We start from the raw sequence: 55928 nt of genomic DNA, 5'->3' as shown, positions 1-55928 counted from the left end.
CCCGAAACCCTTTTCGGCGTTGAACCACTTAACGACGCCTTCAGACAACTGCTTCTCCTTCAAGGGAGCCTCGCGGAGCCGCCAGGTCGGCGACTCGCGGCTGCATGCGGGCCTCATCAGATCAAGAGAAGAAGAAGCCCGCTGTCAAGAAACTTCCCACGGGCGCTCCGAAGAGCCACGACGTTCCAGGAAACTAAGACTGCAACAAGTAACAGTAGCAACCTACAACCCGCAGGTCAAACACGCCGCACCAGGCAAACAGATCACCGGTGCGCCGCCGTACGGCGAGCCACGATACCGGTTCCGGGCACTCCTTGAGGATCAGTCTCGGCATCATCACGCCCTGGAGGCACCTGTCCCGCGATTCCCACCTTTTGAAACGCTTCGCACCAGTCCGTCCAAGTAGAGGTGTAAGGGCGAACGACGAAGGGAGCGAGGCCAGTGCGCCTCAACGAAGACCCCGTGGCCTTTGAGGCCTTCTATCGCCGCCATGTCGACGCGGTCATGCGGTTCGTCGTACGCCGGGTGAGCGATCCTCACCTGGCGGCCGACCTGACCGCCGACATCTTTCTGGCGGCCCTGGACTCGGCGCACACCTACCGCCCCGGCCGGGGCAGCGAGATCGCGTGGCTGTACGGCGTGGCGCGCAACGTCGTCGCGGCCCAGCATCGCCGTACGACTCGTGAGGCGCAGGCAGCCGGCCGCGTCGCGGGCAGGCGGCTGATGGACGATGACGATCTCGGCCGGATGGATGAGCGGATCGACGCCGAACGCCAGATGCGGCGTGCCCTGGAGGCGATGGCCGGCCTGCCCGAGGGTGAGCGGGCCGTACTGGAGCTGGTGGCGATCGATCAGCTCACCGTCACCGAGGCCGCCGCGGCGCTGGGCGTCAGGCAGGTGACCGCGCGGGTCCGGCTGCATCGGGCCAGACGTGCCCTTGAGAACGTCGTTTCGCCGCCGACCGTGTACGTGGAGGGACAGGCATGAGCAACTTCGAAGAGCGCCTTCTCAGTGCACTCAAACAAGAGATCACTACCAGGACGGCGGAGGAACACATGGTCATCACGGCACCGAATCGGCGCGGCTCGCGTCGCCGCATCATGGGGCTGGCCGCGGCGGTCACCGGCGTGGCGGCGGCCACCACGGTGGCGCTCACCCTGTACGGCGGAGCCGCCACCCCGGCCTTCGCGGTGGAGAAGAGCCCGGACGGATCGGTCGAGGTGCAGGTCAACGAGTTCCGCGACTCCGCCGGGCTGAAGGCGGAGCTTGCCAAGGCGGGGATCACGGCGGTGGTCGACTACCTGCCCAAGGACCAGACCTGCAAGTCGCCCCGGGGCGAGCACTCGGCCCCCGAGGGAAAGCTGACGATCAACGTCAGCACGAATGAGCAGGGGATCTCGTTCCGGATCGAGGAGGGGCAGATCGCGGCCGACCAGACCCTGGTCCTCGCCTTCTCCGTCGACCAGGACGCCCCCGGCGAGCCGCCCGTCGCGTCCTCGATCGAGATGGTCAAGGGACCGGTCGCCCCCTGCGAGGCCGTCCCGATGCAGCTCCCGCCGCCCGGCAAGGGCACCGAAGGCAAGGGCGGGAAGAGCAACGACAGCACCGAGGGCGGCGCGGACGAAGGACCCAGCCTCACCGAGAAGCTCGACGACTGACGCCCAGGAAGCAGCCTCATATCTGAACGGGTGGCGGCCGCCGTGGGCGTCTCGGCGCTCGCGACGGCCGGCCCCGCCAAGCACGGCAGCCGGGCGCACCGGATCCGCACCTCACTGAGGAGGCGCTGGAGTGGATCACGGTGTCCAGGACGGATCCCGGCCGATGACGCCGAGCAGGCGGTCGAACTGCGGAGCGTCGTCCGGCACCGCCACCGGCGGCCCGAAGACGCCACGCTGTCTGCCCATCTCCACCATCTGGCCGGTGAAGTCCAGCGACCGTGAGACGGCCTCGGGGTCCGGCTCGTACTCCTGACCGGTGGCCCTGGCCAGGTCCCAGCCGTGTACGACCATGTCGACGAGATACATGTGGGCCAGCGCGGTCATCGGCAGGCCCATGGCAGGGCTGGCCCCCTCCCATGCCTCCGGCCGCGACCAGGCGGCCAGCGTGCGCTCCGCCCGCTCGGGAAAGTCGCCCGCGTAAGGTCCCTGCTCGACGTTCGGCCCCTTGCGAGCCAGTGACTCGAACATCTCCGCCACCCACTCGAGGTGGTTGATCAGGCCCTGGACGTCGAACTTCGCGCATGGCGTCAAGGATCGGAGTTGTTCCTGCCGGATCGCTCGCACCAACCCCGCGGTCCGTTCGGTGGAGCGCGTCATCAGGGGCATCATGTCTTCCATGGCAGCAATCGTGCCCCGACCACCCGAAACGCGGCTTGTAAAAACACGACAGCGCGGCTGGGTCGACCCGTACGCGGGGCTCAACGCCTTCGATTACACCCGCCAGACACCATCATCCGAAATTTCGGCGTATGTGGAGCACTTCTGGGTCGTCACGTGGACCGATCTCGCCGAGCCGTACGAACAGCGCATCGTCTCCCACCCCAGCGTGAACATGACGATCACCCAGGACTTCCACCAGATCGCGGGAGTGATCAAGGGCGGGTTCTCCTACACGATGCGGGGCAGCGGCCGCGTGCTCGGCACCCGCTTCCGCCCCGGCGGCTTCCGGCCCTTCCTCGGCGGCCCGGTGTCCCAGCTGACCGATCGCTTCGTCGAGATCGGCGAGATGTACGGCACAGCGGGCGCCACCCTGGTCGAGCGAGTCCTGGCCGAGCCCGACGCCCGGGCCGCCATCGCGCTCACCGAAACGTTCCTGCTGGGTTTGGCGCCGGATCGGGATCCGCTGGCGGAAGAGGTCGCGGCGCTGGTGGCGCTGGCGGAGGGCGACGTGTCCGTGACCAGGGTCGACGAGCTGGCCGCCCGAGCGGGGCTGTCGGTGCGCTCGCTCCAGCGGCTGTTCAGGGACTATGTCGGCATCGGCCCCAAGTGGGTGATCCGCCGCTTCCGGCTGCACGAGGCCGCGGAGCGGATCCACCACGGCCTCGACCTCGCCACGCTGGCCGCCGAGCTCGGCTACACCGACCAGGCCCACCTGACCCGCGACTTCACCGCCGCGGTCGGCATGCCACCCGCGACCTACGCCCGGCTCAGAAGACCGGCCTGATCTCACAGTCCCGGTCTCGCCGGGCACCCCTCACTTGAGAATCTGCCTGGCCATGACCATGCGCTGGATCTGGTCGGTGCCCTCGTAGATCTGGGCGATCTCGGCGTCGCGCACCCGGCTGGTTCGGTTTCCCCGTGCCTGCCATGGAGCTTCATGATTGTGCATCGCTTCTGGCAAGCCTCGTCGGCATGTCCGTCCGCCGGAGGGGACCGGCGCTAAGAAAAGCAGGTGGGATCAAGCAAATCGCTTCGTTCGTGGCTGTCGGCCGATCCAGGGCGCACGCTGCTGATTCTGGTGGCCGTCTGCTACGGGATCGTCCAGTTGGTCGGGGTCACTTCCAGGATGGGGCTGGGGTGGGACGAGGTCGTCTACGTCAGCCAGGTCGATCCCCGCGGGCCCGCCACCGAGTTCATCGCGCCTCGCGCCCGGGGAATCACCCTGATCGTCGCCCCGATTGTGCTGCTCACCTCGTCGACGGACGCGCTGCGGATCTATCTGAGCCTGCTGTCGGCCGTGGCGCTGTACGCGTCGTTCGGAACCTGGCTGCGGGTGCGCCCCGGAGCGCTGGCGCCCATCGCCGCCCTGCTGTTCGCGTCCCTGTGGCTGTCGTTGTTCTACGGGAACGCGGCCATGCCGAACATGTGGGTGGCGTTCGGGGCGGTGGCCGCCGTCGGCTTCTTCCTGCGCTGCATGCGGCCGGAGAGCGGGCGGGGGCCGGTGATAGGGCTGGCGGTGAGCGTGGCCGCGGTGGCCCTGCTTCGCCCGCCGGACAGTGTCTGGCTCGTCCTCCCGCTCGCGGTGGCGCTCGCCAAGCCGGGATGGCGGCGGGCCGGAGTGGGGGGCGCCCTCGTCGTGGGCCTGGTGGCCGGTTGGGCCGACTGGATCATCGAGGCGTTCGTGCGCTTCGGCGGGCCGGCCGCTCGCTGGCGGGCCGCCGGAGCGGCGAACGAGACCGGCCTGCACGTCTCGCTCTACGAGCACGCTCGCGCGCTCAACGGGCCGTTGCTCTGCCGGCCTCCCGTGCACTGCGGCCCCGTCGAGCTGCCCTGGCTGCTTTGGTGGGGCGCGATCCCCGTCCTCGTCCTGCTCGGTCTGTACGCGGCGGGACGCCGTGAACGCCTGGCCGAGTGCGTGCTGCCGGCCGTCGCCGGCCTGTCGCTGGCCGTGCCGTACATCTTCCTGGTCGGCTACGCGGCGCCCCGGTTCCTGCTTCCCACGTACGCGCTGCTGGCGTTCCCGATCGCGCACAGCGCCCTCTGGCTGCTGGAAGGACCACGCCTGCGAGCGGCTCGCCGTGCCGGTGCCGGTCTCGTGGCCGCCGGTTTCCTCGCTCAGTTCGTCCTGCAGGGCCTGACGCTCGAGAAGCTCGTCTCGCTGCGACTGTCCACGCGGCAGGCCGACGTCGAGGCCGCCGGCGCGTTGACCGCGTTCGCCGTCCACCGGCCTTGCCTCGTGTACGGCGAGCGCGCGGTGATGATCGCTTACCGGGCGGGGTGCGAGTCGCACACCGTCTTGCACTGGCCGCAGGACAGCGAGGTGCCGGCGCCCGTGCTCGGTGCCCAGCACGCGGGAAAGCGCGTGGTCGCCGTCGACAAGGGCCGTTCGATCCCGGCACCGTTCCTCCAGACCTGGGAGCGACGGCGACTGCCAGAAGTACGGCCCGGCACGTGGTACGCGTACATTCCCCGCTGACGATCCGTCGGGGAGATCGGCGGGCGAGCGAGTCCGCCGTGCCCGGTCCCGAACGGCACAGACAGATATCCAGAATCAGCCGGTGTTCGCCCAGCCCGCAGCTACCGATCCCGGCCGGGTCTTCCTGATCGGGGACGCCGCAGGGCGCGTCGATCGGCCCCCTCTTGTAGCGGGCCTCGTCGCGGAACGAACCCCGCCCGTGATCGGATCGAGGCGGGGTTCCCTCTGGTCATGGGCTACTTGAGGATCTGCCTGGCCATGACCATGCGCTGGATCTGGTTGGTGCCCTCGTAGATCTGGGTGATCTTGGCGTCGCGCATCATGCGCTCGACGGGGTAGTCGCGGGTGTAGCCGTAGCCGCCGAGGAGCTGGACCGCGTCGGTGGTGATGTCCATGGCGGCGTCGGAGGCGGCGCACTTGGCGGCGCTGGAGAAGAAGGTGAGGTCGCGGACGGGGGTGCCGTGCATGGCCAGCTCCGACTTGGCGGCCGCGGCGTAGGTGAGCTGGCGGGCGGCTTCGAGCTTCATGGCCATGTCAGCGATCATGAACTGCAGGCCCTGGAACTCGGCGATGGCCTTGCCGAACTGCTTGCGCTCCTTGACGTAGCCGACCGCGTGGTCGAGGGCGCCCTGGGCGATGCCGAGAGCCTGGGCGGCGATGGTGATGCGGGTGTGGTCGAGGGTGGCGAGGGCGGTCTTGAAGCCGGTGCCGGGCTCGCCGATCATGCGTGACGCGGGGATGCGCACGTTGTCGAAGATGACCTGGCGGGTCGGCGACGCCTTGATGCCGAGTTTCCGCTCCTTCGCACCGAACGAGACGCCCTCGTCCGACTTCTCCACGACGAAGGCGGAGATGCCGCGCGCGCCGGCCGACGGGTCGGTGACGGCCATCGTCGTGTAGAACTCCGACACCCCCGCGTTAGTGATCCACATCTTGGTGCCGTTGAGCACGTAGTGGTCGCCGTCGAGGACGGCGCGGGTCTTCATCGCGGCCGCGTCGCTGCCGGCCTCCGGCTCCGAGAGCGCGTAGGAGAACATCGCGTCACCGCGGGCGACCGGGGCGAGATACTTCTCCTTGAGCTCCGGAGACGCGCTGAGCAGCAGCGGCACGGTGCCCAGCTTGTTGACGGCCGGGATCAGCGAGGAGGAGGCGCAGGCGCGGGCGACCTCCTCGATGACGATCACCGTGGCGAGCGCGTCCGCCCCCGCCCCGCCGTACTCCTCGGGCACGTGCACGGCGTGGAAGTCGGCCGCGACGAGGTCCTTATAGACCTCCCACGGGAACTCTCCCGTCTCGTCGGCCTCGGCCGCGCGGGGAGCGATCTTCTGGTCGGCGAGGGCCCGCACGGCCTCGCGGAGCATCTCGTGCTCTTCGGCGGGCGCATAGAGAGGGAAGCTGCTCATGCAACAGATAGTAGGACGTCCAACAATGTGTGTCCCCGCAGCCCGGGGAAAGTAGTGGGGCCGGTAACATGCCTCGGCAACCCGACCGCGATGATTGGGTAAGTGGAGAGGAGAGCGGACGTGCCATATCGCCTCACGGTTCTGGGAACCGGTTATCTCGGTGCCACACACGCGGCCAGCATGGCCGAACTGGGCTTCGAGGTCCTCGGCCTCGACATCGACGCGGCCAAGATCGAGCGATTGCGCAACGGTGAGCTTCCCATCCACGAACCCGGCCTGCAGGAGGTGCTGCGCCGCAACCTCGACTCCGGGCGGCTGCGCTTCACGACCTCCTTCGAGGAGGCGGCCGAGTTCGGCGACGTGCACTTCGTCTGCGTGGGTACACCGCAGAAGAAGGGCGAGAACGCCGCCGACGTGTCCTACCTCGACGCCGTGGTCGAGTCGCTGGCGCCGTATCTCACCCGCGAGTGCCTGGTGGTGGGCAAGTCCACCGTGCCGGTGGGCACCGCGCAGCGCCTGGCCGACAAGCTCGTACGGCTGGCGCCCGCCGGCCCGCTGGTGGAGCTGGCCTGGAATCCCGAGTTCCTGCGCGAGGGGTTCGCGGTGCACGACACCCTGCACCCCGACCGGATCGTGCTCGGCGTGACCAGCGACAAGGCCGAGAAGATCCTGCGCGACCTCTACTCACCGCTCGGCGACGTGCCGGTGATCGTCACCGACCTTCCGACGTCCGAGCTGGTCAAGAGTGCCGCCAACGCGTTCCTGGCGACCAAGATCTCGTTCATCAACGCGATGGCCGAGGTGTGCGAGTCGGCGCACGCCGACGTCCAGCAACTCTCGCTCGCGCTCTCCTACGACGAGCGGATCGGCGGCAAGTTCCTCAACCCCGGCCTCGGCTTCGGCGGGGGGTGCCTGCCCAAGGACATCAGGGCGTTCATGGCGCGGGCCGGCGAGCTGGGCGCCGACCAGGCGCTGACGTTTCTGCGCGAGGTCGACGAGATCAACATGCGACGCCGCGCCAGGATGGTCGACCTCGCCCGCGACCTCGCCGGAGGTTCCTTCCACGGGTGCACCGTCGGCGTGCTGGGCGCCGCCTTCAAGCCCAACTCCGACGACATCCGCGACTCCCCCGCCCTCGACGTGGCCGTCACGATCGGGCAGCAGGGCGGCCAGGTGACGATCTACGACCCGGTCGCCCTGGACAACGCGCGCAGGGCGCACCCGGAGCTGTCCTACGGCTCCTCGGCCATGGACGCCGCCCGTGGCGCCAACGTCGTGCTGTTGCTGACCGAGTGGCAGGAGTTCATCGACCTCGACCCGGAGGCCCTGGGCGCGGTCGTGTCCACCCGCAAGATCGTCGATGGCCGCAACGCGCTCGACGCCGAAACCTGGCGCGCCGCAGGCTGGCACTACCGCGCCCTGGGCCGCCCATAACCCCACGAACCCACCGACTCCTGGGCGACCGCCACCATCAGGCCGCACACCACCCGCCTCGGGCCGCCTCGGGCGAAGCCTTTGGGCCCCGGGTAAAGCTTCGGCCTCAGGTGGCCCTTTGGCCCCGGTAAGCCTTGGGCCACCGGGTAAGCCCCGGGCCTCGGGTGGCCCTCGGGCCTTGGCCCTTGGCCCTCGGGCCTTGGTCTTTGGGGCTCGGGCCTTGGTCCTTGGGGCTCGGGCCTCGGGCAGACCGTTCAGATCCTCGGGTGGCCCTTGGGCCCGGGTAAGCCTGGCCTCGGGTGGCCCTCGCCGGTCTTGGGCCTCGGGCCGCCCGCAGCCCCAGGCCGCTACTCCGCCCCGGGCCGCCCGTAGTCCGCCGCCTCGGCCCTGAGCTTCTCGCCCTTGGCGTGGGCCTGAGCCTTGAGGGTGTCCTGGAAGTCGAGCATCCGGGAGCGCAGGGCGGGGTCCGCGGCCGCCAGGATCCGTACGGCCAGCAGCCCCGCGTTCCTGGCGCCGCCGATGGCGACGGTGGCCACCGGGACCCCGGCGGGCATCTGCACGATCGACAGCAGCGAGTCCATCCCGTCGAGGTACTTCAGCGGGACGGGGACGCCGATCACCGGGAGCGGCGTCACCGAGGCGAGCATGCCGGGCAGGTGGGCGGCCCCGCCGGCGCCGGCGATGATCACCCGGAGCCCCCGGTCGGCGGCCTGCGTGCCGTACTCGATCATCTCGGCGGGCATCCGGTGCGCGGAGACCACGTCGGCCTCGAACGGCACGCCGAACTCCGCGAGCGCTTCGGCGGCGAGCTTCATCACCGGCCAGTCGGAGTCGCTGCCCATCACGATCCCGACCTGGGGCCCGGCCTGGGGCTCGCTCACGTGTAGATCCCTTCGGAGAGGTAGGTCGCGGCGTGCCGGGCACGGGCGCGGACGGTTTCGAGGTCGTCGCCGAGGGCGGTGACATGGCCGATCTTGCGGCCGGGGCGCACGTCCTTGCCGTAGAAGTGCACCTTGATGCCGGGGTCGTGGGCCATGACGTGCTCGTAGCGGGCGTAGACGTCGGGGTCGTCGCCACCGAGGACGTTGGCCATCACCACGACGGGAGCGGTCATGGTCGGGGCGCCGAGCGGGAGGTCCAGCACGGCGCGCAGGTGCTGCTCGAACTGTGAGGTGCGGGCGCCCTCGATGGTCCAGTGCCCGCTGTTGTGCGGGCGCATGGCCAGCTCGTTGACCAGCAGCCCGGAGGCCGTCTGGAACATCTCGACCGCGAGCAGCCCGGTCACGTCCAGCTCGTTCGCGATCGTCAGGGCGATCCGCTGGGCCACCGCCGCCTGCTCGGGGTCGAGCCCGGGGGCGGGCGCGAGCACCTCCACGCAGATCCCGTCGCGCTGGACCGTCTCCACCACCGGGTAGCTGACGCCTTGGCGGTGCGGCGAGCGCGCGACCAGCACCGCCAGCTCGCGCTCGAACGGCACGAACGCCTCGGCCATCAGCGGCACCCCGCTGCCCAGCACCTCGTCCGCCAGGGCCGGCAGCGCCTCGGCGGACGGGCAGACCCAGACGCCGCGCCCGTCGTACCCTCCGCGCACCGCCTTGAGCACCACGGGCCAGCCGTGCTCCGCGCCGAACGCCTCGATCTCGGCGGCCGACTCGACCCGCCGCCACGCCGGGCAGGGCGCGCCGATCGCGGTCAGCCGCTCACGCATGACCGCCTTGTCCTGGGCGTGCACGAGAGCGCCCGCTCCGGGGTGTACGGCGTGGCCGTCGGCGGCGAGGGCCTCGATGTGCCCGGTCGGCACGTGTTCGTGGTCGAAGGTGATCGCATCGCATCCCTTGGCCAGGTCACGAAGGTCACTGAGGTCGCGATGGTCGCCGAGTCGCACGTCGGAGATGACCCGGGCGGCGCTCTCCTCGGGCGAGGATGCGAGCAGGCGCAGCTCGATCCCGAGCGCGATGGCGGCCTGCTGGGTCATCCTGGCCAGCTGGCCGGCTCCGATGATTCCGACGACGGGCATGTTAGGGCTGCTCACGTCGCCCCAGCCTACCTGGCGGCACGGATGAGATAACCGGCCAGGACGGCCGCACCGGTGACCGCCTGCGCCACCAGGAACCCGCCGAGTGCGCCCGGCTGGAAGACGAGCGCCACCACCAGGGGCAGAGTGCCGAGGGCGGCGAGATCGACTCCGGTCAGCGCCCAGAGGGCCGGGCCGGTGGGGATCGCCCCGCCGGGTGTGTCGATGACCGGCATCGAATGGTCGATCGGCCGCCGGCGGGCCGCCCGCAGCGCCCCGGCGGCCAGGGCCGGCGCGGCGAGCGGGCCGAACAGCCACCACGGCCCGCCGGTCAGCGCGCCCGCCGCGAGCAGCCCGCCGAGCGCGAGCGTGAGCCAGCTGGCGACCAGCAGCGCGGGCAGCACCGCGCGGGCGGCGAGCGCGGCGCGCCGGTCCACGCCGAGCAGGCGGGCGAGGCTCGGGTTGTCCCCGTCGCGCCGCGCGCCCGACGCCGCCGTGGCCGCGACGGCCAGTCCGCCGGCCACCGTGACGAGAACCGTCACCGGCGGGGCGAGTCCCCCGCCCGCCTGGGCGGCCACGGCGGGCAGCACGGCGGTGGCGAGCAACGCGGCCGCTCGCCGGGGGCGCCTGGCGAGCCTGCGCCAGTCCTGCCAGGCCAGAGCGAGCGGTGCGGGCAGCGCAGGCCACGGCCGCGAGCGCAGGGCCCGGCCGCGCCAGTGGTTGTCCTCGGCGATCCAGGTGAGCGCCCCGGGATCCATGCTCACGGTCGCGGTGGCCACGTGGCCCACGCGGGTGGAGGCGGCCAGCAGGGTACGGGTGGGGATGCGGTCCAGTGACCGCCAGGCGAGCCGTACGAGGAGGGCGGCGGTCGCGGCGGCGAGGCCGGCGAGTGCGGCGCTCGCGGACGCGGGAGCGGCGGCCACGGCGGTCAGGAGCTGACGTCCCGGTCCCGCCTCGAGCAGCGCGGCCAGGGCGGCGACGGTCGCGGCGGCGGCCATGGTGAGGGTCAGCCAGGAGTCCCAGGGCTGCGACGACTGGGCGAGCACGGCCGTCGCCATGCCTCCCGCCGTCGCGGACACGCCGAGCAGAAGCGCCGCCGCCAGCCGCCAGACGACCTGGTCCCCCGCCCCGAACACGGCGAACGCCGCGAGACCGAGCACCAGCCCGGCCGTCAGGGAGACCGCCAGCAGGATGCCCGCCGACTTGCCGAGCACGCCCCGGCGCGGCAGCGGCGACAGCACCATCCAGGCGGCGTCCGCGGCCGGCAGCGCGACCGGCCCGAACATCCGGGCGAGGCCCAGGAGACAGAGGTACGCCAGGGCGAGCAGCACGATGCCCGCGCCCATCCGGGACGGGTCGGCCTGGCGCGCGGCGGCGGCGATCGCCGCCGAGACCGGCTGGGCGACCGTCGCACCCACCAGGACCAGCCCGAACAGCATGGCGTAGCGATCCGACCAGCTCGACGGTCTGCGCCGCTTCGACCGGATGAACGCCCGTACGGCCGGCACCCCGCCCACCCCGCCGGTCATGCCGCGAGCACGATCTGGCGGGCGGAGGTGTCCTCGGCCAGCAGGGGGTCGTGGGTGGCCATCACCACGGTGCCGCCCGCTTCGGCGTACTCCAGCAGGATCGTGCCGAGCCGCCGCCGGAAGTTCGCGTCGAGGCCGCGCTCGGGCTCGTCGAGCAGCAGCAACCGGCTCGGCCGCAGCAGCGCCATGGCCAGGGACAGCCGCTGGCGCTGGCCGGTGGAGAGGTTCAGCGGGGTGGCGTCGGCCCGTGCCGCGAGGTCGAACATCGCCAGCACGGCCGGCACCTCCAGCCGGGGCGAGTCGTGTACGGCGCGCATCATCTCCAGGTGCTCTCGGACAGTCAGCCCGGGATACCAGGCGGGTTCGTCGCCCACCATGGCCACGTCGCGCCAGAAGGCGGCGTCGTCGTCCGGCGGTCCGCCGAGGACGTCGAGCCGGCCCGCGTCCAGCGACTGGAGTCCGGCGATGCAGCGGAGCAGCGTCGACTTCCCGGTCCCGTTGGCACCGATCACGGCGACGATCTCACCCTTCGAGGCGGCGAGGCCGACGCCGCTGAGCACGGGATTGCCGCCCAGCGTTACCCGGACATCACTGACCATGACGATTGATTCAGGCACTGTTCGACCCTAACTGTCCCTAAACCCTGATATTTCATTTCTTAGGGTTTGAATGGGGGGAACACCGGCAACGGCGCCAACCCCCGTACGAAGGCGGCTCCTCCCCCGGTAGCCTGAACCGGAAGAGCCAGCCGCCCGTGCCTCAGATGGAGCCGTCGGCGAACCGAAAGGACCGTGCAGGAGACGTGCAGCTTCTCAGACGCGCTTACCACCGGTTCGCGGTCCTGGTGCGTGAGCTGGCCAAGTTCGGCACCATCGGGGCGATCGCCTTCGTGATCGACTTCGGGGTGTCCAACTTCGCGCGGTACGGCATAGATCTCGGCCCACTGACCTCGAAGGTCGTCGCGACCGTCATCGCCGCCACGTTCGCCTACCTGGGCAACCGGTTCTGGACCTGGCGTGACCGGGAGCAGAGCGGCCTCGCCAGGGAATACATCCTGTTCTTCGTGCTCAACGCGATCGGGCTGCTGATCTCGCTGCTGGTGCTGGGCTTCGTGACCTACACGCTCAACCTGCACGACCCGGTGAGCTACAACGTCGCCATGATCATCGGCACCGGGCTGGGCACCCTGTTCCGCTACTGGTCGTACAAGAAGTGGGTCTTCCTCGAACCCGACCTGCCCGAGCCCGAGCTCGTCACGCGGGGCCGCTGACCACGCGGTTCCGGTCGCCGTTCTCCTTGACCGGAAGCAGGAAGACGGCGAAGACCGCCGGGCGTGGCCGAAGCAGTTCCAGCCGGCCTCCGTCGGCGGCGGCGAGCGCGCGTGCCAGGGTCAGGCCCAGGCCGGTTCCGCCCCCGCCGCTCACGTTGCGCTCGAAGACCTTCGGGGCTAGGTCGTCGGGGATGCCGGGGCCCTGGTCGGCGACCTCGATGACGATCGACTTCTCGCTGCTGCTGGTGGTGACGATGACGGGCCCGCCGCCGTGCTCCAGGGAGTTCTCCAGCAACGAGGACAGCACCTGGCCCAGACCGCCCTCGGTCGCCATCGCCCGCAGATTCCGGTCGCCGTCGAGTATGAGCTTCCTGCCCGATCTGCGGAACGCGGGCTCCCACTCGGTGACCTGCTGGGCCAGGATCGGGTCGATCTCGATGGGCGCCGCCTGGGAGTGCCGCTGGCGGCGGGCCGCGGCGAGCAGTTCGTCGATCACCGCGGTGAGGCGTTCGGCCTGCACGATCGCCGCCTCGCCCTCCTCACGCACGATGCCCGGCTGGTCGGCCGCCGCGACGATCTCCTCCAGGCGCATGGTCAGCCCGGTCAGCGGGGTTCTGAGCTGGTGTGAGGCGTCCGTGGCGAACTCACGCTCGCGGCTCAGCAGATCGGAGATGCGGGTCGCGCTGCGGTCGAGCACCTCGGCGACCCGGTCGAGCTCCTGGATGCCATAGCGGTGCTTACTCGGGCGCGCGTCACCCGACCCCAGGCGTTCCGCCATCACCCCCAGGTCCTTGAGCGGAAGCGTCAGCCTGCGTGACTGCACGATCGCCAGCCCGACGGCGACCGCCAGCGCGGCGGCGGCGAGCGCGACGATGAGCAGCAGCCGGGCGCGGACGTCCCGCTCCACCTCCGCCCGGTCACGGCTGACCTGCACCCACACGCCGCTTTCCGAGTGGGCGTCCGCGGTCATCTTCTGCCCGGGAGAGGGCTCGGTGCCGACGATGGTCGCCGTTGGGGGGTTACCACCCTCGTACACCTGGATGTAGCGATCCGGATAGTTACGGGCTAGCTGCTCGGAGTTGATGGGTTCGTCCTGGATTCGGGCGTACTCCACCTCCCCCAGCAGTCGCCGGGACTCGGACTGTAACTCCTGGCCCGCCTCGTCGACGATCAGCTGGCTGACCACCACACCAAGGGGGACCCCCAGCAGCACGACCGCGATGACCGCGACGACCAGGGTGGAGAACAGCAGTCTGCGACGCATCCCCTACTCGCGCTCGAACCGGAAGCCGACCCCTCGCACCGTCGTGATGTAACGCGGCTTCGCCGCGTCGTCGCCGAGTTTGCGACGCAGCCAGGAGATGTGCATGTCGAGTGTCTTGGTCGAGCCCCACCAGTTGGTGTCCCACACCTCGCGCATGATCTGCTCGCGGGTGACCACCTTCCCGGCATCGCGGACCAGCACCCTGAGCAGGTCGAATTCCTTGGTGGTCAGATGCAGCTCCTTTTCGCCCATCCAGGCGCGCCGGGAGTCGGCGTCGATCCGCACCCCCTGCACGACGGGCGTCTCGGAGGTGCCGCGGCGCAGCAGCGCGCGGACCCTGGCGAGCAGTTCGGCCAGGCGGAACGGCTTGGTGACGTAGTCGTCGGCGCCGGCGTCGAGGCCGACGACGGTGTCCACCTCGTCGACCCGGGCGGTGAGGATCAGCACGGGTGTGCCGTGCCCCTCCGCGCGGATCCGGCGGGCGACTTCCAGGCCGTCCATCTCTGGCAGGCCAAGGTCAAGAACGATCAGATCGATTCCCCCCGACAGAGCCCTCTCCAGGGCCTGCGGGCCGTCGGGGCTCACCTCTACCTGATAGCCCTCACGGCGCAACGCGCGCGCCAGCGGCTCGGAGATCGAGGTGTCATCCTCGGCGAGAAGTACGCAGGTCATAAAGCGATCGTAGGACCTTAGGGGATCGTTTCCCGGGCACAGCGCGCGGTTTGACTTGTCATTGACCTATCCATTGACCTGGGCAAACACTGATAAATGACGGATAGTCAGCACGCAACACGTGCGCGGCCCGCACCCCGGGGGCCGGCCGCCGCATCAGAAATATCCTCCAGGAACGACAAAGCCCGCTGAACGCGAGTCCAGCAGGCGTGTCGCGGCATTCCCGGCTGAATCCGGTCAATCGGCGTCCCGTGGCCTGGCGTAGCGGGCGAGGTAGAGCTGCTCGCCCAGGCTGTCGATGAGGCCGAGCTCGGTCTCCAGGTAGTCGATGTGCTGCTCCTCGTCCTCAAGGATCTCCTCGAAGAGGCGAGCCGATGTGGCGTCGCCCTTCTCGCGCATCAGAATGATGGCGGGCTTGAGCCGCTTGACGACGCTCAGCTCGATGTCGAGATCGGCTCTGAGCTGCTCGGCGACGGTCTGCCCGATGTGCAGCGTGCCCAGCCGCTGGTAGTTGGGCAGACCTTCGAGGAAGAGAATTCGGTCGGTGAGCTTCTCGGCGTGTCGCATCTCGTCGATGGACTCTGCCCGGGTGTACTCAGCCAGCTTGGTATAGCCCCAGTTCTCCTGCATCTTGGCGTGCAGGAAGTACTGGTTGATCGCGGTCAGCTCCGCGGTGAGTTGCTCGTTCAGCAGCTCGATAATCTGCTTGTCGCCCTGCATTATCGGGCCCCTCGTGCTCTATGCGGTCGGAATCAGGTCCTCAGACCGTTTCAGCATCGCACAGATCTTCCGCACGCAAGATGCGCAGTCGCTCCCGGCGCCCGTGGTGTCGCGAACCTGCCGGGCGCTCGTGGCCCCTGCGGCGATGCAGTCATGCACCTCGTTCTCAGTCACCGCGCGACAGACACAGACGTACATGGCGGGGGAGGGCCCTCTCAAGAGTGATCGTTTATTAGGTTAGGCACACCTAAGATAACTCACGAAGCTTAGGTATGCCTATGTGAGGTCGGACACACCCTTGAGAGGACCTCGCGCGTCAGTGCCCCCTGGCCAGCCATTCGGGCAGGTCAGGAGCCTCGGCGCCGATGGTCGTCGAGTCGCCGTGCCCGGTGTGCACGACGGTCTCGGACGGCAGGGCGAGCAGCCGCCCGCGGATCGACTCGACGATCGTCTCGAACGAGGAGAAGGACCGGCCGGTGGCTCCCGGACCGCCCTTGAAGAGGGTGTCGCCGGTGAAGAGGACCCCCAGGCCGGGCGCGTACAGGCAGACGGCGCCCGGCGCGTGACCGGGCGTGTGCAGGACCTCCAGCGTGACCTCGCCCACCGTGAGCGTCTCGCCGTCCGCCAGCGGTTCGTACGGCAACGCCGTGCCGTACTCCATCTTCCACAGGACGTCGTCGGCCGGATGCAGCCGAAGCGGCGCGCCGGTGGCCTCCACCAGGGCGCCCGCCGCGTTGATGTGGTCGTTGTGCGCGTGCGTGCAGACGATCGCGCTGATCCGCCGGCCGGCCACGGCGTCGAGGATCGCCTTCGCGTCGTGCGCGGCGTCGATCACCACGACCTCGTCGCCCGAGCCGACCACCCAGACGTTGTTGTCGACTTCCCAGGTGCCGCCGTCCAGGCTGAACGTGCCCGACGTGACCACCCGCTGGACGGCGCTCACAGCACCACCACCGAGCGCAGGACCTCGCCCCGGTGCATCTTGGCGAAGGCGTTCTCGACCTGGTCCAGGGCGATCGTCTCGGAGACGAAGCCGTCGAGGTTGAGCCGGCCCTGGAGGTAGAGGTCGATGAGCATCGGGAAGTCGCGGCTGGGCAGGCAGTCGCCGTACCACGAGGACTTCAGCGAGCCGCCGCGGCCGAAGACGTCGAGCAGCGGGAGTTCGAGGGTCATCTCGGGGGTGGGGACGCCGACCAGGACCACGGTGCCGGCCAGGTCGCGGGCGTAGAACGCCTGCTTGTAGGTCTCCGGGCGGCCGACCGCCTCGACCACCACGTCGGCGCCGTGCCCGCCGGTGAGCTCGCGGATCGTCTCCACCGGGTCGCTGGTGCGCGAGTTGACCGTGTGGGTGGCGCCGAAGTCGCGGGCCCAGGCGAGCTTCCGGTCGTCCACGTCGACCGCGATGATCTTCGACGCGCCGGCCAGCGACGCCCCGAGGACCGCCGCGTTGCCCACGCCGCCGCAGCCGATCACGGCCACGCTGTCCCCCCGGCTCACGTTGCCGGTGTTCAGCGACGCGCCGAGGCCGGCCATCACCCCGCAGCCGAGCAGCCCCGCCACTGCGGGCGCGGCTGCGCGATCGACCTTGGTGCACTGCCCGGCCGCGACCAGGGTCTTGTCCGCGAACGCGCCGATGCCCAGCGCGGGGCTCAGCTCGGTGCCGTCGGCCAGCGTCATCTTCTGCTTGGCGTTGTGCGTGTTGAAGCAGTACCACGGCCGGCCGCGCAGGCAGGCCCGGCACTCACCGCAGACGGCACGCCAGTTGAGGATCACGTAGTCGCCCGGCTCGACCGAGGTCACCCCCTGCCCGACCGCCTCGACGACCCCGGCCGCCTCGTGTCCGAGCAGGAACGGGAACTCGTCGTTGATGCCGCCCTCCCGGTAGTGCAGGTCCGTGTGGCAGACCCCGCACGCCTGCACGTTCACCACCGCCTCGCCGGGACCGGGATCCGGCACCAGCACGGTCTCCACGGAAACCTGCTCACCCTTACCCCGCGCGATCACACCTCGGACTTCGTACGGCATGGCCCTACCTCCCTTTCAAACCTTCGGCGGTCATTCAACCAGCGGCCCGCCTGAGCACGTACGGCTGGACCATGCCCAGCCCGCGTGCCGGGCGCCGCCCGATGCTGTGGAGCTCGATCCCGTCGGCCCCGGCCAGCGCCTCTGCCATACCCGCGTCGACCAGGATCGCGCCCGGCCGGGCGAGCGAGGTGAGCCGGGCGGCGAGGTTGACCGTGGTGCCGAACACGTCGCCCATCATCGGCACCACGGGCCCGTAGGCGAGGCCGACGCGGATCTCGGGGCCCTCGCCGCCGTCCTTGACCGCCTCGACGAGATCGAGCGCGACCATCGCGGCGGTACGCGGGTCGGTGGCGGTGAACAGCACCTCGTCGCCGAGTGTCTTGATCATCCGGGCGCCGCCCGCGGCGACCACGTCGGAGGCGCGCGCCTCGAAGCCCTCCACGAGGTCGGCCAGCGCCCGCTCGTCCAGGTCACGCGACAGGTGGGTGAAGGACACCAGGTCGGCGAAGCCGGCGACGAGGGTCAGCCGGTTGGGCACGTTGTCGTCGGCGAGGTCCCTGACCGCGAGCAGGCGGGTGCCGGCCGCCGCGAGCTGGGCGCGCCAGACGTGCACGAGCACCCGTTCGAAGTCGGGCAGCAACCGCTCCGCCGTGGACATGATCCGCACCACGTCGGCGTCGCTCGGCGGCTCACCGGTGTCGAGCAGCGCGCCGACCATGATCTCGGCCTGCCACTGGGCGAGCCTGGCCGTGGTCTGGCCGAGCGCCCGGGTCAGCCGGATGATCGTCTTCTCGTCGAGGAGCCGTTCGTCGAGCATCCCGCGGACGCGCTTGAGCGCGGTGACGTCCGCGTCGGTGAAGGCCACCGCGTCGTCGGCGTGGGTGGCGAACCCGAGAGCCCGCCAGATGCGCTCGGCGAGGCTCTGCGACACGCCGGCCAGCGCCGCCACCTCGATGCGCGTGTAACGCGGCGAGGGGCCGACGAAGAGTTGTTCTATCGTCTCGGCGGTGGGCCGGTCCGCCGGTTCCACATCGCCCATCTGCTCCCTCCAGCCAGGAGATTACGCCACGGCGTCACAGGGTCTCACCTGCCGTCCGCCTCGCCGTCCGACGCGTCCTCGACGAGCCGGAAGAGTTGCGCCCGGACGTCCTGGAGCCGCGGGATGTCGCGCAGGGCGATCTGGCCCCGCTCACCGGCCGACTCCACCGTGAGCGTGCCGCAGCCCAGCATCCGCTCCACGAAGGTCTGGTCGGAGCTGACCGTGTTGACCTTGGTCATCGGGATCTCGTCGGTGGACTTGTTGAGCACCCCGGTGCTGATCGTGAAGCGGTGCGTGGTCAGCACGTAGGCCGTGTTCTTCCACTGCAGATAGGGCACGAAGGACCAGATGGTCAGCAGGATGACGGTGACCACGCCGATCGCGATACGGCCGTAGGCGACATATTCCCAGTCGGCCGGGAGGAAGAAGATCCCGGCCCCGGACGCGACGACGATGAGGACGAGCGCGAGGAAGGGCGCGATGAGGCGCTTCCAGTGAGGATGGAAGGAGCTGATCCGCTGCTCCCCCGCTGTCAAGTGGTGATCAGGGAGACCCATGGGGCAAATCGTGGCATGTTCTGGCGTCTCGCGTCACGGAGTATGCGGTCTGACGTGGATGACGTCTCCGGCGCTCAACGCGTGGGACCGCCCCTCGGAGGTCACCAGCAGCCGGCCCAGCTCGTCGACGCCGGTGGCGACCCCGACCAGGGCGCGTTCGCCCGGCAGCTCCACCCGCACCTCCATCCCGATCGTCGCACTGACGCCCAGGTAGGCGGCGCGCAGGCCGCAGGCGTCGGCGTCGCCGCCGGCCCGCGTCCACTCGCCGTAGTGGGTCTCGATCTCCCTCAGCACGCCCCTGATCAGCGGATCGCGGTCGAGGCAGGGGGCCTTCTCGACGGCCAGCGAGGTGGCGGTGGCGACCGGAAGCTCCGCCGCCCGCAGGGAGACGTTCAGCCCGGTGCCGATGATCACCGCCGTGTCCACCCGCTCGGCCAGCACCCCGGCCAGCTTGCGATCGCCGATCAGCAGGTCGTTGGGCCACTTGAGACGTACGTCCACCTCGGCGATCCGGCGCACCGCCGAGGCCGCGGCGAGCCCGGCGAGCAGCGGCAGCCAGCCCTGCCGGGCGACCGGCACGCTGGGACGGAGCAGCACGGAGAACATCAGCGCGGCCCGCGCGGGCGCCGACCAGCTGCGTCCGAGCCGCCCCCGGCCCGCCGACTGCCGCTCGGCGATCAGCACGGTCCCCTGCGGGGCTCCCTCGCCGGCGGCACGCGCCAGGTCGGCGTTCGTGGAACCGGTCTCCTCGACGACGCTCACCCCGGTCCACAGGCCGCCGGGGCGGACCAGGGCGCGCGAGATCGCCGCCGCGGAGAGCGGCGGCCGGTCGAGGTCGGTGTACGGCGAGTCGGGCACACTGCCATCTTGCCCCCACCAGCGAGAGAATGTCGCCATGACCAAACGCCTCGACCCGCGCAACTGGGCCGGCTGGAAGCCGTTCGGCCTCGGCGAACGCAAGCCCAACAACTATCTGGAGCTGTGGAAGGCGTTCCGGTCGGTGAAGGGCAACAGGCGTTACGCCCTGCGGATCCTCAACCAGGGCACCTGCGACGGCTGCGCGCTCGGCACCCGTGGCATGCGCGACTGGACGATGGACGAGATCCATCTGTGCAACATCCGGCTGCGCCTGCTCAAGCTGAACACCATGCCCGCCATGGACACCTCGGTCCTGACGGACGTCTCGGGGCTGGAGGGCAGGCGCAGTGCCGAGCTGCGCGACCTGGGCCGCCTGCCGTACCCCCTGCTGCGTCGCCGGGGTGAGCCGGGGTTCACGCGGGTGAGCTGGGACGACGCGCTCGATCTGGCGGCGGGGCGGGTGCGGGGGGCCAGGCTCGGCGCCTACCTGACCAGTCGCGGCATGCCGAACGAGAACTACTTCGCCGCGCAGAAGGCCGTGCGCGCGCTCGGCACGAACTCCATCGACAACGCCGCGCGCATCTGCCATTCACCTTCGACGGTGGCCCTCAAGCAGGCGATCGGCGCGGCGGCCACGACCTGCTCCTACACCGACTGGATCGGCTCGGACCTGATCGTCTTCATCGGGTCCAACCCGTCGAACAACCAGCCGGTCGCGATGAAGTACCTCTACCACGCGAAGAAGGCCGGCACCCGCGTGGCCATGGTGAACGCCTACCGAGAGCCGGGCATGGACAAGTACTGGGTGCCGTCCAACATGGAGTCGGCGGTCTTCGGAACGAAGATCACGGATCACTTCTTCGGCGTGCACATCGGGGGTGACATCGGGTTCCTCAACGGGGTGCTGAAGCACCTGGTGGAGAACGACTGGCTCGACAAGGTCTTCATCGACGAGCACACGAGGGGGTTCGAGGAGACCAGGCGGTCGGTGGCCGAGCTGTCGTGGGAGTCGCTGGAGGCGCTGTCGGGGTCCACCCGGCAGGAGATGTACGAGCTGGCCCGGCTGCTGGGGGAGGCGCGCTCCGCCGTACTGGTCTGGTCGATGGGGATCACCCAGCACGCGCACGGCGAGGACAACGTGCGGGCGATCGTGAACCTGGCGCTCGCCCGGGGGTTCGTGGGGCGCGACCACTGCGGGCTGATGCCGATCCGGGGGCACAGCGGGGTGCAGGGCGGGGCGGAGATGGGGGCGTACGCCACGGGGTTGCCGGGCGGGTTGCCGATCACACCGGAGAATGCAGCGATATTTACCGAAAAATGGGGCTTTGAGGTGCCCGACGCGCCGGGACTGACCGCGACGGACATGATCGACGCGGCCCACTCGGGCGACCTCGACGTACTGATCTCCTCAGGGGGGAACTTCCTTGAGGTGCTGCCCGATCCCGGTTACTGCCGCGAGGCGCTGTCGCGGCTCAAGCTCCGTGTGCACGTCGACATCGTGTTGTCTTCGCAGATGCTCGTGCCGGCCGACGGCGACGTGCTGCTGCTGCCCGCGCAGACCCGCTACGAGATGGCCGGCGGCGTCACCGAGACCTCCACCGAGCGGCGGATCATCTTCTCCCCCGAGGTCGAGGGCCCGCGTGTGGGCGAGGCCTGGCCCGAGTGGAAGATCTTCACCGAACTGGCCGCCCGAGCCCGTCCCGCACTCGCCGACAGGATCCGCTACACCGGCACGGCCGAGATCCGCGAGGACATCGAGCGCGCCGTCCCGTTCTACGAAGGCATCGCCGGTCTGTCCCGCTTCGGCGACAACGTGCAGTACGGCGGGCGCCACCTCTGCCCCGGCGGCCGTTTTCCCACCTCCGACGGCCACGGCCACTTCGCCCCCGTCGCACTGCCCGTGCTGGAACGATCCGACGGCTCCTTCATGGTCGCCACCCGCCGGGGCAAGCAGTTCAACAGCATGGTCCACGAACGCCGCGACGGCTTCAACGGGGCCACCCGGGAGGCCGTCCTCATCAGCCCCTACGACGCCGACCGCCTCTCCCTCCCCGACGGCGCCCTCGTCGAACTGGCCGGGGCCGCGGGGAGGGTGTTCAGGGGCCGGGTCCTGCGCGCCCCCCTGGTCCCGGGCAACCTGCAGGTCCACTGGCCGGAGGGCAACGTCCTGCTCGACCAGTCCCGGCGCTCCCCCGACGCCCGGATCCCCGACTACAACGCCTTCGTCACCATCTCCCGGGTCACCCCATGACCCCCCGCGAGGATCCGCCCCGCCGCAGGGCCGGCCCCACCACCCGGGCCCGGATCCGGGAGGTCACGAAGGGCAGAACCAGGGACAGACGCGACGATCTCGCCACCGAGGAACCACTGGAGATCAGGATCCAGGGCGGCACCGGCCCCGCCGCGCCCCGCCGTACCCTCGCGATCACCATGCGCACCCCCGGCGCCGACTTCGAGCTGGCCGCGGGCTTCCTGTACGGCGAGGGCGTCGTGGTCCCCGGCGACATCGAAGCCATCGGCTACTGCACCGACGACGACATCCCGCCCGAGGCCCGCTACAACACGGTCACCGTACGGCTCCGCCACGCCGCCCTCCCCGACCTCCCCTCCCTCGACCGACATTTCATGACATCCAGCGCTTGCGGGGTCTGCGGCACCGCCAGCATCGAGGCCCTGCACGCCCGTCCCCTCCCCATCGCCGCCCCCGCCGTCCACACCGTCTCCCCCGAGACCTTGTACGGCCTGCCCGACAGGCTGCGCGCCGCCCAGAGCGTGTTCGGCAAGACCGGCGGCCTGCACGCCGCCGGCCTGTTCACCGGCGACGGCACCCTGGTGACCACCCGCGAGGACGTCGGCCGGCACAACGCCCTCGACAAACTGATCGGCTGGGCCCTGCTGACCGGACGCCTGCCGCTGCACGACCACCTCCTGCTGGTCAGCGGCAGAACCAGCTACGAACTCGTGCAGAAGGCCCTGGTCGCCGGCATCCCGATCATCTGCTCCGTCTCCGCGCCGTCCTCCCTCGCCGTGGACCTGGCCGCCGAGTTCGGCATGACGCTGATCGGCTTCCTCCGCGACGAGCGCTTCAACGTCTACGCGGGCGCCGAGCGGGTCTCCGACGGCTGAAACCCGGCGAGCAGGTCATCGAGCCCCGCCTTGATCCGCTCGCCGGTCATCGACTGGTCGTCGTGCTGGTGGGCGAAGAGGGCTCCGGCGAGCGGCGCGAGGAGCGCGTCGGCGAGGTAGCCGGCGTCCGCGCCGGGCCGTAGCCCGGCGATCAGCATGGCCAGGTGCGACCGGTGCAGCGCGTACGCGGCCGTGGCGTATCTGGCCGAGGGCGTGCTCGTCTCGGCGATCGCCAGCAGTTCGGCCTCGCCTTCGAGCCGGTCGACGTAGGCGTGCAGAAACGCCCGGATCCGCTCGTACGGCGGAGCCCCGGGCCCCATCGGCGGCGGCCCGCTCAGGAACGCCGCCTGGAACGCCCGCTCACCGGCGTCGATCAGCGCGTAGGCGAGGGTGGCCCGGTCGGTGAACCTGCGGTAGACGGTGCCGACGCCGACCCCTGCGGCGGCGGCGACCTGGTCCATCGTCAGCGCCCGCACACCCCTGCGCGCCACCAGGGCGGCCGCGGCGTCAAGGATCTTGCGACGGTTGCGCGCGGCGTCCGCACGCTCCGACGACGGCGGCGAGACCACGGGCAGCAATGCCTCTCTGCTCACGGAGCAAGGCTATCGAAGGCCCGGGGAATACAACCGGAATGTTTTCCGGTTATGCTGGCCAGACAGCAAACGGAAAGTTCTCCGTTTGGAGCGAAGGAGGCAACACCATGGCAGCACCCGTAGAGCGGTTCACCATCAAGGACCCCACGACCTGGTGGCAGCGCGGCGAACAGGAGATCTTCCTCGGCGACGTGCTCGACCAGACGGGCGACGCGGCGATGAGCGTCGGCTTCGCGCGCTACCGCAAGGGCGAGACCAACGAATGGACCGTCTCCTATGACGAGGCGCTCATCGTGACCAAGGGCGCGTTCACCGTCCAGAGCGAGTCCGGACCGGTGTCGATCAAGGCGGGAGAGGTCATCTACCTCAGGGCCGGGGCCGACGTCGTCTACCAGGCCGACGAGGACACCGAACTGGTCTACGTCACCCATCCCCACTGGCTCGAGGCGACGACCGCCTCGCCGTACGCGGCCAAACTCGAGGAGTTCCACCCCGCGTGACCAGAAGGCAAGGAGGGACGGCCGGTGGAGGTGCGGTAGGGCCGGCGGTGCCGAGGGTGGACCCGCGCAGGTCTCAGGATGTGCCGACGTCGCGGATGGTCCCGTCGGCGATGGCCTGGAGTTTGTCCGGGTTGGCGACGTTGTAGATGGCGGCGATGCGGCCGTCAGCGGCGAAATCGAAGGTGACAGTGGCGATCACGCGGCCCAGGCCGCTGAACACCATGCCCGGACCGCCGTTGATCTCGACCAGCTCGGCGTTCATGTCAGCAGGCTCGACGCCCTGGTAAGTGACCTTGCCGATGGCGGCGAACCAGGCGGCCACCGTTTGTTCGCCCACGACCGGACGCAGGGCCTGGCGAACCTTGCCGCCGCCGTCGGTCCACAGTGTGACGTCCGGGGACAGCAGTTCCATGAGGGTGTTGATGTCACCCCCGGTCGCGGCGGCGAAGAAGCTCTCGGTGACGTCGCGCTGCCGCGACCGGTCCGCGGGGAAGCGCGGCCGCCGGGCCCGCACATGTTCGCGAGCGCGGTGCGCGGCCTGACGCACCGCGGCCTCGGAACGCTCGACCGCCTCCGCGATCTCGGCATGACTGAAGTCGAAGACCTCCTTCAGCACCAGCACCGCGCGTTCAAGCGGGCTCAAGGTTTCCAGCACCACCAGCATCGCCGTCGACACCGACTCGGCGGTCATGAAGTCGTCGGCGGTGTCGCTGGTGAGTATGGGCTCCGGAAGCCACGGCCCCACATAGGTCTCGCGCTGGTGCCGAGTGGAGCGCAGCCGTTGCAACGCCAGGTTCGACACGATCCGCGCCAGGTACGCCTTGGGATCGGCCACCTGCGAACGATCGGCGGCCGACCATTTGATCCACGCGTCCTGGACCGCGTCCTCAGCGTCGGCCACGATGCCGAGGACGCGGTAGGCCACCGCGAACAGCAGGTTGCGATGCTGGTTGAACACCTGCTGGTCGCGGTCAGGGGACGGGTGGGTCATCGCACACCCCGGACCCGGGTGAAACGGCCGCCGCGGGGCCAGAACGCGCCCGAGGCCGGCATCTTCTTCATACGGCCGTAGGTCGGCCAGGGCGAAGCGGTCACCGTCTCCTTATACCGTGCCGCCAGACGGCCGGTCAGATACACCCGTCGGGGGCTGTCGTCGGGGTGGGTGAACTGAACGACCGCATCACGCCGTCCCAGGCTCACCGGCGTGTGGTAGTAGCCGAAGCGGAACGGCTTGGGCCGCTTGCCGTTCAGCGCGCGGACGATCGACACCGCGGCATGCACACCGGTCGGCATGCCGCCCTGGCAGGTGCCGTGCATGACGCCGTAGCCCTGGTGGATCGCGGCCGCGTCGCCCACGGCGTACACATCCGGGTGTGACACCGACCGCAGCGCGGCGTCGGTGACGATGCGGCCGCGCTCGTCGACGGTCAGACCGGCTGCGGCCGCCAGCGGCGACACCCGCGTACCGCTCGTCCACAGGACGACATCGGCGGGCACGCTCTCCCCGTCCGCCAGCTCGACCGAGTCGGGCAGCACCTTCACCACCTCGATCCCGCTGCGCACCCGGACACCCAGGCGCGCGAGCGCGGCGTGCAGATACGCCTTCGGTTCGGGGCTCATGGCCGCACCGGGTTCCTGCCGGCCCAGCAGCACGACGTTGAGCTCCGGGTGCCGCTCGGCGATCTCCGCGGCCGACTCGATGCCGGTCAACCCGCTACCGCCGACCACGACCGTGCCGCGGCCGAGCCGAGCCAGCCGGTCGGCCAGCAACTCGGCGTCCTGGGCGCTGTCGAGGGTATACGCGTGGTCCTCCACGCCCGGCACCGTCGCCGTGTCGGCCACGCTGCCCAGCCCGTACACCAGCGTGTCGTAATGCAGCACCCGGTCGTCGTCGATCCGCACGATCTTCGCGTTCGTGTCCACCACCGTCACCCAGCCGCGCACGAACCGCGCACCCGTGCCCTCCAGCAAATCCGGGATGTTCATCTCGGAGACCTGCTGCCCGGTGGCCGAGAGGTGCAGCCGCAACCGCTCGGTGAACCGCTCCTGCGGATTCACCAAGGTCACCTGCACGTCCGCGCGCCGCTTGACCCGAGCCGCGAGTTGGATCGCCGCGGCCATGCCCGCGTACCCCGCCCCCAGAATCAGAACGCGGTGCGTGGCCGCCTTGCCGGCTTCGTGCTGTGTGGTCATCGTCGTGCCCCTTCTCTGCATGCTGACGACCACGAGATGCAAGCTGCCCGCCGGTCCGTGACATGAGATGGATGTGACACGCGACACAGTCGGCTTGATGGCGGTTTTGTGGGATCGAAGACCGGCGATCATCGAAGCGGCCGAGGTCGCTCAGAGCCGCCCGGCCGTGTATCAAGATCAGTTGGATCGGATCGCTGCGGAGCTCGGCGTGGTCGCGTGTAGACGTCGCACGTACGGATGTCCTGGAAGACTCGAATACCGGGATTCCCTGGCGCTCATCAAAGCCTCTGAGAAAGGACGCTGATGGCGGAGATCGTGTTCCAGCGCCTGACCGGCGAGCACGCGGCCGAGGCGGTCCTCAGCGAGGATTACGGCGACGCGTACGAGGAGATCTACGTCGAGCCGCCCTACGGCGGCGGCCCGTTGTTCGGCCGTGACCGGTTCCGGGAGCGTACTCGGGGACAGGTCGCCCGGCCGGGATTCGCATTGGTGCCGGCGGTGGACGGGCCGGCCCTCGCAGGGTTCGCCTTCGGGTTCACGATGGGCGCCGGTCGATGGTGGGGCGGCGAGGCGACCCGGCCGTCGGACGAGATCCTCAACGCGCCGAAGATCGCGGTAATCGAGCTGATCCTCCGCAAGCCGTACCGGGGGAAGGGCATCGGCAGGCGGCTGCTCCGCGAGCTTCTCGACGGTCGCGCCGAGCCGTACGCGACGCTGCTGTCCCACCCGGACGCCCCGGCACACGATCTCTACGAGAGGTGGGGCTGGCACGTGGTGGCCACCTGCCGCCCCGCGCCAGACGCAGCCGTCATGGACGTGATGGCCGTACGGCTGCCGCTCGGGTGAACACGAGGAGGCCCATGCGATGAGAGAGGGCGATCCGGGCTCGGAATTGCGCTGATATGTCGGGCTAAGCCAGGCAAGATGGCCCGTGATGAACAGTCAGCCGCGGCCCCCCTCTGACGACGCCACCGCCGCCCAGCGACGGACCATCGGTCCCTACACCCCGATCCGCCGCCTCGGCGAGGGCGGCATGGGCATCGTCTACCTCTCGCGGGACACCGCCGGACGGCAGGTCGCGCTCAAGGTGTTGCGGCCCGAGCTGGCGTCGCGCGAGGAGTTCCGGCAGCGCTTCCGCAAGGAGGCCGAAGCCGCGCGGAAGGTCGCGCGCTCCTGCACGGCGGCCGTCCTCGACGTGGGCATGGACGGAGACCAGGCGTACATCGCGACCGAATACGTCGAGGGCGCGACCCTCTCGGCCGTGGTCGAGGCCCAGGGCCCGATGGTGGGATCCAACCTCGACGCGCTGGCCGTCGGGGTGGCCACGGCGCTGTCCGCCATCCACCGGGCGGGGATCGTCCACCGCGATCTGAAGCCGTCGAACATCCTGCTCAGCCCGGTCGGGCCGCGCGTCATCGATTTCGGCATCGCCCAGCTCGCCGACACGATCGGCGGCGACATCGGCAAGGTCGTCGGCACCCCGTTGTACATGCCCCCGGAGCAGGCCAGGGGCGAACTCGTCACGGCGGCGGCCGACGTGTTCGCGTGGGGCTGCGTGGTCGCCTACGCCGCCACCGGCCGGCCGCCCTTCGGGGGTGGCGCCACTCCCGGGGTCCTCTACCGCGTCGCCAACTACGCGCCGGATCTCGACGGCCTGGCCGAGCGGCTGCGTCCGCTCGTCGAACGCGCACTCGCCAAGGACCCCGCCCGCCGCCCCAGCACCCAGCAGCTCCTCGACAGTCTGCTCGGCCAGGAGGAGGTGGCGCCCGAGACCGCGACGAGGGTGGTGAGCGAGATCTGGACCCCTCTCGACCTCGCCTCTCCGGTAGCGCCCCCCGCCCAGCGCCGGTGGCTGGTACCGGTGCTGGCCGTGGTCACCGCCCTGGCCCTCGCGGCGGCTGCCCTGTCCTTCGCACTCCGGTTGGGCACCCCCGGCGGATCGGGTCAGTCCGGGAACGATCGGCCGAGCCGAGATCTTCAGATCGACGGGATCAACCTGCACTTCGAAATCATCCAGCTGACCCGCAAGGGCCAGGGGATCACCCTGGAGTGGTCGGTCAGGAACGTCGGCAGCCAGTCCTGGAACCCGTGGACGGCGTTCGGATTGGATCTCCCGAGCAGGTTGCATTACAACACCACGGCCGGGGTGACGCTGGTGGATCCCGCGACCGGCAAGAAGTACGGGCCCATGATCGAGGGCGACACCTGCACGTGCAGCCCCACCAAAGGGGATCTCTCGCCGGGGGACACCGCTCCCTACTTCTCGGTCTTCGCCGGTGTCCCCGAAACCGTCGAACAGCTGAGCGTCCAGATCCCCAGTGCCGGGCTGTTCGCGGACGTGCCGATCTCCTAGCCCGGTGCGTCGGCCCCGCCTCCTGAGGTCGCGACGACGTCAGGAGGCGGGGCCGCTCACGTTCAGCCGGTGTTCTGCAGACCTGCGGCGACGCCGTTGACCGAGAGCAGGAGCAGGGTGGAGAGCCGTTCGCGGTCGTCGTCGCTGAGGTCCTCGCCGGAGCGGAGGGCGGAGAGGGCGCGGAGCTGGAGGTGAGAGAGCGCGTCCACGTAGGGGTCGCGGAGTTGGACGGCGCGGGAGAGCACCCGGCGTGACTCCAGCAGCCGGGAGTGGCCGGTCACCAGCAGGACCAGGCGGCGGGTCAGGTCGTACTCGGCGAGCACCTGGTCGGCGAAGTCGTCACGGCCGCCGAGCGCGAGATAGCGTTCCGCGATCGCCCGGTCGGTCTTGGCCAGCGACATCTCCGCGTTGTCGAGCAACGAGGCGAACAGCGGCCACTCGTGGTAGGCCGCCCGCAGCTCGTCCAGGCCCGCTTCGGTGGTGACCGCCTCAAGGCCGCTGCCCAGGCCGTACCAGCCGGGCAGGTTGACCCGGGTCTGCGCCCAGGCGAACACCCACGGGATGGCCCGCAGGTCGTCGAGCGAGCGCGGGGCGCCGAGGCCGCGCCGCGCGGGACGGGAGCCGAGGCGCAGCGAGCCGATCTCCTCAAGCGGGCTGACCAGCGCGAACCACTCGGGGAAGCCGGGGGCCTCGGTCAGTCCCCGGTACGCCTTCTCCGAGGCCGACGCGACCTGCTCCGCCAGGCCGCGGAACCGGTCGGCCGCCTGGGCGGTGCGCTGCTCCACCGCGTCGGTGGAGGCGAGCAGTACCGCGTTGGTGACCTGCTCCATGTGGCGGCGGGCGATCGCGGCGTGGCCGTACCGGGCGAAGATGACCTCGCCCTGCTCGGTGACCTTGAACCGGCCCGCGACCGAGCCGGGGGCCTGCGCCAGCACCGCCCGGTTGGCCGGGCCGCCGCCCCGGCCGAGCGCGCCGCCCCGGCCGTGGAACATGGTGAGCCGCACGTCGTTGTCGCGCGCCCACGCGGTGAGCTGCTCCTGCGCCTGGTAGAGCTTGAGCGTGGCCGCCGCGGGCCCGAGCTCCTTGGCCGAGTCGGAGTAGCCGAGCATGACCTCCAGCCGCCTCCCAGCCGTGGCCAGCCTGGCCTGTACGGCGGGCAGCTTCAGCATCCCCGACAGCACGGCGGGCGCGTTGGCGAGGTCTTCGCCCGACTCGAACAGCGGCACCACGTCGAGCGCCGGGGCCCGGCCGCCGAGCGCGTGCCCGGCCAGCTCGTACACGGCGGCGATGTCGTCGGACGACCGGGTGAACGAGACGACATAGCGGGAACAGGCGGTCACGCCGTACCGCTCCTGGATCCAGGCGATCACCCGGATCGTGGCCAGCACCTCCTCGGTGCGCTCCGACACCTCACCGGAGGCGATCTCGGCCAGCGCCGCGGCGTGCACCTGGGAGTGCTGGCGCACCTCCAGCTCGGCCAGGTGGAAGCCGAAGGTCTCGACCTGCCAGATCAGGTGCTGCAGCTCGCCGTACGCCTGGCGGGGGGCGCCGCCGGCGGCCAGTGACTCCTGGCACACGCGCAGGTCGCCGACGAGGTCGCCGGGCGAGAGGTAGGCGAGGTCGAGGTCGCGTCTGCGGGTCGCGGCGATCCTGGCCGCCACGAACAGCAGCCACTGCCGGTGCGGCTCCTGCGGAGAACGGGTGGCCATCTCCGAGACCAGGTCGGGCTGCGCGTCCTCGGCCTCGGCGAGCGCGGCGCGCAGGCCCGGCGACGGCGGCGTGTCGAGCGCGGAGGTGGTGAGGCTGCGGCCGATCCGGACGGTGGCGTTCTCCAGGGCGATCAGCACGTGCTCGGCCTGGATCAGGATGGCCTTCCTGGTCACCGAGGCGGTGACGTTCGGGTTGCCGTCGCGGTCGCCGCCGATCCAGCTGCCGTAGCGGATGTACGGCTTGGCCAGCGGCGGCCTGGTGCCCGTCCCCTCGCTCAGCGCGGCGTCCAGCGACCGGTAGATCAGCGGCACCACGCGGAACAGGGTCTCGTCGAAGGCGGCCATCGCGGTGCGGACCTCGTCGAGCGGGTCGAGCTTGGTGTTGCGGAGCTGGGCCGTACGCCACAGGAGGTCGATCTCCTCCAGCATGCGACGGCGGGTCTCGGCCCGCTCCTCCGCGCCGCGATCGGGCGCGTTGTACTCCGCGAGCCGGCCGCTGACCCGCTGGATGGCGGTCACCACCGCGCGGCGTCGCGCCTCCGTGGGGTGCGCGGTGAGCACCGGGCGGAGCTCGAGCCCGTCGACGAGCTCGGCGACGCGCTCGCGGCCCACCTCCTCGACGGCGCCCGCGAGCGACTCGGGCAGCGGGGCGCCGCCGGTGTCGCGCTCCCGCAGGGTCCTGATCCGGTAGTGCTCCTCGGCCAGGTTGGCCAGGTGGAAGTAGCAGGTGAAGGCGCGGGCGATCAGCACGGCGCGGTCGATGGGCCAGGCCGCGACCATCGCGGCGACCTCGTCGACGGGAAGCTGCCTGCGTCGTGCCGCGATCACCGCCTTGCGCAGGCGTTCGACATCGGCGAGCAGGTCGGGACCGCCTTGCTCGGCGATCACCTGACCCAGCAGTTCGCCCAGCAGGCGGACGTCTGCGCGGAGCTCGTCTGGCATCTCGGCGACCGCACTGTGGCGGTCGGCTGAAGCGATCGCGGCCATGTCTCGAAGAGTAGCGAGTGCCGCCGAGCGGCCGGAGACCGGTCTCACCCATTGGACTAGACCACTCAGGTGGGCTTGGAGACCGCCGCCAGCAACTCGGGGAACCGGGCGAAGCCGATGGTGCCCGCGAGCCTGCGGCCCGCCCACGCGACGGCCATGCCGTACGGCACCGCCAGGACGCTCAGCCAGGTGACGCCGAACAGCACCGGCAGGACGACCGGCAGGGAGAGCGCGCCGGTGCCGATCATCGCGCCGAAGGACCCCAGGAACGCGATGCCGCCCTGGCCGGGCGCGGCCCCGGTGAACGCGTTGAGCCGGTCGGGGGTCGTGTAGGGGAAGATCACGCTGGTCACCGCACCGATGCCGAAGGAGACGCCGAGCAGGCCCCAGGAGGTGAGCATGGCGGGGACGCTCCAGGCGAGGTCGCCGGCGAAGAGGCTGGTGACGATCGACAGCAGGGCGAGCAGCGGACCGGCGATCAGGGCGGCGGCGAGGTGGCGCCCGGCGAGGTCGGTGCGCATCGATCGTTCCGAGCCGTAGGCCACGGCGTTCATCCACAGGGAACGGCCGTCGATGCCGAACGCGTTGCCCGACTGCAGGCCGATCATCAGCGCTCCCAGGCACGCGGGACCGATCGCCAGCACCGGCCCGGACGGTCCTTCCGAGTTGCCGGCCAGGGAGAAGGCCAGCACCCCGGTCACCGCGATCGAGGCGAGCCAGCCGACCCGGCCCCTCGGGTCGCGTCTGGCGTACTTCAGCTCCTTGGTGACCACGGCGGCGAGTTGGCCGTCGGGGAGCAGGCGGCCGATCCCGCGGCCGTGCGACCGGCGCACGCTGCCGGCCTGCGTCGAGGCGTCGGCGGTGACCAGCGCCCTGCGCAGCGCGCCGATCCACAGTCGGCCGATGACGACCACCAGCACGGCGAGGAACGCCAGCTCGGCCACGCCGGTCAGGCTGCCGTCGGCCATCGCGTGCGCGGCCATGCCGGGCGGGGTCCACCGCAGCACCTCGGCGACCTGTGCCAGCAGCGCGGCGGGGTCGCCGGCCAGCCCTCTGTTGATGACGAGGTTGGGCAGCTGGGCCAGCAGCACGATGAAGATGGCCGCGACGGCGAGCAGGTCGCGGCCCCGCCTGCTGCGCAGCATGCTCGACAGGGAGGTGGTGACCAGCCGGGAGGTGACCAGGCAGAGCGCGAACTGCAGGAGCACCGCCGCCACGCCGAGCAGCACGCCGCCGAGCCCGGTGGCGAAGCCGACGATCGCGCCCGCGGTGATGATCAGGACGGCGAGCGGCCACGGGCCGGTGGCCGAGGCGGCGAACAGGCCGACCGCGAGTTGCCTGGTGCGCAGCGGGAACAGCGACAGCCTGGCGGGGTCGAGCGTGTCGTCCAGGCCGAAGGCCAGCAGCGGCACCACCGCCCAGCCCACGAAGAACACGGTGAAGGCGATGATCCCGATGTCGGCGGCGAGGTCGGCGGGCGCCAGCCGTACCAGGCTCATCGCCAGGAATCCCAGGGCCGCGACGAACACGGCGGCGATCAGGGTGAAGATGTATCCGATCTTGCGCGTCAGGTCGCCCCTGACGTTGCCCGCGATGAGTTTGAGCTTGAGCCGGACGAACAGCCGCAGCGTGTCCGCCATCCCGAGTGGGCTCACGCCTGTGTCGATCCCAGCCATGACAGTCCCTCCTCGTCTCCGCCGCCGCCACTCGCTCCGACGAGATCGAGGAACGCCTGGTTGAGGCTCCGCTCGCCGCGGACCTCGCCGATCGGGCCCTGGGCGACGATCTGGCCCCGGCTCATCACCGACACCCAGTCGCACAGCCGTTCCACCAGGTCCATGACGTGGCTGGAGAAGACGACGGTGGATCCGGAGGCGGTGTAGCGGCGCAGCACCTCCTCCAGGGTGTTGGCGCTGACCGGGTCGACGCCCTCGAACGGCTCGTCGAGGAAGAGCACGTTCGGGTTGTGCAGCAGCGCGGCGGCCAGGCCGATCTTCTTGCGCATGCCGGTGGAGTAGTCGACGACGAGCTTGTCGGCCGAGTCGAGCAGGTCCATGACCTTGAGCAACTCCTCGGCCCGCCGCTCGACCTCGGCCTTGGGGATGCCCCTGAGCTGGCCGTTGTAGGAGAGCAGTTCGCGACCGGAGAGCCGTTCGAACAGCCGGAGGCCCTCGGGGAGGACGCCGATGCGGGCCTTGACGGCGATCGGATCACGCCAGACGTTCAGCCCGTCGATCTCGGCCGAGCCGCCGTCCGGCCGGAGCAGCCCGGTGGCCATGCTGAGCGTGGTGGTCTTGCCGGCGCCGTTGGGGCCGACGAGACCCGCGAAACTGCCGCGCGGGACCACGAGGTCGACGCCGGCCACCGCCACCTGCTGACCGAAGCGCTTGAACAATCCCTGCGTGCGGACCGAATCGACCATGGCGTTCACTCTGCCAGATCCCCCGGGCCGTCGGCAGGGCCACGGCGCCCGCCCCTTCCGGCGCTCGGGTTACCCTGCTGGGATGAGCGCCCAACCGGCCCCAGACGGCATCGACGTCCACACCACCGCGGGAAAGATCGCGGACCTGGAGCGACGGGTCTACGAGGCCGCGCACGCGGGGTCGGCCCGCGCCGTGGAGAAGCAGCACGCCCGGGGGAAGATGACGGCGCGGGAGCGCCTGGAGGCGTTCCTCGACCCCGGCAGCTTCGTGGAGTTCGACGCGTTCGCCAAGCACCGGTCGACGAACTTCGGGCTCGAAGCCGAGCGGCCGTACGGCGATGGCGTGGTGACCGGGTACGGCACGGTCGACGGGCGGCCGGTGGCGGTCTTCGCGCAGGATTTCACGGTCTACGGAGGGTCGCTCGGCGAGGTCTTCGGCGAGAAGATCGTCAAGGTGATGGACCACGCGCTGAAGACGGGTTGCCCGGTGGTCGGCATCAACGACTCGGGCGGCGCGCGGATCCAGGAGGGCGTGGTCAGCCTGGGCCTGTACGCCGAGATCTTCAAGCGGAACGTGCACGCCTCCGGGGTGATCCCGCAGATCTCGCTGGTCATGGGGCCGTGCGCGGGCGGCGCGGTCTACTCGCCGGCTCTCACCGACTTCGTGCTGATGGTCGCGGAGAAGTCGCACATGTTCATCACCGGGCCCGACGTGATCAGAACCGTCACCGGTGAAGACGTGACGTTCGAGGAACTGGGCGGCGCGCACACCCACAACTCCCGGTCGGGGGTCGCCCACTACGAGGCCGCCGACGAGCGTGACTGCCTCGACTTCGCCAGGGCGCTGCTGTCCTACCTGCCCAGCAACAACCTGGATGAGCTGCCCGTCTTCGAGGCCGAGGCGGTGCTCGAGGTCACCGAGGACGACCGGGCGCTCGACACGCTGATCCCCGACTCGGCGAACCAGCCCTACGACATGCACACCGTGCTGGAGCACGTCCTCGACGAGGGCGATTTCCTGGAGATCCACCAGCATTTCGCGCCCAACATCATCGTGGGTTTCGGCCGGGTCGAAGGAAGACCCGTGGGAGTCGTGGCGAACCAGCCGATGAGCTTCGCCGGCACGCTGGACATCGACGCCTCCGAAAAAGCAGCCCGCTTTGTGCGCACTTGCGATGCCTTTAATCTCCCTGTACTGACATTTGTCGATGTCCCCGGATTCCTGCCTGGCACCGACCAGGAATGGAACGGCATCATCCGCCGCGGCGCCAAGCTCCTCTACGCCTACGCCGAGGCCACCGTGCCGCTGGTCACCGTGATCACCCGCAAGGCGTACGGCGGCGCCTACGACGTCATGGGCTCCAAGCACCTCGGCGCCGACATCAACCTGGCCTGGCCCACCGCCCAGATCGCCGTGATGGGCGCGCAGGGCGCGGTCAACATCCTCTACCGGCGCGAGCTCGCCGCCGCCGACGACCCCGACGCCGAGCGCGCCAGGCTGACCGGCGAGTACGAGGACACACTGGCGAATCCCTACCTCGCCGCCGAGCGCGGCTACGTCGACGCGGTGATCCGGCCCTCCGAAACCCGCGTCCAGATCACCAAATCCCTGCGGACACTACGCAACAAACGCCAGACGCTGCCGCCGAAGAAACACGGCAACATCCCGCTGTAGGGAGAGGACACCACTCCGATGACCACACCGGACCTGCGGATCGTCCACGGCGACGCCACACCGGAGGAGGTCGCCGCCCTCGTGCTCGCGCTCGCCGCCCGCGCGACACCCGCGAGGGCCCCGGCCTCGCGAAAGTCAGAACCCTGGCGTGATCCCGCGCATAGGATGCGAAAGCCACTGGCCCACGGGCCTGGCGCTTGGCGAAGTGGGTCTATGCCGTTTTAGACCAGTCGATCCCTCGAATGGGGTGTCAACTTCCCCAAGTGTTGGGACTATCTAGAAATGGGCGAATATAGTCAGCCGATCACCTAGTCCCGAGGCCTGGAGGACGACATGGCCACCCCGGACCTCAAGCCACATCCCGTGGCGGCCAAGTATGCCATCTTGGTGGATGTTGGTTATCTCTACGCAGCTGCCGGCGAGGTCATCCTTGGAGCCAAGGAGCGCAAGGAATACCGGGTTGCGGCCGACGAGCTGATCCAGGCGTTGCAGAAACATGCAGAGGAACGCATTTCCGGCGAACTCTTGCGGATCTATTGGTATGACGCGGCCCGAGACCGCGTCCCCACCGTTGACCAGCGGGTTATCGCACAACTCCCGTGGGTGAAGGTGCGGCTTGGCAATCTGAACGCACGTGGCCAGCAGAAAGGCGTCGACGCCCAGATCAGGAGCGACCTGGAGGCCCTGGCCAGGCACCACGCGGTCAGCGACACGATCCTGCTGGCCGGCGACGAGGACATGGTGCCCGCCGTCGAGGCGGCCCAGGCGTACGGCGTGCGGATCCATCTGTGGGGCGTCGAGCCGCCGTACGGCACCAACCAGGCCGAGCGGCTCGTCTGGGAGGCCGACACCGTCGAGGTGATCAGCGGCGAGTTCCTCCGCTCCTACTTCAGCCGCACCCCCCAGGCCGTGCCCGCCACCCCGACCGCCCCCTCCCCCGCCCAGGTCTTCGCCGGCCGTACCTCCATCGGCGCGAAGCCGCCCGTCAAGACCGGCGGCCAGGTCACCAAGCTCGGCCCGAACCGCCCGCACGTCGAGGAGGTCGGCGAGCACGTGGCGCAGAAGTGGATCCTCACCCGTGGCCGCGACAACATCCGCGACCTGCTCCCCGGACCCATCCTGCCGACCGTCATCGACACCGAGTTGCTCATCGAGGCGGAGAAGGAGCTCGGCCACTCCCTGCGCCCCTACCCCGAGGCCCGGGTGTGGCTGCGCGACGGCTTCTGGGCCCGCGTCTATCGGGAGTTCGACCTGGGAGTGGGTGTCTCCAGCAAGTGACGTCCCGGCCCGCGTGAGGTGGACCTGGCTTCCAGGACCTTCTCCGCCCACACGCGAAGTGGGCCGACCTGGACCTCCGGGAACATCCCGGCCCGCGTGAGGTGGGCCTGGCTTCCAGGACCTTCTCCGCCCGCACGCGGAGTGGGCCGACCTGGACCTCCGGGAACGTCCCGGCCCGCGTGAGGTGGGCCTGGCTTCCAGGACCTTCTCCGCCCGCACGCGGAGTGGGCCGACCTGGACCTCCGGGAACGTCCCGGCCCGCATGAGGCGGACCGGCCCGGGCTCCCGGGAACGTCTCCGACCACGCGCGGGGTAGGTCGGCCCCGGGCTTTCGAGGCCGGAACCGGTGCCTTGCCGCGAGGTCTGATTTCCGCGAGTCACCATGGCTGAAGTGCGCATAGTCTCGGCTACATGGCAACCGTGACGCGATCCACCAGCGCACCGCCGAAGACGGTGATCGGGCTCGACTTCGAGGCATGCTACCGCGCCGCCTCCGCCCGGGACGCCCGTTTCGATGGGCGGTTCTACACAGCGGTGACGACCACGCGGATCTACTGCCGTCCCATCTGTCCCGCCCGCACCCCGGCCGTGCGCAACGTGCGCTTCTACCGGCACGCCGCGATGGCGGAGGCCGCCGGGTTCCGCCCGTGCAAGCGCTGCCGCCCCGAGCTCAGCCCCGGCGACCCCGGCTGGAACGTCAGGGCCGACCTCGTCGGCCGCGCGCTGCGCCTGATCGACGAGGGCGCCGCCGACGACTTCGGCGTCGCCGGGCTGGCCGACCGCCTGCACATCACCGAGCGCCACCTGCACCGCCTGTTCGTCGCCGAACTCGGCGTCGGCCCGCTGGCGGTGGCCAGGACCAAGCGGCTCCTCCTCGCCAAACAACTGCTCACCGAGACCGCGCTGCCCATCACCGACGTGGCGTTCGCGGCCGGTTTCGGCAGCGTCCGCCAGTTCAACGCCACCATGAAGGAGACGTACGGCTTCGCCCCCAGCGAGCTCCGCGCCACCACCGGCCCGCACCCCGCGCAGACCCGGACGCGAGAGCCCCGCACTCCGCCGGATCGCGCGACGGGGGTGAACGGCTCACCGGACAGCCCGGATCGAACGGCCGGCGCACCCGACAGCTCAGGCCGAACGGCAGGCGCACCGAACAGCGCACCGAACGGTTCAGGCCGGACGGCAGGCGCATCGGACGGCTCAGGCCGGGCGGGCGGGGGAAACGCCTCACCGGGCGTCGGGCGGGCGGAACTGGGGCTGCGGCTGCACTACCGCGGGCCGTACGACGCCGGTGCCCTGCTGGCCTTCCTCGCGGAGCGGGCGATCCCGGGATTGGAGAGCGTCGAGGGATCGTCGTACAGCAGGGTCGTCCCCGGCGGGACGATCACCCTGACCCCGGCCGCCGACCACCTCAAACTCGCCGTCTCCGTCGACGACACCCGTCAGCTCGCCAGGACCGTCGCGCGCTGCCGCCGCCTCTTCGACCTGGACGCCGACCCCGAGGCCATCTCCGACCACCTCGCCAGGACCACCCTGCAGCCGCTCCTCGCCGCCCGCCCCGGCCTGCGCGTGCCGGGCGCCTGGGACGGCTTCGAACTGGCGGTCCGCACCGTGGCGGGCCGGCGGCTCGCACCGCACGCCGCCCGCGACCTGCTGGCCGGCCTGGTCGCCCGCACCGCGACCCCGTCGAACCCCGAGACCGGCCCTCCTGCCCCGCCGAACCCCGAGACCGGCCCTCCGTCCGTCGAGTCCGTCGCGTCCCCCACGTCCGTCAAGTCCGTCGAGACCGTCGAGACCGTCGAGACCGTCGAGACCGTCGAGACCACTCTGCCGGGAAGCAGGCCCGGCACGACGGGCGAGCCCGCTCTGACGCACCTGTTCCCGTCCGCCGAGCAACTGGCCGAGGTCGACCTCACCGGGCTGGGGCTGACCGCGCGGAAGATCACGACCCTCAAGGCCCTCGCCGAACGGGTGGCCGCGAGGGAGATCGACCTCGACGGCGCCCAGGACCCGGCCGAAACGGTCGCACGGCTCCTGGAGATCCCCGGAATCGACCCCTGGACCGCCGGCTACATCGCCATGCGCGCGCTGCGCGACCCCGACGCCTGGCCCGACGACGACCTCGACCTTCGCAAGGCCATGGCCTGCCTGGGCATTCCCGACGACCACATCGAGCGGTGGCGCCCCTGGCGCGCCTACGCCGCTCTGCACCTCTGGAGTTCATCATGATCGAAGCACAGGTGATCCCGACCCCGGCCGGCCCGCTGGCCCTCCTCGCCCGTGGCGGAGTGATCGTCGCGGCCGGCTTCACCGCCGACCCCACGGAGATGTTCGAACGGCTCACGCCCGCCCTCCAGGCGGAGGGCCTCACCCAGGTCGACGACCTCGGAAAGCCGGCGCAGGCCGTACGCGACTATCTCGCCGGAGACCTCGCGGCGCTCGACACGATCCCCGTCGAGCAGCCGGGCACCGACACCCGGCAGCGCCTGCACACCGCGCTGCGCGACGTCCCCGCCGGGGTGACCGTCAGCTACGCGGAGCTGGCCGAGCGCGCCGGGCTGCCGAGGACCGCCGCCAGGGCCGCCGGCTCGGCCTGCTCGCAGAACCTGATCGCCCCGTTCGTGCCCTGCCATCGGGTGCTGCCCTCGACCGGCGGGTTCGGCGGCTACTACTACGGCACGCCCGTCAAGGAATGGCTCCTCGCCCACGAATCAGGCCAGGGCCGTACGTCCTGACGCCCCGACGGAGGCCGGGCCCATACGGCCTGGCCTCGGTCCCTCCTGCCCCGACAAGCCGAAGCCGAACGATTCACCGGAACGTCCCACCCCGACCAGGCCAGACCCGAACAGTCTGGCCTGCACGTCACGAAGCACAGGTACGCTCGACCGCCCTCCACACGACCAGGCCAGACCCGAAGGGCCTGGCCACGGTCATGAGCGCTCGACCGTGCTCCACACGACGGAACCAGCCCCGAACGGTCCGGCCTGGGTCATCAGGTGCCGGAGCGCTCGACCGTGCTCTGCACCTCACCGACCGGGACGTCACGGGTGACCGTGATCTCGATCGGCTCGTATTCGGCGATCGGCACCGGGCCGGGCTCCTCCTCTTCGACCTCGACTTCCCACTGCATCGTCACGCTCAGGACGTAGACCTCGCGCGGCTGGTCGACCGAGGCCCGCTTGTAGCGCACGCCGCAGCCGAGTTGGGCGCCCTTGGTGTACTTCTGCCCGATCGTGCCGCACTCGGTCGTGACGACTTCGGCACGATCGCCCGTCGTCCCCGGTTCGATCTTCATTCCCTTGTCCGACGGCCTCGCTACGACCGTGGCACTCATCACGCCGGGCAGCGTGGCCGTGGCCCGGCGAATCGGCTCGCCGATGCCGTCGAGCGAGACGAAGGTGCCGAGGTTGACGTAGCTCTTCGCATCCGGGTTGAGCACGATCTTGGGCTCGGGCACGGTGAGCGCGGCGCGGGCGATGTCGGCGAGCTGCTGGATCGTGATGCCGGAGGGCGGGGTCTCGTTCGCCGGCACGAAGACGAACGGCTGCAACGTACCGAGGCAGGCCATGATGCCCGGCGCGTTCCGGTCGTAGGCGGGCGTCCACCACTTGCCGTCCTTGCCGACCTTGTCCTGGAACTGCTTCAGGAACTGGTTGAAGTCCTCTTTGTCCTTCGGGTCGGCGTGCAGGAAGGGCGAGAGGTCCCGCTGTTTACGCAGCATGCCCTCGGCGTCGTCCCTCGGCTCGTACCAGCAGGCTTGCTTGAGCTGGTATCCGTTGCCGCGCTTGCCGTTCACGTCGCCGCTCAGGATGATGTCCGAATCGCGCAGGGTGATGCCGGCTCTGTTGCCCTTCTGCCAGCCCTCGCCCCGTGGCGCGTCAGGGCCGGGTACCGCCACGCCCGTCATCGCGAGCGCGCCGCTGACCAGGAGGGAGAGTAAGCGTGTCATCGTTTGCATCCCTTCGCGCGTTCCTCGGGAAGTGTGGCGTACATCAGTTTTCTGATCCGCCAGGCACCGTCGTCGCCCCGGTGCAACGCGGCTGACTGCAGATAGGTCGACCTGGGCGGCCTGGTCCACGCGGGCTGGTCGGGGACCTCCTGGCCGGTGGTCGCGTCGGTCATCCGCAGGCCGGACTCGTCGACGCAGACGTCGACCTGGGCGCCGGTCCCGGTGACCGCGATGACGTCCGCGGAGTAGAGCCGGGCCGTGCCGCGCACCGAGCGCCGGTCGCGCACGAACTCCCGCGCCCATTTACGCATTTCCAACGTGTAGTCGGGCTCGACGCCCGAGAGATAACCCTCGTCGCGTCCCCGCGTCGCGACCGCCTTCCACGAGCCCACGTAGAAGTCGCGGTACGCGTCGACCATCTTGGTCTGCTCCTCGTCGAGCCCGGCCGGCCGTTCGAAGACGACCTTCATCGCGCGGCCGACGCTCAACGTCTCGTCCTTCGGGGTGGCCGGGGCCGTGATGGCGGCGGCCGGCGCCTTCGAGCCCGGGGGGCCGTCCGCGGGGACGAAGGGCCGCTCGCCGCCGGAGGCCGCGCACCCGGTGGCGAGCACGGCGGCGACCGCCAGCGCGATCAGCCCTCGCATGCCGATCACGGTAGGCCGCCCGCCTGCCCGAAGGCCACTGGTATGCCGGGATCGGCATGGCTCGGTCATGCCGACGGCACCGACTGGACACGCCATGACGGATGCAACTCGTCGATCAGGGCCTCGGTCTCCGGCGCCATTCCACCTCCATAAGGGTGCGAGGACGCGCGCCGGTGCAGGGCCTCGGCCACCGCCCGCAGCCGCGCCGGGTCACCCGTCGCATGGGTGGCTCTGAGCAGGTCGCGCCAGAGCCCTTCGTCATCGGCGGCCAACAGCAGCCCGGCCCGGGCGGCCGCCACCGCCTGGGCCGCCTCGCCGCCGGCCAGCCGTACCTCGCACAGCCGGTGGGCCGCGTCCGCGACGCCGGCGGTCACGTCGTACTCGAGGTCGTCGTCGGCCAGCCAGGAGTAGCGCCCGCGCGGGCGGTCACTCAGCAGCGGGCCGCGCACCAGGCGCAGCGCCCGCTCCAGGAGGACGGAACGCACCGCGGGATCGCCGTGCGACCGGCTGACGAGCTGGCGGAAGTAGCTCCAGTCGGTGCGGACGTCGGGACCGAGCCGCAGCCGGCCCGCCGTGTCGGCCCGCAGATGGGGACGGCCCTCGCTGTCGACGCCCAGCCAGTCGGCGACCCTGGCGATCGTCGCGTCCCGCACCGCCGACTGCACCCCGCGCGGCCACAGCACGCCGCCCAGCACGACGGGATGCACGCCGCCGGGATGCGTGGACAGGTAGACGAGCATCTCGGTGGCGAGGGCGAGCCTGCCCTCCTCCAGCGGGTTCGGGCAGGAGACCTCGATCGGGCCCAGGATCCGCACCTCGATCGCGGGCGGGCTGGTCTCCATCTCGATCGCCTGCGGCACCGGCAGCGGTTCGCCCGTCTGCTGCTCCGCCGTACGGAACAGGTCGATCAGGGCCTGGTAGTGCCTGCGCGGCAGGAGCTGCGCGGTGACCTCGAAGCCGAGCGCGTCCACCCTGCTCCGGCCGTCGTCGGTGACCTCCCACGTCCAGGTGGCGTGCGGCAGCTCGCCCGGCACGACGTAGCCGCTGGCGGTCCGCGCGCCCGAGCGGCCGAGCATCACCAGCCTGCGCGCCTCCTCGGCGGTCGGCGAGATCGTGGAGAGCAGGAAGTGCGGCGGGTGCGCCGGGTCGGCGGCCCGGCCGTTGATCCGGCCGGTCAGCACTTCGTCGCCGTGCACCTGCTCCGCCGCCCGCGCCTCCAGTTCGGGCAGCACCTCGGCGAGGCTGCCCACGGCCCGGATCCGCTCGGGGGCGATCTCCGTCAGCTCCTCCCCGAAGCCGACCAGCGTGATCCGCATCGAGTCGGACCACCGGTTCGTGGCCAGCTCGACGGCCAGCGCGGCCAGCGCCGCGGTCGTGTGCCCGCCCCTGATGTTGATCAGCCCGTGCGCCGCCTCCAGATCGACCAGCACCCGGCCCGAGGCGTCCGCGCCGAGCGAGACCAGCCCGGGGTACGGCGCGGCGGCGTCGATCACCCCTTGCTCGTCGAGCGCCCGTCCCTCGTGCGCCGCCAGCCGCCACACCCGCCCGCCGTCGTGCGCGGTCCACGGCGCGGGCGCGTCGGGCTCCGGCGGGTGGATCCACAGGTCGAGGCTCCGGGCCGACAGGTGCGCGGCGTAGACGGTCGGCGGCGTACGGCCGAGCAGCGCGAGCGCCCTGCCCAGCACCCGGAGCCCGACGTCGAGCATCCGGGTGCCCGGCGCGTCGGCGCCCAGCCGGAGCGCCACCTCCACCTTGGCGGCGTCCTCCCTCGGCCGCGCGATCCTGAACCCGAACGCCCTGCGCCACAGCTGCTCCCTGCGCCGCCTGCCCAGCACCGCCAGCAGCCCGGCCGCGGCCAGCGACATCCCGACCAGGTAGTCGCCCAGCTCCAGGCCGCTCTCCTGAGCCGCGAGGGCCTCCTGCTCCGCCCGCTGCCTGTCCTGCTCGGCCAGTTGTTCCCGCGCGGCCCGCGCGTCGCTCTCCCGCTGCTCCTCCGCGCGTCGCTCGTCGGCTCGCCGTTCCTGCTCGCGCTCCTCCGCCGCGGCCCGCGCGTCGCTCTTCCGGTCGTCGTCGGCTCCCGGCTTGACCGTCTGCGTCTTGCCGTCCAGCTCGGCGGGCGCGGCGGGGTGGCGGTCGAGGGTGGCGGGCCGGGACTGGTCGGCGGGGACGACGTGGATGTTGACCGCATCGTCGGGCATGTCCAGGACCCAGCCGGGCCGGATCAGGTCGGCCATGTGCAGCCGGGTGCCGTCGGGTTGTTCCTTGTGCTGGTTGAGCTGGTAGATCTCGGCATACCGCCGCCCCTCGCCCAGGCACTTCTCCGCGATCTCCCACAGGCTCTCGTGGTGCCGCCCGTGTGGCGGCTGCACGACGTACACCTTCTTGACCTTCTTCACCGACTCCAGCGGCGCCCGCTGGACCTCGGTCACGCCGACGCCGGCCACGGAGGTCACGGCCGGTCTCGCCGCCGGCGGACTACTGGCCTTCACGATGGGCAGGACCACCGCGGACACCGTGAACAACAGCAGGGCGGCGGTGACGAGCCTGTTGGCCAGCGCCTGGGTGCCGCCGGAGAGCGGGACCCTGGCGGGCATCCCGACCCGGCGAAGCCCGGCGTAGACCTCCACCATCACGCACAACATCAGCTGCAACCAGGCCAGCCAGACGAGCAGCACGAGAACCGCGATGATCGTCTGGGTGGTGACCCGGCTGGTGACCAGATCGAGGTCGAGAAGCTCGGCGGAGATCGGCGGCCCGGCAAGCCTGAGCAGCGCGTACGGCACGCCACCGACGAGCGCGGCCAGCAGGATCAGCGCCCCGAGGCCGGCGATCACGTCACCGAAGGTGCGCCTGGACGGGATGCGCTGGGGCTGACGTGTGGGCATTGGTCTCTCTCCTCTCTCGCGGAGTCCTCATCTGCGGCGGGTCGATCAAGGAAGTGGTCCCGCCTCCCCCGCGTCGGGCCCCGCGGTCGCCGACGCCTCCATCTCCGTTCCCTGGAACCCGAGCGCGGCCAGGAAGAACGCCTCCCAGGTCACGCTCACCGTCACGGTCACCTGGGCCTGCGCCCCGCCGACCGCGCACTCCGCCATCGCCACCTGGTCGTCGGCGTGCGCGGACACGATCTCCTCCGCCCTGCCGCACACCGCGCCCTCGTCGGCGAGCAGCCGCACCTGGCCGGTGGCACGCAGCTCCTCCTCGTCGATCGTGTCGGCCGCCGCCCTGGCTGCCTGCTCGGCCACGTCGGCGGCGCGCAGCCGGGCGTTGATCGCGGCGCCTCCGTCGACGAGCAGCCCCGCCAGCAGGAACACCACCACCGAGAAGAGCACCACGAAGATCGACATCGACCCGCGGTCACCCGGCTGACGAACCATCGAACCTCCTGAACCGCTCAAGAGGGACCACGGAGGTGCCCTTCATGGTGGTGGCCGCGCCGAACCCGAGGAACTCCAGATCCAGCTCACAGGTGACCTCGGCCTGGACGTGCCCGCGCGCGGTGGGGTCCTCGTCGGAGAACGTCGTCCAGACGGAGCCGTCCAGGCTGACCTCGGCCCCGGCGCACTGGCCTTCGAGGACGTCGGTGGCGACCTTGGTCGCGGCCTCCTCCGCGTCACCCTGGCTGCGCTGGACCGAGGCGGCCCGCGCGGCGTCCCTGGCCGCGCCGTTCACCTCGCCCTGCGCCTCCACGAACCGCCCGGCCCCGGCGAGGAACATCAGGAACAGCAGGAACACCGGGGCGAGCAGCACCGCCTCGACGGACATCGAGCCCCGATCGGAGCGCCGGCGGCCTACTCGCACGTGTCCGAACCGTCGTCGGGGCGGAAGCACTCGACGGGCCCGCCGAACCTGGAGGTGATCGTGAAGGTCAGCGCGGGCAGCAACGGGATCACCTGTACGGCCTGGCCGGTCACCTCGACTCCCCGCTGGTCGCCTTCCTCCCACGCCTGCGCGTCGGCGTCCCGCAGCAGCTCCGGCCCGATCGCGACCACGATCTCCTTCGCCCTGGTCACCGACTCGTCCTGCCAGGCCGTCGACTCGGTGCCGCTCGACCTGGCGATCCGCGCTCCCTCGCGAGCCGCCGCGTCGGCGACCTGCCGGCCGTGGAACCACAGGGCCACCTGCACGACCAGCAGGATCACCGCCAGCACCACGGGCATGATCAGGGCCAACTCGATCACGGTCGCCCCGCGGTCGCGCGCGGCGCGGCGGCGGCTCACGGCTCGGCTGGTCCGTCGCCACCGGTGCCGCCGAAGTTGCCCTGGATCTCGGTCTGCTTCTGCTCGACCATGGTCTTGATGAGGGTGGCCAGGCCGAGCGCGACCCCGGCGACGATCGCCGTGATGATCACCCACTCGACGGCCGAGGCCCCCTTGGAGGGTGCGTTGCGCGCCCGCTCGATCCGCACGCCGAGCAGGGCGACCAGGTAGACGGTCCACGGGTGGTTGAGCATCATGCCCCCAACATCTTCATCGCTGCCGGAAAACTGAGAAAGACCACGAATCCCGCGCAGAGCAGGAGTTGGGCGACGAGCATCGACTGGGAGCGCTCGCCCGCGCGCCCCTCGATCTCGGCGAGCTCGCGCCGCCGCAGCGTCGCGGCCCGCGCGGTCAGCGAGCTGCGCACCTTCGCACCGTCGTCGGCCACCAGCCCGAGCGCCGCCGACAGATCGCGCAGCTCGTCCACGTTGATCTCTTCGCCGAGCTGGCCGAGCGCCTGCCAGGGCGTGATGCCGACGATCCGGGCGTTGGACAGCGCCTCGCGGATCCTGGCCATCGGCCAGTTGGCCTCGTCGCCGCCGACCGACACCGACATCAGCAACGCCTCCGGGACGCCGCGCCCGCCGGCCAGGTTCATCGCGACCAGGTCGAGGAACGCGCCGACGACGTGCCGGAAGTCGCGCCGTTTCACCGCGGCGTCCCGGCGCGCCTGCAGGTCGGGCAGCATGAAGAAGACGGCGGACACCGCCAGGGCGGCCCACAGCGGGATCGTCAGCGAGACCCCCCACTCCATCAGGACCAGCCAGCCGACCACCAGCGGGAAGGCCAGCAGCCCGGCGACGGCGAGCAGCACCTTGGTCGCGAGGAACCCTTCGAAGGACCGGCCGAGCAGCGCCAGGTCCGCCTTGGTGGAGCGGACCTCCCAGCCACGCGCGGCGTAGAACCGCGCCAGCCGTACGCCCAGGCTCCGGCGGAAGGCGCTCACCTCCTCGTCGGGCAGCACCAGCTGCATGCGCGGCGAGTCGCCGTCCTGACCGGCCGCGTCGAGCTCGAGCAGCCGTGCCACCAGGCCGGGGCGCGCGGGGAACAGCGCGCGCATCAGGACGAACAGCCCCAGCCCCAGTACGGCTCCCGCCAGCAGGCCCTCAGTCATCGCCGCCTCCCCCTGACCCGAGCAACCGGGCCGGTTTGTCGAACCTGGCCAGCCGCCGCATCCAGGCGAATCCCGCCCCGAACAGCGCGGCGACCACCACCAGCACGGCCTGGCCGAGCGCGTTGTCGTACTCCTCCACGTAGGAGGGGTTGAACACCACCAGGGCCGCCGCGAAGGCGATGGCCGTACCGACCACGATCTGCACGCTGCGGCGGGTCGCGCGGCGCTCGGCCTCCACCCGGCGGCGCATGTCGAGCTCCTCGCGGGCGGACACGGCGAGCGCGCCCAGCACGTCGCGCAGGCCGGGGCCGCGCAGCCGGGAGTTGAGGATCAGCGCGGCGATCACCAGGTCGGCCGACGGGTCGTCGAGCTCGTCGGCGAACAGCCGCAGCGCGTCGGGCAGCGCCATCCGGGTGTGCAGCCGGTCGACCATGGCTCGCAGGTGCGGTCTGAGCATGGGCGCGGCGGCCCGGATCGAGGAGGGGATGGCCTGTTCGAGCCCGGCGGCTCCGGCGATGGTGTCACGCAGCGACTCGGTCCAGGCGGCGAGGCCCTCCAGCCGCCGCATGGCCGCGCGCTCCTCGCCCGCGCCGCCGGACAGCCCGTGCCAGGCCAGCACGAGCAGTACGGCGCCGCCCGCCATCACCGGCCAGCCGGTGACCGCCAGCACGGCCAATCCGCTGATCGTGGCGATCGCGGTCCTGGTGGACAGGACTCTGAGCAGCCGCAGGCGTCTGGCCTTCCGGTCGGGGGACGGCGGGCGGGGGCGCATACCGTACAGGGCCAGGCCGAAGAGGAACAGGCCGCCGCCGGCCAGCGCGCCGGCCAGCAGCACCAGCGGGTCGAGGAGGCCGGGCGGCAGCGGGATCATGCCCACCTCCCGGGGACGTAGCCGTGCGGGACCAGCTCGTCGAGGCAGGAGATCGGCGCGCGCGGGACGCCTGGGCCCTCGGGCGAGGGCTGGAAGACCTCCGAGGAGAGCACCCGGCCGTCGCAGCCGGTCACCTCGCGCACGCTCGACACGAACCGGCGCAGGGTGCCTCCCTGCGCGTAGTCGTTGTGCTTCTCGATGAAGACCACGAAGTCGATGGCGCCGGCGATCAGCATGTGGCTCGCCTCGATCGGCAGCCGCTCGTTGGCCTGCAGCGCGTAGGTGGCGATGCGGTTGAAGACCTCCATGCTGGAGTTGGCGTGGATGGTCGACAGGGAACCGTCGTTGCCCTGGGTCATCGCGTTGAGCATGGTGACGATCTCGTCGCCGAGGACCTCGCCGACGATCACTCTGCTGGGGTTCATCCGCAGGCTCCGCCGGACCAGCTCGGCCATGGTGATCTCGCCCTGGCCCTCGGCGTTGGGCAGGCGCTGCTCGAAGGCGATCACGTTCGGGTGCAGCTCGGTGAACTGGTCGAGGCCGAGCTCCAGGGCGCGTTCGACGGTGATCAGGCGTTCGGTGGACGGGATCTCGTTGGCCAGCGCGCGCAACATGGTGGTCTTGCCCGCGTTGGTGGATCCGGCGATCATGATGTTCTTGCGCGCGGCGACCGCGGCGGACAGGAAACGGCCCAGCTCGGGAGTGAGCGAGCCGTTCCCGACGAGGTCGCTGACGAAGACCTTGCCGAGGCGGGCGCGGCGGATCGAGACCGCCGGGCGCACGGTCACGTCCATCACCGCGGAGAGCCGGGAGCCGTCGGGCAGGCGCAGGTCGAGCTGGGGGTTGGCGGTGTCGAACGGCCTGCTGGACAGGCCGCTGTAGGCGGCCAGGATCTGGATCAGTTCGACCAGCTCGTCGTCGGACTCGGCGACCGGCTCGTGGCTGAGCTCCTGGCCGTCGGCGTATCCGACGAAGACGCGGTCGCAGCCGTTGATGTCGATGTTCTCCACGTCGGGGTCGTCGAGCAGTGGCTGGAGCCTGCCGACGCCGAACAGCGCGGCGTGGATGCCGGCGGCGAGCGCCTCCTCCTCCTCGGCCGTGGGCGGCGTGCGACCGACGCCGATCTCGCCTCTGGCGTACTCCTCGAGGACCTGGGCGATCAGCGCGCGCGCGAACTGCCGCTCGTCCTCCCCCGACATCGGCGACACCCCGCTCGCCTGGTCGAGCCGCCGCTGGTGGGCCAGCCGGTCGCCGACCTCCTGCCGGAACCGCTTCACCAGCGTGTGGTCAATCGCCATAGGACCGGCTCCGCTCGACGACGCCGGGCGCGGAGATCCTGCCGCCGGGCTCGGGGGTGCGCTCCGGCGGGCTGACGTGTGCCGCCAGACGTCCGGCGAGCTCTCTGGCGGTGCGGATGAGCAGGGAGCGGTCCAAGCGGCCACCCCACTGGCCGCGGAGCAGCTCGGCGCCCTTGGGGTCGTGGGCCAGGCCACCGACGAAGGCGACCTCCCTGCCGGTGGCGGCGATGATGCGGCGCACCTCGTCGATCGAGTCGCGGTACTGGCGGGGGTCGGCGATCACCACCACGCCGAGCTGCGGGCCCTTGCCCATCGAGATCAGCCGCTCGCGCAGGTGGGCGACGTGGTCGAGGCTGGCCCGGGTGAACAGCACGACCAGCGCGGCCTCGGCGAGCAGGTCGTGTAACTCGGGATGGCCGCCCAGCCGGCCGCAGTCGGCGAGCACGTCGGCGTGCGGCACGGCGGCCAGCGCCCGCCCGAGCGGGCCCCACAGCCAGGTCAGCCCGCCGGCCTGCTCGCCGTGGGTGAGCCCGGCCAGCACGTCGAGCCCGCCGACGATCTTCTGGGAGTGTTCGTGGATCTGGTCGGGGTGCAGGCCCCTGCGGGCCGTGGCGCCAAGCGTGAGCAGGCCCCTGCCCGGGTTGAGCACGCCGCCGTCCGCCGCCGGGAGCCGGTAGGCCAGGTCGCCGCCGGCCGGGTCGCACTCCGCAAGCAGGACGGGCCGCGGCCAAACGGCGCCCAGCGCGGTCGCGGCCGTGGTCACGCCGGGCGCTCCCTTGTCGGCCGCCAGCACGATGAGCGCCACCTAGTGCGCTCCCGGCAGCTCGGCCAGCGCGATCTCGCCGCTGGAGGCGTAGGCGGCGATGTCCGGCGACGCCGTACTGCTCACGATCACGGTGACCAGGCCGCTGGAACCGCTCCTGCCCGGGGTGCCCACACTGTCGACCAGCGCGCTCTCGGCCAGCACCCGGGTCTCGCCCTCGGCGCTCCGCTCGGGCACGTGGATGACCTGGACCCGGTGGCCGCGTAACAGCCTGAGCGGCATCTGCCCCGGTTTCAGCGCAAGTCCCACCCGTGCCTTGCCGGGGCCGAGCTCCTCGCTGGCCTTGACGACCATCTGCTCGGTGAGCAGGGTGCCCGGTAACAGCGTGACCCTGGCGAAGTAGGCCTCCACCTGCCTGCGATGGGCCCAGGCGACGTAGGCGATCCCGCTGTCGGCGATCTGGACCTCCTCCATCACCCCACCGGTCATCGCCTGGCCCGCGCCCACTTGCTGGATGATCCGGATCGCGGAGACCCGGTCGCCGCTGCGCAGCACGAGCAGGGTGGTGGCCAGCGCGCCGCCGAGGATGAGCAGTACGGCGAGCGCCGCGAGGGCCGGCCTGCGTTCGCGCGGAGGAACGGGAAGTTTTCTGGACGCCGGTCCGGACAAGGTGCCTGCCGGTCCCGCGGCCGTGGAATTACGGCTGTCGCGGGCGGGCTTCTCACTGATCCTCATGGGTCGGGGGCTCCCAGGAGTCGGTGGATCCGCCCACGCGGTGTCGCGAGGGCTGTGGATCACAATATTAGGATGAGTGCGAATTGGCTAATTCACACCATTATGGACATCCCAGCGAGGATCCGGAGGGTAAATGCGAGGAACCATGCTGGATTCATTGAGCTGACCATGTCAATACCCAACTAGCAAGACCTATCGGTTGAGACATCTGGTTTGACATGACTTTTTGTGATAGTCGACTCCAATTGACAGACGTAACATCCGCACCAGAAACCCCATTGGCACCACCGGCCGCAGGGGCCTCGGCCATGCGATTGCGGCAAAGCGCATCGCCTCGGAGGGCATGCGTGATTACGTTGTACGGACCCGAGGAGACGGCGTATGCGGATCATGCTCACCGTGCTGGACGAGCGCGGCGGTCGTGATGTGGTGATCGAGGGCGAGGAGACCACGACCGTCGCCGGGCTGGCCGAGACCCTCGGCGGAGCCACCGGCGAGCGGCTCGCCAAGGTCGTCCGCCTCGCTCGCGCCCGCGCGCCGTACGGGCTGGAGGGGCGCATCCCACGGCCCCGGTCGGCCTCGGAGGGGGCGCGGAAGCTGTGGCGCGACGGGCGGGCGCTCGATCCGGACGCGGCGGCGTTCCAGGTGCTCAGGGACGGCGATCTGGTCACGCTCGATCACCGGCTGGCCGCGGCGACCGTGGCCGAGGAGCCGGGCGGGGTGGTCGAGGTGCGCGTGGTGGGCGGCCCGGTCGCGGGCACGGTCCACCGGCTGGGGCTCGGCAGCCACCTGATCGGCTCACACCCCGCCTGCGCCATCGCCGTGTCGGATCCCGATCTGCCCCCCGACGCCGCCATCCTGCGGATCACGCCGGAGGACGTCACCGTGGAGCGGTCACGGAACCCGGCGACCGGCGGCGGCACGGGCGGCGTGGCGGGCACGGTCCCGGTGCTCGACGGCACGCCGGTGGAGGGGCCGGTGCCCTGGCCGACCGGCGCGCTGATGGTCTGCGGCAACTCCGCCTTCGTGATGACGAACATAGAGCCGCCCGACGCGCACCTCGACGCGCTGACCGACGGCGGGCTCGCCTACAACCGGCCGCCCCGGCTGGCCAGGCCCGACGCCCCGCGCCGGCTGGAGGTGCCCGCCGAGCCGAAGCGGACCGAGGGGATGCGGCTGCAGCTGCTCGCCGCCATGCTGCCCGCCGCGCTCGGTCTCACCCTCGCCCTCGTGCTCCAGACGTGGTATTTCCTGCTGTTCGCGCTGATGACCCCGATGATCATGATCGGTCAGTGGTGGAGCGACCGGCGGCACGGGCGGAAACAGCACCGCCAGGCCGTCAAGCTCTACAAGGAGCGGCTGGTGGCCTTCGAGGCGACCGTGCAGAACGCCAGAGCGGCCGACGAGGTGGCGCGCAGGTCCGGCGCGCCCGACCCGGCGGAGCTGTTGCTGACCGCCACCGGACCGCGCCGGCGGCTGTGGGAGCGGCGGATCCACGACCCCGACTCCCTGCGGCTGCGGGTCGGCCTCGCCGATCTCCCCGCCAATCTGGAGATGGTGCCCGAGCGCGGCGGCCCCGGCGACACCGCCCTGCCCGAGCCGCCCACCTGCCACGCCGTGCCCGTCTCGCTCTCGATGCGCCGCCTGGGGGTCGCCGGAGTCACCGGGCCGCGGCCGACGGCCACCGGGCTCACCCGCTGGCTGGTCGGCCAGGCCGCGGCCCTGCACAGCCCGCGCGACCTCGCGATCGTCGTGCTGTCCGCGCACGCCGACGGCGAGGAGCTGTGGAGCTGGGTGCGCTGGCTGCCGCACTGCGCGCCGCACGGCGGGGAAGACTGCGTGGCGCTGGTCGGCGCCGACCCGGAGGCCGCCGCGCGACGGGTGGCGGAGCTGGTCGCGCTGATCGACGAACGCCTCGACGAGGAGACCCCGTCGCTCGGCAAGATCCCCGCCGGCTGGGACGACCTCGGCTGGACCGGCGGGGGCGGCGGGGCCAAGCCCGACCAGCCCGCCTTCTCCTCCTACGACGAACGCCCCTACGACGTGCTGGTGGTGCTCGACGGCGCCCAGGTGCTGCGCTCGCTCCCCGGGATGCCCCAGGTGCTCAGGAAGGGCCCCAAAGCCGGCGTCTACACCCTCGCGCTGGAGGCCGACCAGCGCCTGCTGCCCGAGGAGTGCGCCACCGTGGCGGCCTGCGGCCCGGCCGGGCTGCTGCAGCTGAGCGGCGGCGGCCTCGACACGCTCGGCGAGATCCTCACCGACCAGGTGCCGCTGTCGTGGTGCGACCGGCTGGCCCGCGCCCTCGCCCCCATCCGCGACGTCAGCAGGGCCGACGCCGCCTCCGCCCTGCCGGGCGCGGTCCGCCTGCTGGACCTGCTCGATCTCCCCTCCCCCACCGGCTCCCTGGTCGCGCGCCGCTGGAAGGGCGCCAGCACCCGCGCCCTCCTCGGCGTGGGCCCCGACGGCCCGTTCGCCGTCGACCTGCGCCTGGACGGCCCGCACGCGCTGGTCGCCGGCACCACCGGCGCCGGCAAGTCGGAGCTGCTCCAGACGCTGATCTGCTCCCTCGCGCTGGCCAACCGCCCCGACGAGATGACGTTCGTGCTGATCGACTACAAGGGCGGCGCCGCCTTCAAGGAGTGCGTACGGCTGCCGCACACCGTCGGCATGGTCACCGACCTCGACGGGCACCTCACCGGCCGGGCCCTCGCCTCGCTCGCCGCCGAGATCCGCCGCAGGGAACGCCTCCTGCTCGCGGCCGGCGCCAAGGACATCGAGGACTACCAGGCCCTGTCCGGCCGCCGCGACCCGCTGCCCCGGCTGGTGCTGATCATCGACGAATTCGCCGCGCTGGTCACCGAGTTACCCGACTTCGTCACCGGCCTGGTCGACATCGCCAGGCGCGGCCGGTCGCTCGGCATCCACCTGATCCTCGCCACCCAGCGCCCCGGCGGCGTGGTGACGGCCGACATCCAGGCGAACACCTCGCTGCGGATCGCGTTGCGGGTCACCGAGGCGGTCGAGTCCGCCGACGTCATCGACCGGCCCGACGCCGCCCACATCCCCAAGGGCGCTCCCGGGCGGTGCTACGTCAAGTCGGGCGCCGGGTCGGCCACCGCCGTACAGACCGCGCGGATCGGCGGCAGGTCTCCCGCGAGCGCGGGCGACGGCCGGGTCACGGTGGCCGACCTCGGCTGGCACGCCCTCGGCCACCCGCTCCCGCCGCCGCCCGGTCTCCCCGAGGGCACCGCCGAGAGCGACCTGTCCACCCTCACCGACGCGCTCATCGACGCCGCCCGCCTCCTGCGGATCCCCGCCCAGCCCTCGCCGTGGCTCGACCCGCTCCCCGACCAGGTCGCCCTCGCCGACGTCGGCGAGCCCGGTGAGCCCGGTGAGGCCGGTCTGCTGCCGTTCGGGGTGATCGACGAGCCGTGGGTGCAGGGGCGGCGGGAGCTGGTGCTCGACCTGGTCAACGGAGGGCATCTGCTGATCGCCGGATCGGCGAGAAGCGGCAGGTCCACGGCGTTGCGGACGCTGGCGGGGGCCGTGGCCGCCGGAGCGGGGCCGGCCGACGTGCACGTCCACGCGATCGACTGCGGCTCCGGGGCGCTGCTGCCGCTGGTGTCGATGCCGCACTGCGGAGCGGTGGTGACCAGGGACCAGCTCGACCGGGTCGAACGGCTGATCGCCCGGCTCCGGTCCGAGGTGGGCAGGCGTCAGCAGTTGCTGGCCACCGCCGGCTACGCCTCGCTGGCCGAGCTGCGCGCCGTACGGCAGGGCGCCGACCGGCCGCCGTGGCTGGTGCTGATGCTCGACCGCTGGGAGGGGTTCGTCGCGGCGTTCGAGGGCTACGACTACGGGCGGCTGATCGAGGCGATGATGCAGCTGCTCAGGGAAGGGCCGGCGGTCGGGCTGCGGGCGGTGGTGACGGCGGACCGGTCGGGGCTGCTCGGCCAGATCTCCACCGTCTTCGAGGACCGCCTCGTGCTGCGGCTCTCCGATCCGGCCGACTACGGCCTGGCGGGTCTGCCGATGAAGGACCTGCCGTCCTCGATGCCGCCGGGACGCGCGCTGTCGGTCGGCGAGAACGGGCTCGTGGAGAGCCAGATCGCGCTGCTGGCCGACGACCCGTCCGGCCCGGCGCAGGTCGCGGCGTTGCAGGAGCTGGCCCGCACCTCCGCCGCCGGTCTCGGGGAACCTCCCCTGCGGGTCGACGCGCTGCCGATGCGGATCACCTCCGGCCAGGCCGCCGAGCTGGCCCCGGCGTTCGAACCGCCCTCCCCGCTGTGGGCGATGCTCGGCGTGGGCGGCGACGCGCTGGCCCCGCTCGGCGTGGACCTGCTGGCCCAGGGCCCCGGCGCGGTGATCGCCGGCCCGTCGCGCTCCGGGCGGTCCTCGGCGCTGCTCACGGCCGCCCGGTCGCTGCTGGCCCGCGACACCCCCATCGTGGTGGTGTCGCCGCGCCGCAGCCCGCTCCGCGACCTGGCGGGCGAGCCCGGTGTCCTCGCCGTCCTCGACGCCAAGGGCGGCGACCTGCAGGCGATCGTGGCGCAGCGGGAGAGATACGCCGTGCTCGTGGACGACTCGGAGCTGATCTCCGCCGACTCGCCGCTGGGGATGACCCTTGAGGAGGTGCTGCGCTCGGGCAGGGACGCCGAGCACGGCCTGATCCTCGCGGGCACCACCGGCGACCTCACCACGGCCTACCGCGGCTTCGTCGCCGAGACCCGCAAGTCGCGCACCGGGTTGCTGCTGTCGGTGCAGACCCCCGCCGACGGCGACCTGTTCGGCGTACGGCTGCCGCGCGGCGCGATCGGCGGGCCGCCGGGACGCGGCCTGCTGGTCACCCTGGGCACGGTCACCCCGATCCAGACCGCGCTGCCGATCTGACCCTCGTGACCTGGGAACGGCGACGGGCGCACCCCCCGGGGGAAGGGATGCGCCCGTGGTAGGGGTCGGGTCAGCTGGTGGCCGACTCGATGTTGCCGCGGTAGGTGTTGATGACGCGGGACGCTTCCTGAAGCTCTTCGCCCATCCGCTGGAAGGCTGCGCGGTAGTTCTGCCAGGAGTCGCGGAAACGCTCGGCTCCGGGACCCGTCCAAGCCGAACCGACCTTCGCCGCCTCTCGATCGAGCGCCGCCATCGTCGCGCGCACCTGATCAGCCTGCTGGGTGAACTGGGTGGCCATCTGCTGCATTTCCGCGGGATTGCCACCGAGCAAGCTCTGGCTCATGCAGGTCTCCTTCTGGATCGACTGGTTCGCTCGACTGCTCCGGTTGTCACAGGTAGTGGTCAAGCGCCATCACCCTAGACGTCAGACCACGTCGTGTGGCCGGATTATGCCGAGTGGCTATGGAGAAGTCGGGCACAAAATAGGGGCTAACCATCTCTTGTCGCGACCATTCTCCTATAAAGATCCGCATAACTCCATGTGTAAAGTTGGGGTGACCTCTGGTGGGACCAGCCGCGGTCCGGCGCTTACACTCCGTTTCAGGCCCGTGGGCTCGGGCTCGTCAGGAGGAACGACGCCGGTGCAGAAGGTCCTGATAGCCAATCGTGGCGAGATCGCCGTCAGAGTCGCCCGAGCGTGCCGGGACGCGGGTCTGGAGAGTGTCGCCGTCTACTCGGTGGACGATCTCGACGCGTTGCACGTCACCATGGCCGACGAGGCGTACGCGCTGGGTGGGCGGACGCCCGCGGAGTCGTATCTGTCGGTCGAGAAGCTGCTGGATGTGGCGCGGCGGTCGGGTGCTGATGCGGTTCATCCTGGTTATGGGTTTCTGGCGGAGAACGCGGGGTTCGCGCGGGCGGTGATCGAGGCGG

Annotated in this window: 54 protein-coding genes (1 of these 54 running past the window's edge); 18 read left to right on the top strand and 36 right to left on the bottom strand. The window is 71.0% G+C overall.

Annotated features, from left to right (window positions below; all coding sequences use genetic code 11):
* Nucleotides 1-48, bottom strand: the 5' end (the start) of a protein-coding gene (locus tag MBA17_RS34380; RefSeq protein ID WP_238501543.1) for a cold-shock protein. Its footprint begins 156 nt before the window's first position; the window shows 48 of its 204 coding nt (coding positions 1-48); it begins with the start codon at nucleotides 46-48; the stop codon falls past the left edge of the window.
* Between the two features lie 393 nt (nucleotides 49-441).
* Here MBA17_RS34380 and MBA17_RS34375 point away from each other — a divergent pair, with 393 nt between their 5' ends.
* Both MBA17_RS34375 and MBA17_RS34370 read left to right on the top strand, forming a co-directional pair.
* Nucleotides 442-987: an RNA polymerase sigma factor gene (locus MBA17_RS34375; protein WP_238501540.1), complete on the top strand. Its 546-nt coding sequence runs from the start codon at nucleotides 442-444 to the stop codon at nucleotides 985-987.
* A complete protein-coding gene (locus tag MBA17_RS34370) occupies nucleotides 984-1658 on the top strand; it encodes a hypothetical protein (RefSeq protein ID WP_238501537.1) in 675 nt (224 codons plus the stop codon). Before MBA17_RS34375 ends, MBA17_RS34370 begins: the two co-directional genes overlap by 4 nt.
* A 135-nt stretch (nucleotides 1659-1793) precedes the next feature.
* Here the strand turns inward: MBA17_RS34370 and MBA17_RS34365 are convergent, their stop codons facing one another.
* Complete coding sequence (locus tag MBA17_RS34365; RefSeq protein WP_238501535.1) at nucleotides 1794-2315, bottom strand: TIGR03086 family metal-binding protein; 522 nt, start codon at nucleotides 2313-2315, stop codon at nucleotides 1794-1796.
* A 19-nt stretch (nucleotides 2316-2334) separates the two neighbouring features.
* Between MBA17_RS34365 and MBA17_RS34360 the strand changes: the two genes are divergently transcribed.
* A complete protein-coding gene (locus MBA17_RS34360; protein WP_238501532.1) occupies nucleotides 2335-3162 on the top strand; it encodes a DUF6597 domain-containing transcriptional factor in 828 nt (275 codons plus the stop codon).
* A gap of 30 nt (nucleotides 3163-3192) precedes the next feature.
* Here the strand turns inward: MBA17_RS34360 and MBA17_RS34355 are convergent, their stop codons facing one another.
* On the bottom strand, nucleotides 3193-3339 hold the full coding sequence (locus tag MBA17_RS34355) for an acyl-CoA dehydrogenase family protein (protein WP_455432915.1): 147 nt from the start codon (nucleotides 3337-3339) through the stop codon (nucleotides 3193-3195).
* A 51-nt stretch (nucleotides 3340-3390) separates the two neighbouring features.
* Here MBA17_RS34355 and MBA17_RS34350 point away from each other — a divergent pair, with 51 nt between their 5' ends.
* Nucleotides 3391-4854 (top strand): hypothetical protein, encoded by a 1464-nt coding sequence (locus MBA17_RS34350; RefSeq protein ID WP_238501528.1) that lies wholly within the window; start codon nucleotides 3391-3393, stop codon nucleotides 4852-4854.
* A 236-nt stretch (nucleotides 4855-5090) separates the two neighbouring features.
* On the opposite strand, the gene MBA17_RS34345 is transcribed toward MBA17_RS34350, so the two are convergent.
* Nucleotides 5091-6257, bottom strand: coding sequence for an acyl-CoA dehydrogenase family protein (locus MBA17_RS34345; protein ID WP_238501526.1), 1167 nt, complete (start codon nucleotides 6255-6257; stop codon nucleotides 5091-5093).
* Nucleotides 6258-6377: 120 nt separating this feature from the next.
* Here MBA17_RS34345 and MBA17_RS34340 point away from each other — a divergent pair, with 120 nt between their 5' ends.
* Nucleotides 6378-7691: a UDP-glucose dehydrogenase family protein gene (locus MBA17_RS34340; protein WP_238501524.1), complete on the top strand. Its 1314-nt coding sequence runs from the start codon at nucleotides 6378-6380 to the stop codon at nucleotides 7689-7691.
* A gap of 347 nt (nucleotides 7692-8038) precedes the next feature.
* Here the strand turns inward: MBA17_RS34340 and purE are convergent, their stop codons facing one another.
* The 4 genes from purE to MBA17_RS34320 are packed head-to-tail and all read right to left on the bottom strand — an operon-like array spanning nucleotide 8039 to nucleotide 11851.
* On the bottom strand, nucleotides 8039-8572 hold the full coding sequence (purE, locus tag MBA17_RS34335; RefSeq protein WP_455432914.1) for a 5-(carboxyamino)imidazole ribonucleotide mutase: 534 nt from the start codon (nucleotides 8570-8572) through the stop codon (nucleotides 8039-8041).
* Entirely contained in the window at nucleotides 8569-9708 is a 1140-nt protein-coding gene (locus tag MBA17_RS34330; RefSeq protein WP_238501523.1) for a 5-(carboxyamino)imidazole ribonucleotide synthase, read from the bottom strand. The genes purE and MBA17_RS34330 overlap by 4 nt, the downstream gene beginning before the upstream one ends.
* Nucleotides 9709-9734: 26 nt before the next feature.
* A complete protein-coding gene (locus MBA17_RS34325) occupies nucleotides 9735-11234 on the bottom strand; it encodes a DUF6297 family protein (protein WP_238501520.1) in 1500 nt (499 codons plus the stop codon).
* Entirely contained in the window at nucleotides 11231-11851 is a 621-nt protein-coding gene (locus MBA17_RS34320) for an ABC transporter ATP-binding protein (RefSeq protein ID WP_238501518.1), read from the bottom strand. The genes MBA17_RS34325 and MBA17_RS34320 overlap by 4 nt, the downstream gene beginning before the upstream one ends.
* Before the next feature lie 185 nt (nucleotides 11852-12036).
* On the opposite strand from MBA17_RS34320, the gene MBA17_RS34315 reads away from it, so the two are divergent.
* Entirely contained in the window at nucleotides 12037-12504 is a 468-nt protein-coding gene (locus MBA17_RS34315; protein ID WP_238501517.1) for a GtrA family protein, read from the top strand.
* On the opposite strand, the gene MBA17_RS34310 is transcribed toward MBA17_RS34315, so the two are convergent.
* The 9 genes from MBA17_RS34310 to MBA17_RS34270 all read right to left on the bottom strand — a co-directional run bounded on the left by MBA17_RS34310 (nucleotide 12488) and on the right by MBA17_RS34270 (nucleotide 19639).
* Nucleotides 12488-13768 (bottom strand): ATP-binding protein, encoded by a 1281-nt coding sequence (locus MBA17_RS34310; protein ID WP_238501515.1) that lies wholly within the window; start codon nucleotides 13766-13768, stop codon nucleotides 12488-12490. The genes MBA17_RS34315 and MBA17_RS34310 overlap by 17 nt on opposite strands.
* Nucleotides 13769-13771: 3 nt before the next feature.
* The gene (locus MBA17_RS34305) at nucleotides 13772-14440 is read right to left on the bottom strand and encodes a response regulator transcription factor (RefSeq protein ID WP_043620820.1); all 669 of its coding nucleotides are present in this window, start codon (nucleotides 14438-14440) and stop codon (nucleotides 13772-13774) included.
* A 237-nt stretch (nucleotides 14441-14677) separates the two neighbouring features.
* Nucleotides 14678-15160 (bottom strand): bacterioferritin, encoded by a 483-nt coding sequence (gene bfr / locus MBA17_RS34300; protein ID WP_238501513.1) that lies wholly within the window; start codon nucleotides 15158-15160, stop codon nucleotides 14678-14680.
* A gap of 18 nt (nucleotides 15161-15178) precedes the next feature.
* Nucleotides 15179-15358 (bottom strand): (2Fe-2S)-binding protein, encoded by a 180-nt coding sequence (locus tag MBA17_RS34295; RefSeq protein ID WP_238501512.1) that lies wholly within the window; start codon nucleotides 15356-15358, stop codon nucleotides 15179-15181.
* Between the two features lie 118 nt (nucleotides 15359-15476).
* Nucleotides 15477-16103: an MBL fold metallo-hydrolase gene (locus MBA17_RS34290; protein ID WP_238501510.1), complete on the bottom strand. Its 627-nt coding sequence runs from the start codon at nucleotides 16101-16103 to the stop codon at nucleotides 15477-15479.
* Nucleotides 16100-17185, bottom strand: coding sequence for an S-(hydroxymethyl)mycothiol dehydrogenase (locus tag MBA17_RS34285; protein WP_238501509.1), 1086 nt, complete (start codon nucleotides 17183-17185; stop codon nucleotides 16100-16102). Before MBA17_RS34285 ends, MBA17_RS34290 begins: the two co-directional genes overlap by 4 nt.
* A 34-nt stretch (nucleotides 17186-17219) precedes the next feature.
* Nucleotides 17220-18224: an adenylate/guanylate cyclase domain-containing protein gene (locus MBA17_RS34280; RefSeq protein WP_238501507.1), complete on the bottom strand. Its 1005-nt coding sequence runs from the start codon at nucleotides 18222-18224 to the stop codon at nucleotides 17220-17222.
* Between the two features lie 44 nt (nucleotides 18225-18268).
* Nucleotides 18269-18781 carry a PH domain-containing protein gene (locus MBA17_RS34275; RefSeq protein ID WP_238501505.1) on the bottom strand — a complete coding sequence of 171 codons (513 nt, stop codon included), beginning with the start codon at nucleotides 18779-18781 and terminating at the stop codon, nucleotides 18269-18271.
* Between the two features lie 33 nt (nucleotides 18782-18814).
* A complete protein-coding gene (locus MBA17_RS34270) occupies nucleotides 18815-19639 on the bottom strand; it encodes a biotin--[acetyl-CoA-carboxylase] ligase (RefSeq protein WP_238501503.1) in 825 nt (274 codons plus the stop codon).
* Between the two features lie 37 nt (nucleotides 19640-19676).
* Here MBA17_RS34270 and MBA17_RS34265 point away from each other — a divergent pair, with 37 nt between their 5' ends.
* Together MBA17_RS34265 and fdhD are read left to right on the top strand one after the other, a co-directional pair.
* Complete coding sequence (locus tag MBA17_RS34265) at nucleotides 19677-21890, top strand: FdhF/YdeP family oxidoreductase (protein ID WP_238501502.1); 2214 nt, start codon at nucleotides 19677-19679, stop codon at nucleotides 21888-21890.
* Nucleotides 21887-22765 (top strand): formate dehydrogenase accessory sulfurtransferase FdhD, encoded by an 879-nt coding sequence (gene fdhD, locus MBA17_RS34260; protein ID WP_238501500.1) that lies wholly within the window; start codon nucleotides 21887-21889, stop codon nucleotides 22763-22765. Before MBA17_RS34265 ends, fdhD begins: the two co-directional genes overlap by 4 nt.
* Here the strand turns inward: fdhD and MBA17_RS34255 are convergent.
* Nucleotides 22732-23358 (bottom strand): TetR/AcrR family transcriptional regulator, encoded by a 627-nt coding sequence (locus MBA17_RS34255; RefSeq protein ID WP_238501498.1) that lies wholly within the window; start codon nucleotides 23356-23358, stop codon nucleotides 22732-22734. The two genes, fdhD and MBA17_RS34255, sit on opposite strands and share 34 nt — an antisense overlap.
* A 107-nt stretch (nucleotides 23359-23465) precedes the next feature.
* On the opposite strand from MBA17_RS34255, the gene MBA17_RS34250 reads away from it, so the two are divergent.
* Nucleotides 23466-23858 (top strand): cupin domain-containing protein, encoded by a 393-nt coding sequence (locus MBA17_RS34250; protein ID WP_238501497.1) that lies wholly within the window; start codon nucleotides 23466-23468, stop codon nucleotides 23856-23858.
* 73 nt (nucleotides 23859-23931) lie between these two features.
* Here the strand turns inward: MBA17_RS34250 and MBA17_RS34245 are convergent, their stop codons facing one another.
* Nucleotides 23932-24849, bottom strand: coding sequence for an RNA polymerase sigma-70 factor (locus MBA17_RS34245; RefSeq protein ID WP_238501495.1), 918 nt, complete (start codon nucleotides 24847-24849; stop codon nucleotides 23932-23934).
* On the bottom strand, nucleotides 24846-26051 hold the full coding sequence (locus MBA17_RS34240; RefSeq protein ID WP_238501494.1) for an NAD(P)/FAD-dependent oxidoreductase: 1206 nt from the start codon (nucleotides 26049-26051) through the stop codon (nucleotides 24846-24848). Before MBA17_RS34240 ends, MBA17_RS34245 begins: the two co-directional genes overlap by 4 nt.
* A gap of 303 nt (nucleotides 26052-26354) precedes the next feature.
* Between MBA17_RS34240 and MBA17_RS34235 the strand changes: the two genes are divergently transcribed.
* Both MBA17_RS34235 and MBA17_RS34230 read left to right on the top strand, forming a co-directional pair.
* Nucleotides 26355-26897 (top strand): GNAT family N-acetyltransferase, encoded by a 543-nt coding sequence (locus tag MBA17_RS34235; protein ID WP_238501492.1) that lies wholly within the window; start codon nucleotides 26355-26357, stop codon nucleotides 26895-26897.
* A gap of 88 nt (nucleotides 26898-26985) precedes the next feature.
* Nucleotides 26986-28404, top strand: coding sequence for a serine/threonine-protein kinase (locus MBA17_RS34230; RefSeq protein WP_238501490.1), 1419 nt, complete (start codon nucleotides 26986-26988; stop codon nucleotides 28402-28404).
* 62 nt (nucleotides 28405-28466) lie between these two features.
* On the opposite strand, the gene MBA17_RS34225 is transcribed toward MBA17_RS34230, so the two are convergent.
* From MBA17_RS34225 to MBA17_RS34215, 3 genes are all read right to left on the bottom strand, one after another.
* Nucleotides 28467-31100: a phosphoenolpyruvate carboxylase gene (locus MBA17_RS34225; protein WP_238501488.1), complete on the bottom strand. Its 2634-nt coding sequence runs from the start codon at nucleotides 31098-31100 to the stop codon at nucleotides 28467-28469.
* A gap of 65 nt (nucleotides 31101-31165) precedes the next feature.
* Nucleotides 31166-32776, bottom strand: a complete 1611-nt coding sequence (locus tag MBA17_RS34220; protein ID WP_238501486.1) for a hypothetical protein — start codon at nucleotides 32774-32776, stop codon at nucleotides 31166-31168.
* Complete coding sequence (locus tag MBA17_RS34215) at nucleotides 32752-33522, bottom strand: ABC transporter ATP-binding protein (RefSeq protein WP_238501484.1); 771 nt, start codon at nucleotides 33520-33522, stop codon at nucleotides 32752-32754. The genes MBA17_RS34220 and MBA17_RS34215 overlap by 25 nt, the downstream gene beginning before the upstream one ends.
* Nucleotides 33523-33604: 82 nt before the next feature.
* On the opposite strand from MBA17_RS34215, the gene MBA17_RS34210 reads away from it, so the two are divergent.
* From MBA17_RS34210 to MBA17_RS34190, 5 genes are all read left to right on the top strand, one after another.
* On the top strand, nucleotides 33605-35197 hold the full coding sequence (locus MBA17_RS34210) for an acyl-CoA carboxylase subunit beta (protein WP_238501482.1): 1593 nt from the start codon (nucleotides 33605-33607) through the stop codon (nucleotides 35195-35197).
* An 18-nt stretch (nucleotides 35198-35215) separates the two neighbouring features.
* Nucleotides 35216-35422, top strand: a complete 207-nt coding sequence (locus MBA17_RS34205) for an acyl-CoA carboxylase epsilon subunit (RefSeq protein WP_238501480.1) — start codon at nucleotides 35216-35218, stop codon at nucleotides 35420-35422.
* Between the two features lie 108 nt (nucleotides 35423-35530).
* Nucleotides 35531-36475, top strand: coding sequence for an NYN domain-containing protein (locus tag MBA17_RS34200; RefSeq protein ID WP_238501478.1), 945 nt, complete (start codon nucleotides 35531-35533; stop codon nucleotides 36473-36475).
* A gap of 411 nt (nucleotides 36476-36886) precedes the next feature.
* Nucleotides 36887-38704, top strand: a complete 1818-nt coding sequence (locus tag MBA17_RS34195) for a DNA-3-methyladenine glycosylase 2 family protein (protein WP_238501477.1) — start codon at nucleotides 36887-36889, stop codon at nucleotides 38702-38704.
* Nucleotides 38701-39210, top strand: a complete 510-nt coding sequence (locus tag MBA17_RS34190; protein WP_238501475.1) for a methylated-DNA--[protein]-cysteine S-methyltransferase — start codon at nucleotides 38701-38703, stop codon at nucleotides 39208-39210. Before MBA17_RS34195 ends, MBA17_RS34190 begins: the two co-directional genes overlap by 4 nt.
* A gap of 257 nt (nucleotides 39211-39467) precedes the next feature.
* Here MBA17_RS34190 and MBA17_RS34185 read toward each other — a convergent pair whose 3' ends face one another.
* The 12 genes from MBA17_RS34185 to MBA17_RS34130 all read right to left on the bottom strand — a co-directional run bounded on the left by MBA17_RS34185 (nucleotide 39468) and on the right by MBA17_RS34130 (nucleotide 50105).
* Nucleotides 39468-40424: a hypothetical protein gene (locus MBA17_RS34185; protein WP_238501473.1), complete on the bottom strand. Its 957-nt coding sequence runs from the start codon at nucleotides 40422-40424 to the stop codon at nucleotides 39468-39470.
* The gene (locus tag MBA17_RS34180) at nucleotides 40421-41068 is read right to left on the bottom strand and encodes a hypothetical protein (RefSeq protein ID WP_238501472.1); all 648 of its coding nucleotides are present in this window, start codon (nucleotides 41066-41068) and stop codon (nucleotides 40421-40423) included. Before MBA17_RS34180 ends, MBA17_RS34185 begins: the two co-directional genes overlap by 4 nt.
* 65 nt (nucleotides 41069-41133) lie before the next feature.
* On the bottom strand, nucleotides 41134-43953 hold the full coding sequence (locus tag MBA17_RS34175) for a BTAD domain-containing putative transcriptional regulator (protein ID WP_238501470.1): 2820 nt from the start codon (nucleotides 43951-43953) through the stop codon (nucleotides 41134-41136).
* Between the two features lie 45 nt (nucleotides 43954-43998).
* Nucleotides 43999-44442 (bottom strand): pilus assembly protein TadG-related protein, encoded by a 444-nt coding sequence (locus tag MBA17_RS34170; RefSeq protein ID WP_238501468.1) that lies wholly within the window; start codon nucleotides 44440-44442, stop codon nucleotides 43999-44001.
* Nucleotides 44423-44830, bottom strand: coding sequence for a TadE/TadG family type IV pilus assembly protein (locus MBA17_RS34165; RefSeq protein WP_238501466.1), 408 nt, complete (start codon nucleotides 44828-44830; stop codon nucleotides 44423-44425). Before MBA17_RS34165 ends, MBA17_RS34170 begins: the two co-directional genes overlap by 20 nt.
* Before the next feature lie 26 nt (nucleotides 44831-44856).
* Complete coding sequence (locus MBA17_RS34160; RefSeq protein WP_238501463.1) at nucleotides 44857-45285, bottom strand: TadE/TadG family type IV pilus assembly protein; 429 nt, start codon at nucleotides 45283-45285, stop codon at nucleotides 44857-44859.
* Complete coding sequence (locus MBA17_RS34155; protein WP_238501460.1) at nucleotides 45282-45521, bottom strand: hypothetical protein; 240 nt, start codon at nucleotides 45519-45521, stop codon at nucleotides 45282-45284. Before MBA17_RS34155 ends, MBA17_RS34160 begins: the two co-directional genes overlap by 4 nt.
* On the bottom strand, nucleotides 45518-46438 hold the full coding sequence (locus tag MBA17_RS34150) for a type II secretion system F family protein (RefSeq protein WP_238501458.1): 921 nt from the start codon (nucleotides 46436-46438) through the stop codon (nucleotides 45518-45520). The genes MBA17_RS34155 and MBA17_RS34150 overlap by 4 nt, the downstream gene beginning before the upstream one ends.
* Nucleotides 46431-47309 (bottom strand): type II secretion system F family protein, encoded by an 879-nt coding sequence (locus MBA17_RS34145; protein WP_238501455.1) that lies wholly within the window; start codon nucleotides 47307-47309, stop codon nucleotides 46431-46433. Before MBA17_RS34145 ends, MBA17_RS34150 begins: the two co-directional genes overlap by 8 nt.
* Nucleotides 47306-48607 (bottom strand): TadA family conjugal transfer-associated ATPase, encoded by a 1302-nt coding sequence (locus tag MBA17_RS34140; protein ID WP_238501454.1) that lies wholly within the window; start codon nucleotides 48605-48607, stop codon nucleotides 47306-47308. The genes MBA17_RS34145 and MBA17_RS34140 overlap by 4 nt, the downstream gene beginning before the upstream one ends.
* The gene (locus MBA17_RS34135) at nucleotides 48597-49412 is read right to left on the bottom strand and encodes a CpaE/TadZ family protein (RefSeq protein ID WP_238501451.1); all 816 of its coding nucleotides are present in this window, start codon (nucleotides 49410-49412) and stop codon (nucleotides 48597-48599) included. Before MBA17_RS34135 ends, MBA17_RS34140 begins: the two co-directional genes overlap by 11 nt.
* Entirely contained in the window at nucleotides 49413-50105 is a 693-nt protein-coding gene (locus MBA17_RS34130; protein WP_238501448.1) for a hypothetical protein, read from the bottom strand. It abuts the gene before it with no gap.
* A 381-nt stretch (nucleotides 50106-50486) separates the two neighbouring features.
* On the opposite strand from MBA17_RS34130, the gene MBA17_RS34125 reads away from it, so the two are divergent.
* On the top strand, nucleotides 50487-54995 hold the full coding sequence (locus MBA17_RS34125) for an FtsK/SpoIIIE domain-containing protein (protein WP_238501446.1): 4509 nt from the start codon (nucleotides 50487-50489) through the stop codon (nucleotides 54993-54995).
* A gap of 70 nt (nucleotides 54996-55065) precedes the next feature.
* Here the strand turns inward: MBA17_RS34125 and MBA17_RS34120 are convergent, their stop codons facing one another.
* Nucleotides 55066-55338, bottom strand: a complete 273-nt coding sequence (locus MBA17_RS34120; RefSeq protein ID WP_238501444.1) for a WXG100 family type VII secretion target — start codon at nucleotides 55336-55338, stop codon at nucleotides 55066-55068.
* A gap of 298 nt (nucleotides 55339-55636) precedes the next feature.
* Here MBA17_RS34120 and MBA17_RS34115 point away from each other — a divergent pair.
* Nucleotides 55637-55928: biotin carboxylase N-terminal domain-containing protein (locus MBA17_RS34115; protein WP_455432913.1), on the top strand; the 292-nt coding region annotated here is incomplete at its 3' end.

It is taken from the genome of Dolomitihabitans soli (genome assembly GCF_022213955.1).
GTDB classification, from domain to species: Bacteria; Actinomycetota; Actinomycetes; order Streptosporangiales; family Streptosporangiaceae; genus Streptosporangium_A; species Streptosporangium_A soli.
This window is presented reverse-complemented; position numbering and strand designations above follow the sequence as displayed.

Bases quoted from the DNA above. Each gene is read 5' to 3' on its own strand.
- MBA17_RS34370 (WP_238501537.1), top strand. From the start codon at position 984: ATGAGCAACTTCGAAGAGCGCCTTCTCAGTGCACTCAAACAAGAGATC.
- MBA17_RS34365 (WP_238501535.1), bottom strand. From the start codon at position 2,315: ATGACGCGCTCCACCGAACGGACCGCGGGGTTGGTGCGAGCGATCCGG.
- MBA17_RS34360 (WP_238501532.1), top strand. From the start codon at position 2,335: ATGGCAGCAATCGTGCCCCGACCACCCGAAACGCGGCTTGTAAAAACA.
- MBA17_RS34345 (WP_238501526.1), bottom strand. From the start codon at position 6,257: ATGAGCAGCTTCCCTCTCTATGCGCCCGCCGAAGAGCACGAGATGCTC.
- MBA17_RS34330 (WP_238501523.1), bottom strand. From the start codon at position 9,708: ATGCCCGTCGTCGGAATCATCGGAGCCGGCCAGCTGGCCAGGATGACC.
- MBA17_RS34325 (WP_238501520.1), bottom strand. From the start codon at position 11,234: ATGACCGGCGGGGTGGGCGGGGTGCCGGCCGTACGGGCGTTCATCCGG.
- MBA17_RS34310 (WP_238501515.1), bottom strand. From the start codon at position 13,768: ATGCGTCGCAGACTGCTGTTCTCCACCCTGGTCGTCGCGGTCATCGCG.
- MBA17_RS34305 (WP_043620820.1), bottom strand. From the start codon at position 14,440: ATGACCTGCGTACTTCTCGCCGAGGATGACACCTCGATCTCCGAGCCG.
- bfr (WP_238501513.1), bottom strand. From the start codon at position 15,160: ATGCAGGGCGACAAGCAGATTATCGAGCTGCTGAACGAGCAACTCACC.
- MBA17_RS34295 (WP_238501512.1), bottom strand. From the start codon at position 15,358: ATGTACGTCTGTGTCTGTCGCGCGGTGACTGAGAACGAGGTGCATGAC.
- MBA17_RS34285 (WP_238501509.1), bottom strand. From the start codon at position 17,185: ATGCCGTACGAAGTCCGAGGTGTGATCGCGCGGGGTAAGGGTGAGCAG.
- MBA17_RS34280 (WP_238501507.1), bottom strand. From the start codon at position 18,224: ATGGGCGATGTGGAACCGGCGGACCGGCCCACCGCCGAGACGATAGAA.
- MBA17_RS34275 (WP_238501505.1), bottom strand. From the start codon at position 18,781: ATGGGTCTCCCTGATCACCACTTGACAGCGGGGGAGCAGCGGATCAGC.
- MBA17_RS34265 (WP_238501502.1), top strand. From the start codon at position 19,677: ATGACCAAACGCCTCGACCCGCGCAACTGGGCCGGCTGGAAGCCGTTC.
- fdhD (WP_238501500.1), top strand. From the start codon at position 21,887: ATGACCCCCCGCGAGGATCCGCCCCGCCGCAGGGCCGGCCCCACCACC.
- MBA17_RS34250 (WP_238501497.1), top strand. From the start codon at position 23,466: ATGGCAGCACCCGTAGAGCGGTTCACCATCAAGGACCCCACGACCTGG.
- MBA17_RS34245 (WP_238501495.1), bottom strand. From the start codon at position 24,849: ATGACCCACCCGTCCCCTGACCGCGACCAGCAGGTGTTCAACCAGCAT.
- MBA17_RS34240 (WP_238501494.1), bottom strand. From the start codon at position 26,051: ATGACCACACAGCACGAAGCCGGCAAGGCGGCCACGCACCGCGTTCTG.
- MBA17_RS34235 (WP_238501492.1), top strand. From the start codon at position 26,355: ATGGCGGAGATCGTGTTCCAGCGCCTGACCGGCGAGCACGCGGCCGAG.
- MBA17_RS34230 (WP_238501490.1), top strand. From the start codon at position 26,986: ATGAACAGTCAGCCGCGGCCCCCCTCTGACGACGCCACCGCCGCCCAG.
- MBA17_RS34225 (WP_238501488.1), bottom strand. From the start codon at position 31,100: ATGGCCGCGATCGCTTCAGCCGACCGCCACAGTGCGGTCGCCGAGATG.
- MBA17_RS34220 (WP_238501486.1), bottom strand. From the start codon at position 32,776: ATGGCTGGGATCGACACAGGCGTGAGCCCACTCGGGATGGCGGACACG.
- MBA17_RS34215 (WP_238501484.1), bottom strand. From the start codon at position 33,522: ATGGTCGATTCGGTCCGCACGCAGGGATTGTTCAAGCGCTTCGGTCAG.
- MBA17_RS34210 (WP_238501482.1), top strand. From the start codon at position 33,605: ATGAGCGCCCAACCGGCCCCAGACGGCATCGACGTCCACACCACCGCG.
- MBA17_RS34205 (WP_238501480.1), top strand. From the start codon at position 35,216: ATGACCACACCGGACCTGCGGATCGTCCACGGCGACGCCACACCGGAG.
- MBA17_RS34200 (WP_238501478.1), top strand. From the start codon at position 35,531: ATGGCCACCCCGGACCTCAAGCCACATCCCGTGGCGGCCAAGTATGCC.
- MBA17_RS34195 (WP_238501477.1), top strand. From the start codon at position 36,887: ATGGCAACCGTGACGCGATCCACCAGCGCACCGCCGAAGACGGTGATC.
- MBA17_RS34190 (WP_238501475.1), top strand. From the start codon at position 38,701: ATGATCGAAGCACAGGTGATCCCGACCCCGGCCGGCCCGCTGGCCCTC.
- MBA17_RS34185 (WP_238501473.1), bottom strand. From the start codon at position 40,424: ATGACACGCTTACTCTCCCTCCTGGTCAGCGGCGCGCTCGCGATGACG.
- MBA17_RS34180 (WP_238501472.1), bottom strand. From the start codon at position 41,068: ATGCGAGGGCTGATCGCGCTGGCGGTCGCCGCCGTGCTCGCCACCGGG.
- MBA17_RS34175 (WP_238501470.1), bottom strand. From the start codon at position 43,953: ATGCCCACACGTCAGCCCCAGCGCATCCCGTCCAGGCGCACCTTCGGT.
- MBA17_RS34170 (WP_238501468.1), bottom strand. From the start codon at position 44,442: ATGGTTCGTCAGCCGGGTGACCGCGGGTCGATGTCGATCTTCGTGGTG.
- MBA17_RS34165 (WP_238501466.1), bottom strand. From the start codon at position 44,830: ATGTCCGTCGAGGCGGTGCTGCTCGCCCCGGTGTTCCTGCTGTTCCTG.
- MBA17_RS34155 (WP_238501460.1), bottom strand. From the start codon at position 45,521: ATGATGCTCAACCACCCGTGGACCGTCTACCTGGTCGCCCTGCTCGGC.
- MBA17_RS34150 (WP_238501458.1), bottom strand. From the start codon at position 46,438: ATGACTGAGGGCCTGCTGGCGGGAGCCGTACTGGGGCTGGGGCTGTTC.
- MBA17_RS34145 (WP_238501455.1), bottom strand. From the start codon at position 47,309: ATGATCCCGCTGCCGCCCGGCCTCCTCGACCCGCTGGTGCTGCTGGCC.
- MBA17_RS34140 (WP_238501454.1), bottom strand. From the start codon at position 48,607: ATGGCGATTGACCACACGCTGGTGAAGCGGTTCCGGCAGGAGGTCGGC.
- MBA17_RS34130 (WP_238501448.1), bottom strand. From the start codon at position 50,105: ATGAGGATCAGTGAGAAGCCCGCCCGCGACAGCCGTAATTCCACGGCC.
- MBA17_RS34125 (WP_238501446.1), top strand. From the start codon at position 50,487: ATGCGGATCATGCTCACCGTGCTGGACGAGCGCGGCGGTCGTGATGTG.
- MBA17_RS34120 (WP_238501444.1), bottom strand. From the start codon at position 55,338: ATGAGCCAGAGCTTGCTCGGTGGCAATCCCGCGGAAATGCAGCAGATG.